The organism is Winogradskyella sp. ECml5-4 (assembly GCF_036903175.1).
GTDB classification, from domain to species: domain Bacteria; phylum Bacteroidota; class Bacteroidia; order Flavobacteriales; family Flavobacteriaceae; genus Winogradskyella; species Winogradskyella damuponensis.
Genome location: NZ_JAYJLF010000014.1, coordinates 57,489 through 115,159 on the forward strand (window position 1 = coordinate 57,489; position 57,671 = coordinate 115,159).

General features: G+C 32.5%; 51 protein-coding genes (2 of these 51 cut by a window edge). 29 read left to right on the forward strand and 22 right to left on the reverse strand.

The window, feature by feature from the left end:
- The 4 genes in view from VDP25_RS14250 to VDP25_RS14265 are tightly spaced (at most 42 nt apart) and all read right to left on the reverse strand, a layout consistent with a single transcriptional unit that may run on beyond the window.
- Positions 1-295: the 5' portion of a Crp/Fnr family transcriptional regulator gene (locus tag VDP25_RS14250; RefSeq protein ID WP_334470898.1), read on the reverse strand. 269 nt of this gene lie to the left of the window's left edge; only the first 295 of its 564 coding nucleotides appear in the window; the start codon lies at positions 293-295; its stop codon lies off the left edge, out of view.
- 42 nt (positions 296-337) lie between these two features.
- Positions 338-766, reverse strand: a complete 429-nt coding sequence (locus tag VDP25_RS14255; protein ID WP_334470900.1) for a DUF4268 domain-containing protein — start codon at positions 764-766, stop codon at positions 338-340.
- Positions 766-1,440, reverse strand: a complete 675-nt coding sequence (locus tag VDP25_RS14260; protein WP_334470902.1) for a ZIP family metal transporter — start codon at positions 1,438-1,440, stop codon at positions 766-768. Before VDP25_RS14260 ends, VDP25_RS14255 begins: the two co-directional genes overlap by 1 nt.
- Positions 1,441-1,445: 5 nt before the next feature.
- On the reverse strand, positions 1,446-2,177 hold the full coding sequence (locus VDP25_RS14265) for a class I SAM-dependent methyltransferase (protein ID WP_215924660.1): 732 nt from the start codon (positions 2,175-2,177) through the stop codon (positions 1,446-1,448).
- A gap of 220 nt (positions 2,178-2,397) precedes the next feature.
- On the opposite strand from VDP25_RS14265, the gene VDP25_RS14270 reads away from it, so the two are divergent.
- On the forward strand, positions 2,398-3,561 hold the full coding sequence (locus VDP25_RS14270) for a THUMP domain-containing class I SAM-dependent RNA methyltransferase (protein ID WP_334470904.1): 1,164 nt from the start codon (positions 2,398-2,400) through the stop codon (positions 3,559-3,561).
- Here the strand turns inward: VDP25_RS14270 and VDP25_RS14275 are convergent.
- The 10 genes from VDP25_RS14275 to uvrA form a co-directional block, all read right to left on the reverse strand.
- Entirely contained in the window at positions 3,558-4,034 is a 477-nt protein-coding gene (locus tag VDP25_RS14275; protein ID WP_334470906.1) for a hypothetical protein, read from the reverse strand. The two genes, VDP25_RS14270 and VDP25_RS14275, sit on opposite strands and share 4 nt — an antisense overlap.
- Entirely contained in the window at positions 4,024-4,722 is a 699-nt protein-coding gene (locus VDP25_RS14280) for a LytR/AlgR family response regulator transcription factor (protein WP_334470908.1), read from the reverse strand. The genes VDP25_RS14275 and VDP25_RS14280 overlap by 11 nt, the downstream gene beginning before the upstream one ends.
- A complete protein-coding gene (locus VDP25_RS14285) occupies positions 4,712-5,773 on the reverse strand; it encodes a sensor histidine kinase (RefSeq protein WP_334470910.1) in 1,062 nt (353 codons plus the stop codon). The genes VDP25_RS14280 and VDP25_RS14285 overlap by 11 nt, the downstream gene beginning before the upstream one ends.
- The gene (locus VDP25_RS14290) at positions 5,760-6,419 is read right to left on the reverse strand and encodes a hypothetical protein (RefSeq protein WP_334470912.1); all 660 of its coding nucleotides are present in this window, start codon (positions 6,417-6,419) and stop codon (positions 5,760-5,762) included. The genes VDP25_RS14285 and VDP25_RS14290 overlap by 14 nt, the downstream gene beginning before the upstream one ends.
- A 210-nt stretch (positions 6,420-6,629) precedes the next feature.
- Positions 6,630-9,041, reverse strand: a complete 2,412-nt coding sequence (locus tag VDP25_RS14295) for an alpha-ketoacid dehydrogenase subunit alpha/beta (RefSeq protein ID WP_334470914.1) — start codon at positions 9,039-9,041, stop codon at positions 6,630-6,632.
- A gap of 153 nt (positions 9,042-9,194) precedes the next feature.
- Positions 9,195-12,029, reverse strand: coding sequence for a metalloprotease (locus VDP25_RS14300; protein WP_334470916.1), 2,835 nt, complete (start codon positions 12,027-12,029; stop codon positions 9,195-9,197).
- Positions 12,026-13,297: a hypothetical protein gene (locus VDP25_RS14305; RefSeq protein ID WP_334470918.1), complete on the reverse strand. Its 1,272-nt coding sequence runs from the start codon at positions 13,295-13,297 to the stop codon at positions 12,026-12,028. Before VDP25_RS14305 ends, VDP25_RS14300 begins: the two co-directional genes overlap by 4 nt.
- 38 nt (positions 13,298-13,335) lie before the next feature.
- Positions 13,336-14,022: a TIGR00730 family Rossman fold protein gene (locus VDP25_RS14310; RefSeq protein ID WP_334470919.1), complete on the reverse strand. Its 687-nt coding sequence runs from the start codon at positions 14,020-14,022 to the stop codon at positions 13,336-13,338.
- A 172-nt stretch (positions 14,023-14,194) separates the two neighbouring features.
- Positions 14,195-14,362: a lmo0937 family membrane protein gene (locus tag VDP25_RS14315; RefSeq protein WP_115839263.1), complete on the reverse strand. Its 168-nt coding sequence runs from the start codon at positions 14,360-14,362 to the stop codon at positions 14,195-14,197.
- A gap of 123 nt (positions 14,363-14,485) precedes the next feature.
- Positions 14,486-17,314, reverse strand: a complete 2,829-nt coding sequence (uvrA, locus tag VDP25_RS14320) for an excinuclease ABC subunit UvrA (protein ID WP_334470922.1) — start codon at positions 17,312-17,314, stop codon at positions 14,486-14,488.
- A 288-nt stretch (positions 17,315-17,602) separates the two neighbouring features.
- Between uvrA and VDP25_RS14325 the strand changes: the two genes are divergently transcribed.
- On the forward strand, positions 17,603-18,217 hold the full coding sequence (locus tag VDP25_RS14325) for a fumarylacetoacetate hydrolase family protein (RefSeq protein ID WP_334470924.1): 615 nt from the start codon (positions 17,603-17,605) through the stop codon (positions 18,215-18,217).
- Between the two features lie 7 nt (positions 18,218-18,224).
- On the opposite strand, the gene VDP25_RS14330 is transcribed toward VDP25_RS14325, so the two are convergent.
- Together VDP25_RS14330 and VDP25_RS14335 are read right to left on the reverse strand one after the other, a co-directional pair.
- Complete coding sequence (locus VDP25_RS14330) at positions 18,225-21,098, reverse strand: AsmA-like C-terminal region-containing protein (protein WP_334470926.1); 2,874 nt, start codon at positions 21,096-21,098, stop codon at positions 18,225-18,227.
- A gap of 420 nt (positions 21,099-21,518) precedes the next feature.
- Positions 21,519-21,707, reverse strand: coding sequence for a hypothetical protein (locus VDP25_RS14335; protein ID WP_215924647.1), 189 nt, complete (start codon positions 21,705-21,707; stop codon positions 21,519-21,521).
- Between the two features lie 374 nt (positions 21,708-22,081).
- Between VDP25_RS14335 and VDP25_RS14340 the strand changes: the two genes are divergently transcribed.
- Positions 22,082-22,228 (forward strand): hypothetical protein, encoded by a 147-nt coding sequence (locus tag VDP25_RS14340; protein WP_215924646.1) that lies wholly within the window; start codon positions 22,082-22,084, stop codon positions 22,226-22,228.
- A gap of 321 nt (positions 22,229-22,549) precedes the next feature.
- Positions 22,550-23,311 (forward strand): NYN domain-containing protein, encoded by a 762-nt coding sequence (locus tag VDP25_RS14345; protein ID WP_334470929.1) that lies wholly within the window; start codon positions 22,550-22,552, stop codon positions 23,309-23,311.
- Positions 23,312-23,428: 117 nt separating this feature from the next.
- Here the strand turns inward: VDP25_RS14345 and VDP25_RS14350 are convergent, their stop codons facing one another.
- Entirely contained in the window at positions 23,429-23,779 is a 351-nt protein-coding gene (locus VDP25_RS14350) for a hypothetical protein (protein WP_334470931.1), read from the reverse strand.
- Positions 23,780-23,942: 163 nt separating this feature from the next.
- Here VDP25_RS14350 and VDP25_RS14355 point away from each other — a divergent pair, with 163 nt between their 5' ends.
- Entirely contained in the window at positions 23,943-24,467 is a 525-nt protein-coding gene (locus tag VDP25_RS14355) for a hypothetical protein (protein ID WP_334470933.1), read from the forward strand.
- A 162-nt stretch (positions 24,468-24,629) separates the two neighbouring features.
- Here the strand turns inward: VDP25_RS14355 and VDP25_RS14360 are convergent, their stop codons facing one another.
- The 3 genes from VDP25_RS14360 to VDP25_RS14370 all read right to left on the reverse strand — a co-directional run bounded on the left by VDP25_RS14360 (position 24,630) and on the right by VDP25_RS14370 (position 27,868).
- Positions 24,630-26,264: a lipocalin family protein gene (locus VDP25_RS14360; RefSeq protein ID WP_334470935.1), complete on the reverse strand. Its 1,635-nt coding sequence runs from the start codon at positions 26,262-26,264 to the stop codon at positions 24,630-24,632.
- 212 nt (positions 26,265-26,476) lie between these two features.
- Entirely contained in the window at positions 26,477-27,208 is a 732-nt protein-coding gene (locus VDP25_RS14365; protein ID WP_334470937.1) for a hypothetical protein, read from the reverse strand.
- 48 nt (positions 27,209-27,256) lie between these two features.
- A complete protein-coding gene (locus VDP25_RS14370) occupies positions 27,257-27,868 on the reverse strand; it encodes an acyl carrier protein phosphodiesterase (protein ID WP_334470939.1) in 612 nt (203 codons plus the stop codon).
- Positions 27,869-27,948: 80 nt separating this feature from the next.
- Between VDP25_RS14370 and glmM the strand changes: the two genes are divergently transcribed.
- Together glmM and VDP25_RS14380 are read left to right on the forward strand one after the other, a co-directional pair.
- The gene (gene glmM / locus VDP25_RS14375) at positions 27,949-29,337 is read left to right on the forward strand and encodes a phosphoglucosamine mutase (protein WP_334470941.1); all 1,389 of its coding nucleotides are present in this window, start codon (positions 27,949-27,951) and stop codon (positions 29,335-29,337) included.
- Positions 29,338-29,441: 104 nt separating this feature from the next.
- Positions 29,442-30,944, forward strand: a complete 1,503-nt coding sequence (locus VDP25_RS14380; RefSeq protein WP_334470943.1) for an aminotransferase class V-fold PLP-dependent enzyme — start codon at positions 29,442-29,444, stop codon at positions 30,942-30,944.
- 89 nt (positions 30,945-31,033) lie between these two features.
- Here the strand turns inward: VDP25_RS14380 and VDP25_RS14385 are convergent, their stop codons facing one another.
- Entirely contained in the window at positions 31,034-31,924 is an 891-nt protein-coding gene (locus VDP25_RS14385) for a lysophospholipid acyltransferase family protein (protein WP_334470945.1), read from the reverse strand.
- Between the two features lie 61 nt (positions 31,925-31,985).
- On the opposite strand from VDP25_RS14385, the gene VDP25_RS14390 reads away from it, so the two are divergent.
- A complete protein-coding gene (locus tag VDP25_RS14390; RefSeq protein ID WP_215924636.1) occupies positions 31,986-32,645 on the forward strand; it encodes a rhomboid family intramembrane serine protease in 660 nt (219 codons plus the stop codon).
- A gap of 14 nt (positions 32,646-32,659) precedes the next feature.
- Here VDP25_RS14390 and VDP25_RS14395 read toward each other — a convergent pair whose 3' ends face one another.
- On the reverse strand, positions 32,660-33,772 hold the full coding sequence (locus VDP25_RS14395) for a TlpA disulfide reductase family protein (protein ID WP_334470947.1): 1,113 nt from the start codon (positions 33,770-33,772) through the stop codon (positions 32,660-32,662).
- Positions 33,773-33,983: 211 nt separating this feature from the next.
- On the opposite strand from VDP25_RS14395, the gene mnmE reads away from it, so the two are divergent.
- The 21 genes from mnmE to VDP25_RS14500 all read left to right on the forward strand — a co-directional run.
- Positions 33,984-35,390 (forward strand): tRNA uridine-5-carboxymethylaminomethyl(34) synthesis GTPase MnmE, encoded by a 1,407-nt coding sequence (gene mnmE / locus VDP25_RS14400; protein WP_334470949.1) that lies wholly within the window; start codon positions 33,984-33,986, stop codon positions 35,388-35,390.
- A 153-nt stretch (positions 35,391-35,543) separates the two neighbouring features.
- Positions 35,544-35,963, forward strand: coding sequence for a helix-turn-helix domain-containing protein (locus tag VDP25_RS14405; protein ID WP_245710254.1), 420 nt, complete (start codon positions 35,544-35,546; stop codon positions 35,961-35,963).
- Positions 35,964-35,969: 6 nt separating this feature from the next.
- Positions 35,970-37,064, forward strand: coding sequence for a site-specific integrase (locus VDP25_RS14410; RefSeq protein WP_092468840.1), 1,095 nt, complete (start codon positions 35,970-35,972; stop codon positions 37,062-37,064).
- Entirely contained in the window at positions 37,064-38,011 is a 948-nt protein-coding gene (locus VDP25_RS14415) for a DUF6617 family protein (protein ID WP_334470956.1), read from the forward strand. The genes VDP25_RS14410 and VDP25_RS14415 overlap by 1 nt, the downstream gene beginning before the upstream one ends.
- Before the next feature lie 156 nt (positions 38,012-38,167).
- Positions 38,168-38,470 (forward strand): helix-turn-helix domain-containing protein, encoded by a 303-nt coding sequence (locus VDP25_RS14420; RefSeq protein WP_092468844.1) that lies wholly within the window; start codon positions 38,168-38,170, stop codon positions 38,468-38,470.
- Complete coding sequence (locus VDP25_RS14425; RefSeq protein ID WP_092468846.1) at positions 38,467-38,763, forward strand: helix-turn-helix domain-containing protein; 297 nt, start codon at positions 38,467-38,469, stop codon at positions 38,761-38,763. The genes VDP25_RS14420 and VDP25_RS14425 overlap by 4 nt, the downstream gene beginning before the upstream one ends.
- A 10-nt stretch (positions 38,764-38,773) precedes the next feature.
- Positions 38,774-39,658, forward strand: coding sequence for a BT4734/BF3469 family protein (locus VDP25_RS14430; protein ID WP_334470959.1), 885 nt, complete (start codon positions 38,774-38,776; stop codon positions 39,656-39,658).
- Complete coding sequence (locus tag VDP25_RS14435; protein ID WP_334470961.1) at positions 39,655-41,391, forward strand: DUF3987 domain-containing protein; 1,737 nt, start codon at positions 39,655-39,657, stop codon at positions 41,389-41,391. Before VDP25_RS14430 ends, VDP25_RS14435 begins: the two co-directional genes overlap by 4 nt.
- A gap of 132 nt (positions 41,392-41,523) precedes the next feature.
- Positions 41,524-41,856: a helix-turn-helix domain-containing protein gene (locus VDP25_RS14440; RefSeq protein WP_139181074.1), complete on the forward strand. Its 333-nt coding sequence runs from the start codon at positions 41,524-41,526 to the stop codon at positions 41,854-41,856.
- Between the two features lie 3 nt (positions 41,857-41,859).
- Positions 41,860-43,110 carry a hypothetical protein gene (locus VDP25_RS14445; protein WP_054724083.1) on the forward strand — a complete coding sequence of 417 codons (1,251 nt, stop codon included), beginning with the start codon at positions 41,860-41,862 and terminating at the stop codon, positions 43,108-43,110.
- 22 nt (positions 43,111-43,132) lie between these two features.
- Complete coding sequence (locus VDP25_RS14450) at positions 43,133-45,244, forward strand: Piwi domain-containing protein (RefSeq protein WP_054724085.1); 2,112 nt, start codon at positions 43,133-43,135, stop codon at positions 45,242-45,244.
- 9 nt (positions 45,245-45,253) lie between these two features.
- A complete protein-coding gene (locus tag VDP25_RS14455; RefSeq protein ID WP_054724086.1) occupies positions 45,254-45,988 on the forward strand; it encodes a hypothetical protein in 735 nt (244 codons plus the stop codon).
- 3 nt (positions 45,989-45,991) lie between these two features.
- Positions 45,992-47,095, forward strand: coding sequence for a DUF4238 domain-containing protein (locus VDP25_RS14460; protein ID WP_054724087.1), 1,104 nt, complete (start codon positions 45,992-45,994; stop codon positions 47,093-47,095).
- A 131-nt stretch (positions 47,096-47,226) separates the two neighbouring features.
- Complete coding sequence (locus VDP25_RS14465; RefSeq protein WP_334470970.1) at positions 47,227-47,559, forward strand: hypothetical protein; 333 nt, start codon at positions 47,227-47,229, stop codon at positions 47,557-47,559.
- A gap of 123 nt (positions 47,560-47,682) precedes the next feature.
- Positions 47,683-52,017, forward strand: a complete 4,335-nt coding sequence (locus tag VDP25_RS14470; RefSeq protein ID WP_054724089.1) for a CusA/CzcA family heavy metal efflux RND transporter — start codon at positions 47,683-47,685, stop codon at positions 52,015-52,017.
- A 4-nt stretch (positions 52,018-52,021) separates the two neighbouring features.
- Entirely contained in the window at positions 52,022-53,227 is a 1,206-nt protein-coding gene (locus VDP25_RS14475) for an efflux RND transporter periplasmic adaptor subunit (protein WP_054724090.1), read from the forward strand.
- A gap of 3 nt (positions 53,228-53,230) precedes the next feature.
- Positions 53,231-53,644, forward strand: coding sequence for a Fur family transcriptional regulator (locus tag VDP25_RS14480; RefSeq protein ID WP_054724091.1), 414 nt, complete (start codon positions 53,231-53,233; stop codon positions 53,642-53,644).
- 56 nt (positions 53,645-53,700) lie between these two features.
- Complete coding sequence (locus tag VDP25_RS14485) at positions 53,701-54,063, forward strand: DUF3703 domain-containing protein (RefSeq protein WP_054731062.1); 363 nt, start codon at positions 53,701-53,703, stop codon at positions 54,061-54,063.
- Positions 54,060-56,009, forward strand: a complete 1,950-nt coding sequence (locus VDP25_RS14490) for a heavy metal translocating P-type ATPase (RefSeq protein WP_054724092.1) — start codon at positions 54,060-54,062, stop codon at positions 56,007-56,009. Before VDP25_RS14485 ends, VDP25_RS14490 begins: the two co-directional genes overlap by 4 nt.
- A 61-nt stretch (positions 56,010-56,070) precedes the next feature.
- Positions 56,071-56,484, forward strand: a complete 414-nt coding sequence (locus tag VDP25_RS14495; RefSeq protein WP_054724093.1) for an HYC_CC_PP family protein — start codon at positions 56,071-56,073, stop codon at positions 56,482-56,484.
- Positions 56,485-56,595: 111 nt separating this feature from the next.
- Positions 56,596-57,671, forward strand: the 5' portion of a protein-coding gene (locus VDP25_RS14500; protein ID WP_092468854.1) for an efflux RND transporter permease subunit. 2,665 nt of this gene lie beyond the right edge of the window; the window shows 1,076 of its 3,741 coding nt (coding positions 1-1,076); it begins with the start codon at positions 56,596-56,598; its stop codon lies off the right edge, out of view.

Below are 57,671 nucleotides of genomic sequence, written 5' to 3' on the forward strand. Positions count from 1 at the left end.
CGCAATCTTCTAATAGTTCTACATCTTCATACCCTTTTTGGTGATTCACATAACTTTGCATAGAAACAATAGGATCTCCTTCTGTACCAAACCAAAATGTAATTTGATGATCTTCTGAATAGGCATACGCTCTTGCTATTCCTTTTTTGATAAAATAAATACTGGTTTCAATTTTATTGGCTTTAAATAAAATATGCCCTTTTGGAAACGTCGTTTCAGTTATTGACGCTTTAATTAAATTTTTGGATGGAGAGGTTAGTGGATATATAGTATCAATAATTTGGTTTATTTCCATTTATTTGTGGCTATTTCATTTTAGTTAAGAGGGTAAGAGGTTTTAGCTTTTAATAATGTCTCTATATTCCTCAAAGAAGGCTTCAAACAAATCCATATTTTTATTAAAAAACTCCATAACAGCTCTCCATGTATTTTTGTTATGGATGGATACCTTTTGTTCTAAAGGTAAATAAATTCTAGAAATTTCTTTTCCATTTTCGAGTATGTACTCTTCTTCAAAAATAACATCAGGTAGGAAATCGCTTTTTAAAATATTTTTTAAAGATTCTAGCGCTTGCCAGCAGTTAATTCGGTTTTCTAAATCGTCCTCTAAATCTAATGCGATCAAGGCCGATTTAGTATCGAAATGAAATTTAAATGAAACGCCTTTAATTTTGGTGTCGTATAAAAGCCATTTTCTTGGAAATGATTTTCCGAAACTGGTCCAAAATTCTTGTCGTAGTAGTCTTGATTCTTCTTTTGAAAACATTAAATAAAATAAGCTATTAAAATACCTAAACAAATAGCCACTAATTTAGATAAATTAAATTTATGACCTTCACTAGATTCAAATAAAATAGTTGTAGAAATATGTAAAAAGATACCAATTACAATGGCGTTAATGACATCTACATAGGTTGCCATAAAGGTTGAGTGGTTAGAAATAAAAGTCCCCAAAGGTGTCATTGTTGCAAAAAGAATCAAGAAACTCACTATCTGTAATTTGCTATAGTTAGATTGTAATAAAAAGGTTGTGACTAAAATAGCAATCGGAATTTTGTGAATTAGTACACCATACACCATATCGTTGTGTTGGTGAATAGGGAACCCTTCTAAAAAGCTATGAATACATAAACTAATAAAGAGCAACCAAGGAAAATCGGTGTCGTCTTTATGAACATGTAAATGGCCATGCTCTGCACCTTTAGAAAAGAATTCTAAAATAATTTGTAGCAAAATACCACACATTATATACAAACCTGTAAGCTTAGCATCAATATGATGATAGACTTCTGGTAACAAATCAAAAAGGGTTAATGCTAATAAAAAAGCTCCACTAAATGATAACAGTAATTTGGTGTAAATTGACTTTTGTTTTTTAGTTAATAAAGCAATAACAACACCTATAACGACGGCAAGTAATGGTAAAAAATAACTATTCATGTAGTTTACTTAAAAATCATGATTAAGCGTTCTGAGGTTTTAGAATGGTATTTTCGTAATTTATAATCCCCAAAAACATCTAATAAATGAACTCCTGCTTTTTCAAAAAGAGTTTCAAAATCTTCTAATGTAAATGCTTTTACGCGTTCTTGAAATTGAAACGCTTCTCCATCAGCATTGAAACTAATATCTTTAATGATATAACCATCTTTAACCGATCGTTTTTGCAGAAAATCAATTCCTTCAACTGTTTTTACATTTTCTTTTACTAGGTTTTCAATGATGTAGTTGGAGTTCATAAAATCTATGACACCAAATCCAAACGCATTCAATTCTGCTTTAATAGACTTTATGGTTTCTAGGTTGCAATTTTCATCTTCAAAATAACCAAAACTAGTAAAGAGGTTAAAAACGGCATCAAACGTATCTGGATATGGTTTACTCATATCGTGTACATTAAACTTTAGCGTTTCATTTTCAAATTGATTAGCGTAATTAATGCTTTGCTCAGATAAATCTACTCCTGTAACCTTATAGCCTAAAGAGTTAAGATACACTGAATGTCTACCTTTTCCGCAGGCTAAATCTAAAATTTTACCGTGTTCAGGGATATTAAGATAGTTAGTGAGATTATCCATAAACCCTTGAGCTTCTGCATAATCTCTGTCTTTATATAAAATATGGTAGTAAGGTGTATCAAACCAAGATGCGTACCATTGTTTAGTTGATTTACTCATAACGTTAAATGTCCTACAAAAATACTGTATTTTTGCAATGAACTCATATTGACTTTTAGTTTTAAACCAAAAAGTTTGGCTTTTAGACTGTATTGAAGTTGTTTTTTTCTTAACACAGCGTCACTACGTTTATAAAAAACGCAAAATTAGAATGTAAAATGGTAATTTTTGCAAGTAAAAAGAAAAAGTTAATAAGAGTTTAAGCTATATGACGTAACACATGGAAGAAAATTACAAGATGCTAGCCAAAACCCTATTTGGCTTCGAAGATATTTTAGCAAAAGAACTCACACAACTTGGAGCCATGAAAGTGGAAAAAGGGGTGAGAAATGTGAGTTTTGAAGGTGATAAAGGCTTTATGTATAAAGCTAATCTTGGGTTGAGAACAGCTATAAAAATACTAAAACCTATTCATTCTTTTAGAGTCACAAGAGAGGAAGATCTTTACAAAAATGTAAAGAATATGAAATGGGAAACGTATTTAAAATCTACAGGTTCTTTGGCTGTTGATGCAACCGTTCATAACAGTGTGTTTACGCACTCGCAGTACACCGCGTTAAAAACTAAAGATGCTATTGTAGATCGTTTTAGAGATATTGATGGCACACGTCCAAATGTTGATTTACGTTTTCCAGATTTAAAAATTAATGTACATATAGACCGTCAGCGTTGTACAATTTCTTTAGATACTTCTGGAGAATCATTACACCGACGAGGTTATAAAACGGCAACAAATATTGCTCCAATAAATGAAGTTTTAGCAGCTGGCTTAATTATGATGAGTGGTTGGGATGGACAAACCGATTTTATGGATCCCATGTGTGGTAGTGGAACTATGTTGGCAGAAGCTGCGATGATTGCATGTAATATTCCTCCAAACTTAATGCGAAAGGAATTTGCTTTTGAGCGTTGGGAAGATTGGGATGTAGAATTGTTTGAAAAAATTGAAGAATCTCTTTTAAAGAAAACACGCGATTTTCATCATAAAATAATGGGATACGACAAATCTCCTTCGGCAGTTGCAAAAGCGAAAGAGAATATAAAGAATGCACATTTAGATGAATTTGTGCATATTCAGCATGAAGATTTCTTTAAAACCCAAAAATCTGGACATGAGAAATTACATATGGTGTTTAATCCTCCGTATGGTGAACGTTTAGAGAATTTGAATGTTGAAGAATTCTACGGCAATATTGGTTCAACATTAAAACATGGTTATCCAAATACCAATGCGTGGCTAATTACTTCTAATTTAGAAGCTTTAAAGTCGGTTGGATTACGACCATCTCGAAAAATAAAAGTTTTTAATGCTAAACTTGAAGCAAGGTTAGTGAAGTATGAAATGTATGAAGGTAGTAAGAAGGCTAAGAAACAAGATAACTAGTGTTCTAAGGCTTCTAATTGCAAATTATAATCATACTGCAAATCTTCGTGTAATACTTTAATCTTTTTCTTAATAGAAAGCACTTGGCGCTCATAAATATTACTTAATGTGGTATTTCTATGGATAGATGGTTGTAGTTCGTTCATTTGTTCGCAGAAATAGAGTAGAAGTTCTACCTCAGTAGTTTTCTTTAGAGAATAGCGACTATACACGCGAATTTCTCTTAGGATTTTTCTAATCGTTTTCTTCATATAGAAGTAACTATCGGTATTAATGCCTTTAAAAAGTTCGTCTAAACTTGCTTTTACACTAGCGATATAACCATCTTCATCGTGAGATTCAAACAATAAATAGGTGAGTAGGGCTTTATTCTCTTTTTTAAATTTACCTAAGCGTAAACAAAGCTCTAAAAGCTCTTCTTGAGTAAGGTGTTTTAATTCCTTTTTTATGGTAACTATAGATTCAATTTTCATGATGTAAATTTAGAACTTTTAAAACAGAATCCTTGTAGGTCTGGCCAATAGGAATTGTATGTGTGTCTATTGTAATTTGATTGCCAGAAAGACGATTCATTTTATTCAAGTTAATGCAAAAGGATTTATGAATACGCAGAAAATTATCAGGTAAGGAGCTCATAAATTTTGAGAATGTACTATGTGTAACAATTGTTTTTTCTGTAGTATGTACTTTAACGTAATCTCCAAAAGCTTCAATATATTGGATATCGGTATAAAAAACCTTGTGTAATACTTTGTTTTCTTTTAAGATCAGGAAATCATTGTCGGTAGTCATTTTATTTTTAATAACCTTATTTATGGCCATTAAAAACCTTTCGTAAGCTATTGGTTTTAATAAGTAATCAATAGCATTAACTTCAAAACCATCTACAGCATATTGAGAGTAGGCTGTGGTAAAGATAACTTCAGGCGGATTCTTTAGGGATTTATAAAAGTCTAAACCCGTTTGCTTGGGCATATTAATATCCAAAAAGAGCAGATCTATAGTGTTATTTAATTGCAAAAACTTAAAAGCTTCAGCGGTATTACTGCAGGTGGCTTTTAGGTCTAATACGGTAGTGTCATCTATAAAATATTTTAGAACACGTTGCGAAGAAGGTTCGTCATCTACTATTATACAGCTTATACGTGTTTTATTTTTCATTACTAATAGTTAATAGAACTTTAAAAACTTCGTTTTGTAATTTAGTTTGAAACTGATGCTTGTTTGGGTAGACTAAATTTAAGTTATTTTTTAAATTTTCTAAACCAACACCAGAATGTTTGTCTTCTAATTGATTGCTTGTGTCTAAATTAGTGTTTTCTATCGTAAATCTAAATTGGTGACCTTTTTGAGATAGTGCTATTTTTATAGGTGAGTTAATTTCTCCTGCTATAATTCCGTGTTTATAGCTGTTTTCTAGTAAAGGCAAAAGTAACATTGGGTATATTTTGAAATTTTCATCTTCAATATCAATATTTAATTGTGTAGAAACTGGTAATTCTATACGATGATTTTGAAATGAAATGTAGTTTTTCAATAAAGTGATTTCGTCTTTTAAACTAACACGCTTGGTATCTGAATCGTAGATAACATAACGTAAAATATCTGAAAGCTGAACAATGGCCTCTGTTATACCATCTTTTTTTTCTAAAGCTAAAGCATAAATAACATTTAATGAATTAAATAGAAAATGTGGATTTAATTGGGCTCTTAAAGTTGAAAGTTGTGTTTCAATATGTTGATTTTTAATTTTAAGCAGTTGATTTTGGTTTTTGTTAAAGTAAAACCAATCTTCAGTAAGTTTAAGTAAGCTTGTGGCTACTAAAAAGATTATGAATACTAAATATATATTCTTGTGAGATAGATAGGATATGAAAAAATAACTCGGAAATAGGATATCTAAAATAGGCTGTAAAAGCCATGAACTGAGAGTGGCAAAGACAACTAGATTTATAATAAATGTAACACTGTAAATAAGGTATTTTTCTTGCTTGAGGTAATTGGGTATTAAAACGTAAAAATTAATTAAAACAGGTATTGCTAATGCTGTTAAGAAAGTTAAAGTATAGGCAAAATCTACACGTATTGGTAGTTGGCCTTTTGAAAAAATAAACAGTAAGATTACAAATGCAAACAACCACAGTACACTATTAAAACGTAGTGGCCTGTGGTAATTAGATTTTAATATGGTATTAAAGTTAAGGTTTTGCATTTGCTCTTGTTAGTGCTATTTGATCCGATTCTGTCCACTTATTTTCAATATCAGCGTTTAGATATTTTTTTAAAAAGCGATACAGTTCTTCAGAGGTCGCTGTAAGCAATAGTGTTTGTTCTGGACCAATACTTTCGTGCTTTAAACGTATTTTGTTTTCCTCGAAGATATCTTTTATACGTTCCTCACTAAGCCATGAAAACATAACGTTTTTGTCCGTAGTAAAATCTAGTTTTGCTACAGAGTGTGTTTTTAGTAAGTGCTCTGCAGCTAAACTGTTTATTTCTTCATCTTCAATGTTTATAGGTATAAAGTCTAAGAAATATTGGTTTTCAATTTTAAAAGGCATGGCTATAAAAACGGCTTCTTTTTCATTTTTGATGTAAGTAACGAGATAGCCATCTTTATAGGTGTCGTATGCTAATTTGTCGTCTTCAGAGAGTTTTATGCCTTCTTTTTGGTCTTCTTCAAATTTTGCTTGGAACGATTCTACGGTCCATTGTCCTTTTTTGTGATCTGTCCATTTACCTAATAAGTGTTGGTTATAGTGTAAACTGCTTGTAATGTAAAACGGTTGAAGCGATTTTACAATGCAAGAACTAAAAAGTAAAACACTTAAAATTAACAGTACTCCTTTTGTTTTCATAAGTTATAAATTTAAAAAGTTTTCTCTAAAGTCTTTAAATAATCAATTGTTTACAACAAAATTCGACAAACAATGTGCAACTCATGTCAAACAAATAGAACAAAAAAAAGAGGGCAATTGCCCTCTCTTATATGGTTTGTAAAACCTAAGCTTTGATGTAAGTTTAGGTTTTTGAATTTTAAATAACTAAAAATTTAATGTGTGTATAAATTATCTCAATTTAGGATAATCTGCAGGACTTAACTCGTGCATTACATCATAAATAGCCTCAAAGATATCTTCTACAGATGGTTTTGAAAAATAATCACCATCAGTACCATAAGCTGGTCGGTGTGGTTTTGCGGCTAGTGTCTTAGGTTTGCTATCTAAATATTCGAAAGCATTTTGTTCATTTAATATTTGATCTAAAATATATGCCGAAGCACCACCTTTTACATCTTCGTCAATTACCATTACTCTATTCGTTTTGGCAATACTCTTTACAATATCATGGTTTAAATCGAATGGTAATAAAGATTGAACGTCAATAATTTCGGCATCAATACCAACTTCTTGTAGTTCTTTTGCGGCTTGTTCTACTAAACGTAACGTAGAACCGTAAGATACTAAGGTAATATCTTCACCTTCTCTAATTGTTTCAACAACTCCTATTGGTGTTTTAAACTTGCCAATATTGTTAGGTAATTTTTCTTTTAATCTGTAGCCATTTAAACATTCAACGACTAAAGCAGGCTCATCACTATCTAGTAATGTATTATAAAAACCAGCGGCTTTAGTCATGTTTCTTGGTACCAAAACATGGATACCTCTAATAAGGTTTATAACACCTCCCATTTGTGAGCCAGAATGCCAAATACCTTCTAGTCTATGACCACGAGTTCTTACAATTAAAGGAGCTTTTTGGCGGCCTTTGGTTCTGTAATGTAAAGTAGCTAAATCATCGCTCATAATTTGAAGCGCATACATAATGTAATCTAAGTACTGAATTTCTGCAATAGGGCGTAAGCCACGCATTGCCATACCTATTCCTTGTCCTAATATTGTCGCTTCTCTAATGCCTGTATCAGAGACTCTTAGTTCTCCGTGTTTTTCTTGAAGTCCTTCTAGGCCTTGATTAACATCTCCAATATATCCTGCATCTTCTCCAAATATTAAAGCTTCTGGGTAGTTGCTGAAAATCGCATCAAAATTTTCTCTTAAAACCACACGACCATCTACTTCTTCTGCATTAGCATCGTAGGTTGGAAGTATTTCAGATTGGTTTAAAGCATTAAGTTTGGATTCGCTGTGTAAATGCGAACTGTATTTTTGTTGTACAGAATTGATATAATTGTTGATCCAGTTTTGAAGATTTGTTTTTGCAGGAGATGATTCTGCTACAACATAACGTAATGCTTTACGGGCTGCGGATAATAAATCTCTTCTTAACGGTTCGTCTATAGCTTCTAAATCGTTCTTTAGTTTCTTTATAAATACACCATTTGAACTTGTAGAAGCCAATTGGTCTAATAAACCAAGTACTTCTTTGCTTTCTGCATAAATAGGATTTATAAATGCAGACCAAGCGGCCTTTTTACCTTCTCTAACGGCTTTTTTAATCTCTCGTTCTAAGGCGGTTAACTCTTCGTCTGTAGCAATGTTATTAGCAATAATCCATTGACGCATTTGCACATTACAGTCGTATTCTGCTTCCCAAGCTAAACGTTCTTGGTTTTTGTAACGTTCATGAGAACCAGATGTAGAGTGCCCTTGTGGTTGTGTTAACTCTTGAACATGTATCATTACTGGAATATGTTCTTTTCTTGAAACTTTTGCAGCACGTTGGTACGTGTCCATTAACTCAGGATAATTCCAACCATTTACTCTAAAAATCTCGTATCCTTTTTCGTTTTCATTACGTTGAAAACCTTTTAGTATTTCAGAAATATTTTCTTTTGTAGTTTGGTGTCTTGCATGTACTGAAATGCCATAATTATCATCCCAAATGCTAATCACCATTGGTACTTGTAAAACACCTGCGGCATTTATAGTTTCAAAGAACAAGCCTTCACTTGTACTAGCGTTTCCAATGGTTCCCCAAGCAATTTCATTTCCTGATTTAGAAAAATTAGTCGCATCAATACCTTCAACTTGTCTGTATATTTTTGAGGCTTGTGCTAAGCCTAAAAGTCTAGGCATTTGTCCTGCTGTAGGAGAAATATCTGAACTTGAGTTTTTTTGTTCCGTTAGATTTTTCCAATTGCCATTTTCATCTAAACTATGAGTGGCAAAATGCCCTCCCATTTGTCTACCTGCAGACATTGGTTCTTCTTTTAAATCTGTATTGGCATACAATCCAGCAAAGAATTGCTCAATAGTTAATTCGCCAATAGCCATCATAAAGGTTTGGTCTCTGTAATAACCAGATCTAAAATCTCCATTTTCGAAGGCTTTAGCCCAGGCAATTTGTGGAATTTCTTTTCCATCACCAAAGATGCCAAATTTAGCCTTACCAGTTAAAACTTCTCTACGACCAAGTAAACTACATTCTCTACTTGTTACAGCAAGTTTGTAATCGTTTAATACTTCTGCTTTAAAATCGTCAAAAGTTATTTCTGTTTTGGTGTTAGGATTGGTCTTCATGAAGGTAAAAATTTATATAGCGAAAGTACAAAAATTAAAAATTTTATGCAACAGCATTTGACGTTATAATATTGCGATATTGTTAGTAAAATATAAATATTGATAAGAATATTCTAAAATATTCAACAATTTTAACTTTTCAATAAGAATTTGTTAATACCATTTTCGTCTAAACAGACCTAAAAGTACTTGAGGATCTATAGTGAACATAAAGCGGATACGTTCGTCGTAATTTTGTTCTGCGATTTCCCAACCCAAGTTAGAGTAAACTGGAAAATAGATTTCAAAATAGTCTTCTACAAGATTTAATCTAATACCAGAATCGTAAACAAATTTTGGAGAGTTGTATTTGTTTTTTACGAGGCCTGCATCACCATAGGCTTGAATATATCTCCAAATAGAGGTACTAAAATTAGCCGTTGTCATCCATTGGTTGGCAAATGGTGTCTCTAATTGCGATTTAAAACCACCTTCTGCAATTATAATTTGTTGGCTAAACAGACCAGAAGCTTCAGAGCGTCCTAAATAATTTAAATCAAATAGGTAGTCTGTTGGTCTATCTAATGCGAAACTAAAGTAGTTAGAGCTAGGATCAGAATTGTTTTCTAAAAAGAAACCTGCAAAAAATCTAAAGTTGATATTTCTATTGCTTTTTGTGAGTTGTCTAAATTCGTAATTAATTGAGAGTTTACTGAATTTGTCTGCTATTTGAAGATCGGTATTAAACTTAGAGTAATTAATAATGCCTGGATTAGATTGTGTATACCTCAAATTAAAGACTCCATAATCGGGTTCATCTAAAACAGTAATAGCATTCTCACCAAATTCTCGGTCAATACTTACATATCTGGCCATAATTTGGTCTATCTTATTGGACCTAAAATTAGAATCATCCCTAAATTGAAAAGTGATAATTGGACGAATTCTTGTAAAAAAAGCATCTTGACCTAAAGATTGGTAGCCTGCAGTAATACCATAAGTGATGTCAAAAAGATTTTTGTTCTCTATATTATGAGTGTAAAATATAGAGGTAGACCCTGTAAGTGCTCTAGATTTTGTAGCGTATTGAGGTGAGAAGCGATAATTTAATCGTTTTCTTAAAATAGTTTTATTATAAATCTTTGTGCCAAGTGTTAAACCATCATAAATGTTATTGAACTCAACTAAGGGCATAAAAAACACCTGATTGTAATTAGGGTCTTCAATATCTTTAAATAAGCGAAACTGTAATGGTTTATTATTTAAAAAATTACCTTTTAGAGTTTTATAATTATCGCGCTGATTGTATTCTGGAATAACATTGTCGTGATCTAATACAAATTTCTCAGTGCTGTCTTTAGGCAATGTGATGGTTTTAGTGTCTTTAATGTTTTCTACCCATAACTTACCTATAACAGAATCGTTTTTTAACTTAAACAGCGATATAGGCATTGAGTTATCTCTCTTATTCTTTAAGGTTAATTTTATAGAGTCTTCAGTAGTTTTTATAGACTTAATTTTAAAATCGATTTTTTTTCTGGTATTAACGTAGTCTGTAAAAAACCAATCAATATCTTTTGATGTTTCAGCTGTAATGAAAGTTTCAAAATCGCTAATTGTAACTGGTTGTAGTTGGTTGTTTTTTAAAAACGATGTAATACTTTGAGATAAATCAATATCGTCAGTAAACTGATCTAAATAATTAAGGCCAATTCCGGCTTTGTATTTTCCTGCAATATTGGCATTAAATTTTGTTAAAGAGTCTTTTGAGGTTGTTAAGGGCTGATCTAGGTTTTTTCGTGCAATTTCCATAGAATACAGAAAGTACTGAAAGTTAAAATCTAAGTCCGAAGCATGAAAAGACTTAATACCCCAAAAATCGGCTAAAGTTCCTAATAGTTTTACATCAGGATAGTTGTCTTCAACATATTTAATTAAATAGTAGATTTGAAGCCCTTCACTTAACCAATGTTCTTTTCTTGGATTAAGTAATAGTGTATTGTCAATGTATTTTTTTAAAGCTGTTTTAACTAGTTTTAATTCGTACTGAAAATCTTTAGGAAAAGGTCTAAAAAAAGCGGGTAATTGATTAAGACCATAGAGCGGGTTTTTTTGATAATCGATAGAAGATACTAATAATTGCTTATGAGGATATTCTCCAAGATGTTTAGTGAGGTACCGTGTAATCTTGTCGGTTAGTAATGCTTTGGCGTGATCTTGTAGTCCTTTTTCCTTAATGTTAGAAATTAAAATAAAGTCATCTGTTTGTACAAAGGTATATGGAGGAAACTTATGTAATGATAAATAGGTGTCAATACGATCTTTACCACTAAGTATAGTGGTTTGGGTTTTGTTATTTGTTTGGGTGGCATTAAAATCTAATTCTGAAGTGACCTTGTAATTCCTAGGGTGTGTAATACTTAGTGTTATATCGGATTTAGGGATGAATAAATCGTCTAAGTTTTTATTGCTGTAATACTGCCATTCGCCATTATAAACGGCAGGTGTGATATACCAATATTTTAAATCGAAATCTTTAGTTTTAGAAACACCATAGCCTGTAAAAGTAGCATCTGGTATTAAAAGCTGATAGTTAAGGTGTATAGTATAAGAATCATTAGGTTGTAAAGGGGTTTTAAGCACCACCTTAATGACATCTACATGATTTTTTAAGCGGTTATGTTCTAAGGAATTGTTCTTGTTGTCTCTAATAGCTGTTATTAAGGTAAAACCACGTTGCTCATTTTTTGCTAAATGAAATTTTGTGCTAAACTCTTCTTCAAAACGTTGGGCTAATGGTGTAGATTTACTAGAGTAACTATGGTTCCAATCATTAAGATATATTTCTTTTAAAACAGTGTTAGATTCGTTTTTATAAACAATAGTCTGAGATATCGTTATTGTTTTTGTTTCTACATCTACACTAGCATTAATATCCATAGCATTTTGAGCTGCAATACTGTAGCCAAATACTATTAATAAAGTCGTTATGATTAAGTTTTTGTTCAATTAGAAATAATAAATTTTATAGGGTTTGAATTACTGTTATCTATGTTTGCATAAAACAATCCGGTTTGTAAATCAGAAATATCGAAGTGTTGTTTAGCTTCCGAACTCATTTGGAATAGTTTTACTTTCTGACCTAGATTATTATATATTACTAAACGTTGGTTATATAACTCAATATTATTGATATTAATTGTGAGGCTGTGATTTATAATTGTTGAGTCTAGGTTAAAACCAGACGAAAATCTAAAATCCTCTACACTTAAAAAAGTAGCATCTGTTTCTAATGATAAGGTAACAGGTAGGTGATCGCTAAAACTGTGTAACGCATTCCTTAATTCATATGAAAATTCAGAACCAGTGGTTTCACAATCTGATGAGTTTATAGATTTATTCCAGCAAGAAATTAATCCGTTATTACCATACGCCTGATAAGAACCTGGAACATACGTTATATTTGCTGTACTTATCATATTGTCTGAAGTTAGAATAAAATCAAAACGATCATCAAAACCACCTGTAGCTCCACCTAAGCCGGTTTGTGTACGTGTAGATTGTGTAAATACATCAATATAATCGGTGTTATTGTGCCAACTACCTACGCGATTTACAGGATCTACAAATGTAATGGTATTACTTTCATTTAATAAGGTTTGAAACGCGGCTTCGCTAGACGTATATAAATTTAAATCTCCGCCTAATAAAACATTAGTGTTAGCTGGTAAAGTCTCTAAATAACCTTCAAGATCTTCAATCATTTCGAAACGCTTTTGTGCATTATAGGTTCCGCTAGACGCTTTTAAATGACCAATAATAATATATATTTCTACAGGATCTGTAGTTTGATTTATTGTTTTTAATTGAATCCGATAGACATTAAAATCTCTTAAATAAGTGGGAACAATAATTTCGTCTTCAATAGTAAATTTTGAACTGTCGTAATATAAAAGATTCTGTAAATCATTTTGATTACCTTCAGTATCATCAGAAGTGTTAGAAGTGAAGGTTGCCATTTCATAATTAGAGTTAATAGCAATCTTTGTTGTATTTAAAAGAACCATGGCTCCGGTGATATTGTTGAGCTCACAGACTAAAAATAAATCGGGTTGATAGTCAGATAAAATATAAGACAAATCATATATACGATTAGGAATCGTATTTTCTAAGGGATAATTTAATAAATTATAAAACATCACTTTAACTGTTTCTTGAGCAGAAACAGTTAAGGTGAATAAAGTAATTATAAAAAAACCTACGATTTTTTTTTTCATAGTAAAGAAGGGATTCTTCAAAAAAAAATAAGATTTTCTTAGAAATTAGGGCTAAGGTCGTACTCTTTATAAAAGTTGTTTAATATTTCTATAACTTCATCTCCAGAGTCAACAAGGTGAATAAGGTCTAAATCTTTAGCACTAATATTTCCAGCATCTAATAAGGTTGTTTTTACCCAATCCATTAAGCCGCCCCAAAAATCTTTTCCAACTAAAATAATAGGGAATGATTCAATTTTATGAGTTTGTATTAAGGTTATCGCTTCAAAGAGTTCGTCTAAAGTTCCAAATCCGCCAGGCATAACTACAAAGCCTTGAGAATATTTTACAAACATTACCTTGCGTACAAAGAAGTAATCAAAGTCTAAGCTTTTATCATTGTCTATATAAGGATTGTCGTGTTGCTCAAAAGGTAATTCTATGTTTAAACCTACAGAAGTTCCGCCAGCAATATGAGCACCTTTGTTACCAGCTTCCATAATACCTGGACCACCACCTGTAATAACACCATAGCCTTGTTCTACAATCTTTTTCGCAACTTCTTCTGTGAGTTTATAATACTTATGATCTGGTTTTGTTCTTGCAGACCCAAAAATTGAAACACATGGTCCTATTTTGCTTAGTTTTTCATAACCATTAACAAACTCTCCCATGATTTTAAAAATTGCCCATGAGTCGTTTGTTTTTATTTCATTCCAACCTTTATTTTTGTTTTCTGTTCGCATATTGTTTAAATAATTTATTATAGCATTATAAAAGCCATATAATTATATGGCTTTGTCTGATTTTTTGGAAGACCAAATTTAAGTTAAAATGAACGAATTATTTGGCTATTAACAAAAAAATAAGCGTATAAATGAAAAACTCATACGCTTAAAAGTTAAGATTTTTAAGTAATTACAGTGGTTTTCGTCCTGAAATAATATTATACAATATAACTACTATAGCAATAACCAATAGTATATGGATAAGGCTGCTGCTGCTCATTCCTGGAATAATATCGAGAAGTCCTAATAACCACACAACGATACAAATTACTGCTACAAGCCAAAGAATACTTTTCATAATTATAGATTTTAATTGTTAGTTAAATAAATTTATACAATTAAAATGCTAACGCTTACAGTTTTAATCTAATGCGTTAAAAAAAATATGAAATACGTCAGAATTGTGAATAATTGTAAGAATTTACATTAGTTCTTTCTTCAAAAACTTTGCAGTGTAGCTCTTTTTATCTTTTATAATTTGCTCAGGTGTACCTTTGGCTACCACTTGTCCGCCAGCTTTTCCTCCTTCGTAGCCAATATCTATGATGTAATCTACTGTTTTTATCACATCTAAGTTGTGCTCAATAATTAAAACGGTATTGCCTTTATCTGCCAGTTTATTAAGGACTTTCATTAAGACTCTAATGTCTTCAAAATGTAGGCCAGTGGTTGGTTCGTCTAAAATATAAAAGGTGTTTCCTGTGTCTCGTTTACTTAGTTCTGTAGCTAACTTAATACGTTGAGCTTCACCTCCAGAAAGTGTAGTGCTTTGTTGACCTAAAGTAATGTACCCCAAACCAACATCTTTAATGGTTTTAAGTTTTCTATGGATTTTAGGAATGTTTTCAAAAAAATCAACGGCTTCTTCAATCGTCATATTTAACACATCACTAATTGATTTTCCTTTGTAACGAATTTCTAATGTTTCTCTATTAAATCGTTTACCTTGGCATGTTTCACACTCGACATAGACGTCTGGTAGGAAATTCATTTCAATAACACGTAAACCACCACCTTGGCATGTTTCACAACGTCCGCCTTTAACATTAAAGCTAAAACGGCCTGGTTTGTATCCGCGAATCATCGCTTCGGGTATTTTAGCAAATAAACTTCTAATCTCATCAAAAGTCTTAGTGTAGGTTGCAGGATTACTTCTTGGAGTACGTCCAATTGGTGATTGGTTAATGTCAATGACTTTATCTAAATGTTCCAACCCTTTTATACTCTTATAAGGCATTGGTTTTTTTACTCCATTAAAGTAATGTGCATTTAGAATAGGGTAGAGGGTTTCGTTAATTAAGGTAGATTTTCCACTTCCTGACACTCCAGTAATACCAATCATTTTACCTAATGGTAGTTCTATATCTACATTTTTTAAATTATTTCCTGTGCAGCCTTTTAATACCAATTTTTTACCATTGCCTTTTCGTCTGGTTTTTGGAATTTCAATTTCCTTTTCACCATTGAGATAAGCAGCGGTTAATGTGTTTTGTTTTAGTAATTCTGTTGGCGTGCCTTCACTTATAATTTCTCCACCATGTTTACCTGCAAAAGGACCAATATCTATAACATGGTCTGCACGTTCTATCATATCCTTATCGTGTTCAACAACGATTACCGAATTTCCAACATCTCTAAGAGACACTAAAGAGTTAATTAGTTTTTCGTTATCGCGTTGGTGTAAGCCAATACTTGGTTCATCTAAAATGTATAATACACCAACCAATTGCGAGCCAATTTGAGTGGCTAGTCTAATACGTTGTGCTTCTCCACCAGAAAGCGATTTTGAACTTCGGTTGAGTGATAAATAGGTAAGTCCGACATCTAATAAAAACTGAACTCTGCTTCTAATTTCTTTTATGATTTCAGTTGAGATTTGTTGTTGTTTGCTTGATAAGCGTTCTGTTAAACCATCTAACCATTCGCCAAGTTCAACGACATCCATTTTTACTAATTCGGCAATGCTTTTGCCATCAACTTTAAAATAAAGCGATTCTTTGCGTAAACGCGAACCTTCACAAACCGAACATTCTACTTTGTCCATGTATTCTTTTGCCCATCGTGTTAAGGATGTGGAATCTGAGTGGTATTGACTTTCAATAAAATTGGCAACACCTTCAAAATCTATTTTATAATCGCGTGTGACTCCTAAGAGTTTACTTTCTACTGTAAATTTATCTTTACCACCATGAAGTATAATTTTTTTAGCGTCTTCAGGGATGTCTTTCCAAGGGTCGCTTAATGAAAATTCAAAGCGTTGTGCTATAGTTTCAAATTGTTTAAAAATCCAGCTTTTCTTTTGAGGTCCATGTGGTGCTAAAGCTCCATTTTTAATGGATAAGGATTCGTTAGGAACTAGTTTATGATCGTTTACCACATATAATTCGCCAATACCATTACAGTTTTGGCAAGCTCCTTTTGGTGAGTTAAATGAAAAATTATTTGGTTCAGGGTTTGGATATGAAATACCAGAAGAAGGACACATTAAATTCCTACTAAAAAAGCGCGGTTCGTTGGTGTCTTGGTCAATAACCATTAATACATCTTCTCCATGATACATGGCTGTATTTATGGATTCCATTAAGCGTTTCTCGTTGTTTTCGTTATCGTCAATCTTTAGTCTATCAATAACAATTTCGATATCGTGGGTTTTGTAACGGTCTAGTTTCATACCCTTTTCAATATCTACAATGGCTCCATCTGTTCTTACTTTAACAAAACCTTGTTTGGCAATTTGCTCAAACAATTCGCGATAATGACCTTTGCGAGAACGCACAACAGGCGATAATATATTAATACGTTTGCCTTTATACGATTCTAAAATAAGGTCTCTAATTTGCTCATCGTTATAGCTTACCATTTGTTCACCCGTTTCATAGCTGTAAGCATCAGCAGCTCTAGCATAGAGTAAACGCAAAAAATCATAGATCTCTGTTATGGTGCCAACGGTAGAACGAGGTGATTTACTCGTGGTTTTTTGTTCAATAGCAATCACAGGAGATAGGCCATCAATTTTGTCTACATCAGGACGTTCTAAACTGCCTAGAAATTGACGTGCATAAGCAGAAAACGTTTCAATATAACGACGTTGTCCTTCTGCATATATGGTATCGAAAGCCAAAGATGATTTTCCACTACCAGACAAACCGGTTATGACCACTAGTTTATCTCTAGGGATAGTGACATCAATGTTCTTAAGGTTGTGAACGCGTGCACCTTTGACTTCAATTGAATCGTTGAATTGGCTCATAAATTATTTAAATCCTCCTGTTGTTTTTGCGAAGTTGCAAAGGTACAAATTATAGTTGTTAATTAATTGTAAAGGTTTAAGCTGTAAATTAAGTCGTGTGGTTTTAGTTATGGTAAAGTAATTGAGCATTTAGAATCTGCTTGGAGAGTAAAAATAGTAGGTGGAGAAAATGTGGCTATTCTGAAGTTAGTTTGGTTAGTGTTGTTATTGGGAGTTTAATCGTGTTGCTGTTTAATTAATCCGCATTTTGTACATTTACCATTACAAAACTAAAACCCAAAAACAATCATGAAAATCATAGGCATTGGTAAGAATTACGTCAACCAAACTTCAGAAATAAGTGCTAATAAAACTGGTGCGCAAACGATATTTACAAAGCCAGATTCTACTTTGGTTACAGGAAATAAAGATATTCCGTTTCCTAAAATTACAAATGAACTGGCTTATGAAGTAGAATTAGTTGCTAAAATAGGAAAACAAGGTAAAGATATTACGCTAGAAGATGCCACTTCTTACATTTCAGAAATAGCAGTTGGTATAGATTATACAGCAACAGATGTATTAGCGGCTAGCAGAGAAAATAAAGGACCTTGGGCTTTGGCTAAAGGGTTTGATGGAGCCTCTCCAATTTCAAGTTTTAAGTCTGTTTCCGAATTTTCCGATTTGAATGCTATTAATTTCGATTTGAAGATTAATGGAGAACAAAAACAAGTAGGGCATACCAGTCTAATGATTTATAGTTTTGCTGAAATTATTGCTTATGTATCCTCATTTATGACTTTAGAGGAAGGTGATCTTATTTTTACAGGAACACCAGCAATGGGGAAAGGTTTAAATCATAAAGGCGATCATGTGCAAGCGTCTATAGAAGGTGAGTTGCTATTAGATTTTAAATTGGTTTAATTGGATATTATTTTTGGAGCGAATCTGACTTTACACGTTTAATTTCCTGTTGCATTTTATTAATGGCATCTGCTGAATTTCCACTGCGAATAGAGTCTTTTTGCGTGGACAAGCTGTTTAATTCTTCTTGAGAATAATTCGTTTCAGTAGTTGCTTCAGTATTAAGATCTTTTGATTTTTTACCAAGTTTTACATTAAAATCTTCGCTATTCCCTTCAATAACCACAGGAATGCCAATAATTCCTAATGGAGGTAAACCTATTCGCATTTTAAGGCTTAGGTCGCCATCAAAAGAGGTTTGGCCTTCTGCTCTTAATCTAAAAGGACTTACTTTAAACTTAAACGGTTCTATGTCTAGTACATTATTGTCTACAGTAGATATAATAGTGATTTCAGACACTTTTGGGTCATTTAAAGCACCAAAACCAGATTTTTCGGATACTTTACCCATTAGCTTATAACCATCAAATTTAACACTATGTACTTTTAATGTGCCTTTGCCTTTAAGTGCGGGTAAAACGGGTAGCATTTCATCGTCTATGGTGCCTGTTAAACTGTAGTCTATCGATACTATTCCTGAGGCTTGTGCAGCAGCAGGTGCTAATTCTTTAAATAAGGACATGCTATTATATCCTTTTTCTATATTGAGTTGATTAGCTTTTAAATCCATAGAAAAGAGAGCTTCTTTTGTGGTTAAAGCTTGATAGAATCCTTTGAGTTGTGCAGTACCATCAACCATTTCTAAAGTACTATTTTTTAAGAAAAGCCCTTGATTTTTTAATCCTAAATGGCCGGAGAATTCAGTGATATTTAAGCTGTTGTATTTTAGGCTGTCTATTTTAATTTGAATAGCTAAATCTAAGTTTTTAGGGATTTGCATTACACCTGTTACAACGGATTCTGTTGTATTTATATTAGCAGTACTGTCAGACTGCTGGATTAGTTGTTCTTCCTTTGGGAAAAATTCGGTAATATCAATTTTTGGTGATTTTAAATTTAGATCTCCTGTTAATACTCCTTTAGATAATAGTGCATAATCTATATAATTCTGAAAATAGCCATCCATATCTACTTCAGAAGATTGGTGTTGAATAGCTAATTTAGAAAATGCCATTTTATCGTTTAGAAATAGAAATTGCCCTTCTTTAATCAAAACAGGATATTGAAGTATTGAAGTTTTTATCTCAACATCTTTTAAATCTAATGTACCGCTGTTACTATTCTCATTTTGTGAGTTATTAAGTTGTCCTTTTAAATTTAAATCGGCATTTAATTGACCATTTACGATTAAAAACGGTAATTCTACAACTTGATTTAGTGTTGTAAAGTCTATACGTCCTTTCGCTTTTATATCGTATTCTGGTTGGTCAAAATTCTTAAAATAACCTTGACTTGTAAATGGGTTATCTAAAAAGCTAAAGTTTAGGGCATTTACTGTTAGTGAAGACTCTGCATATGATTGCCCTTCATTTAGGATTTTGGCATTAAGTTCAATATTTTTTATAGGCTCTGGATGTCCAGATGTTAGCAAGTAACCATCAGTTAATTTAAAAACACCTTTGGTTTTGGGTAATTTAGATGTTTGTGGTTCATAAATTCCATCTACAGTAACATCTGTAGCTAATATGCCATTAAATTCTAAATCTGGTAAACTTAAAGTTTGATTAAGAATGTTGAGGTTAATATTAGATTGTATATTAGATTTTACATACATGGAATCTGTTCTGCCTTTTACAAACATTTGCCCCGTAGTAATTTCCTTATTGAGTGAAAAGTTAAGACTATCTAGACTAAGGTTCATCCAATTGTCTTTAAAATCTCCTTTAAAATTTGCATATAGGTTTTCTAGGGCTTGGTCTGCGTCCTTATGTTTTATATAACCGTCATAAATGTTAACTGTTAGGTCTGTACGGTTTATTTTAGAAGCTTTAGGTACAGATCCTGTATAACCAGCAAGGTGTAGCTTTGCTGTTATATCTCCTTTAAGGCTTAAGTCTTTAGACCATTCTACATATTTTGGAGGTAATGCGCTAATCACGTTTTTAAGGGTGCCGTTTTGTGTTTTAAAAAGTAAATTATAGGCAAAACCATTGTCAAAAACCTTTAAGTTACCGTTAAAATTTACTTCAAGATCATTTAACGAAATAGTGTTTTTATCTAAAGCAATAGATAGGTTTTTAGTATCGTAAATGGTAAACGATTTTGCTTTTAATTTTTTCCCTTTTAAGTATTCTGAGTTTTCAAAAACCACATCAACACTCGTGATGTCTAGTTTTGAACCTAATTTTAGTTCACCATCAATAATGCCTCCTTTTCCGTTGTAGTTAAGTCCATGAGAAAAAACACGAATACCCAAGTCGTTATCTGCATATTCAACTGTTGCATTTTCAATTTTAAGACGTTTAAGGTTTAGGTTTAAACCAGCAGAACTACTATCATTTGCCACTGCTGTAGTGTCTGTTGCTCTTAAGATATCGTAGTTGTTGCGTCCAAATTTATCCTTAACTAGTTTTATATTACAATCGGTAAGATAGGTTTCATTAATTACGATTCTGTCTGAAAATAAGAGTTTAAATACATTGATACCAAATCCTAATTCTTTTGCGTTAATTAAAGTGTCTTTTTCAAAGGGTTTAGAACTTGATAAATTTACATTTTGAAACGAAAAGGTTAATGAAGGAAAATGCGTAAAGAATGAAATGTTAGAATCCTTAAATTGAAGTTCGGTTTCTAAATTTTGATTGATACCTTTTTTGATTTCTTCAGAAATGAGATCATTAAAAATGGAAGGTATAGCAAACAAACTAATGATAAGTAGTAAAAATAGGGCAGAAACCCACTTTAATAGTTTTCCAAACTTGTTTTTATTTACCTTTTCCATTAGTGCTTAGATTGCTAAAAATTATAAGCTGTCAAAAGTAGTATTTTTTTAAGTTTTAACTCGTTGCAATGAGGAATTATAAGAGGTTTTCTCATTAAGAAATTGTAACATTTTTTTGTTTTAGCAGTTCAAATGTTTAAAAAGTTTTAGTTTTATTTATGGCTTTTATTGCCTCAGCATAACATTATAAGTATTGATAACAACGAGGCTTATAATACACTTACAAAATACCACTCATAGGGCTTACCAAGTTGAGGGCATCAGAAAGGCTTTGTTTTAGGTTTGATATTGTAAGGACGTTCCTTAAATTTATCATTAGCGTATTAGTCGTTTCTATCTATTTTGTTGTAAGCGCGAATTACTAAAACAGCCCAAACGATTACACAAATGGATACAAATATCGAAAACGAAAAAATTATTTCATTGGCCTCCATTCAAAATCTGTTTTATAAAGATTACTAATCCAAGTATTGTTGGTGCCCAAAGCCCTACAAATATAGCATGAAGCTCATCTCCTCTTAAGAATAAATATTCGGCAACCACTATAATTAAAGCACATAAAGCTAGCATAAAGAGGTTCAAAGGCCCTATTTTTTTTATAAAACTCATCTTAGGTTCGTTATTTCGTTGCTTTAAATTTAATGAAAAAAATAGCCAATACCTCTTCAAGTGGACTAAATATAAATGCATAAAACAAGCAGTCGTAATAGAACATCTAAATCTTAAACTTAATGATGTTGGTATTATTGAATGTTATGTGTCTTTTTAATCAGTATTAAGAGTGAGTTATGAATTAGATTAGTGGTGCGTTTTAGGGTGTTATTGCCTTTAGGATTTAACAAAAAAATCATTAAGTTTAACTCAATTATATCACATTGTTAAATTACTGCTAAATCTTTGATGTTTAGATGTTTTATGTCTCTAATTGTGATCCAAAAATGCTTTTAGTTTCGTATCTTTGATTATACCAAATGACCTGTTTTATGAAAGCACTACAAGACCTAAGAAATAGACTATTAAAGTCTAAGCCTAAACGGCTCAAAAACGATATAAATCGTAACGATATTGATGCGAGACGTGTGTTAACACGTTATTTTTCAAAGGACGATGACGACTTCTTATTTATATAATTAGTTCGGGTTTTGGTAGGCCTCAAAATGCATCTAATTTAATGTGGCTCTAAGGCCATTTTGTTAGCTTATGTAAATCACCACTTTTTGATATGTAAGAGAGGTGAGAGTTATTGTTGAAGCTTCTAATTTTAACTCTAATTGAACGTGATATTTTATTAATAGTAAAATCAGAAGATTAAAAGAAAGTAGCAAAATTGGATAAAAGGCTAAGCACACCTAAAGTTATTAATAGACAATCATAAAAAACCACTTCAATACGAGTGGTTTTTTGCTGTAAAGCGGTTATCTTTATACCAATAGAAAATACATGAAATACCAATGGATATAAAACTAGCAGTATTAATAGATGGAGATAACATTCCGTCTGCTTATATAAAAGAAATGATGGAAGAGGTGGCTAAATATGGCAATCCCACTATAAAACGTATTTATGGTGATTGGACCAAACCTAACTTAAACAAATGGAAAAACTTGTTGTTAGAAAATGCCATTACACCAATACAACAATATGGTTACACTACAGGTAAAAACGCTACAGATTCAGCTATGATTATTGACGCCATGGATATATTGTACTCTGAAAAGGTAGATGGCTTTTGTTTGGTTTCTAGCGATAGTGATTTTACACGCTTAGCAACGCGTTTGCGCGAAGCTGGTATGGCTGTTTATGGTATAGGTGAAAAGAAAACACCAAACCCATTTATTGTGGCTTGTGATAAGTTTATCTATATCGAGATTCTTAAAAATCAACGTGAAGAACGACCTTCAGAATCTAGTACAGCACCAACAGCCCCAAAAAATGACTACGATACTATCACTCAAAAAGAGATTAATTTTATTGCGTCTACCATAGATGATGTTGCCGATGATGATGGCTGGGCGTTCTTAGGAGATGTAGGAAGTTTGCTGCAAAAGAAACAGCCTAACTTTGATTCTCGTAATTATGGGTTTCAGAAACTAACGCCTTTAATAAATTCAATTCCTGCATTTGAAATTGAACGTCGTGAAGATTCTAGAGGGCGTTCAAAGTTAATTTATGTAAAACTTAGTGAGGACAAATCTAAGCGAAAGAAGAAGTAGGTTGTGTTGTAAAATAGCCCTTATTAACCTGTGGTCAATTGTAAAATAAAAACATAAAAAAACTTAGTCTAAATTACAGACTAAGTTTTTTTATATCCATTAATTAAGGGTGTCTTGTTATTTAGTTAAAACAAGTTCGCCAGAATTTATAGCTTTTGTGTAATTGGCTTTAACGGTATTTAAAAATCCAAAGAATTTTGAACCGTCTCTTTTCTTAAGTGTTACGGTTGTAGAACCGTTAGCTTCAGTTTCTATTTTATCAATAACAACGGTTTCATTATTTACTGACTTATAATTTGTTACAACACCTCGTTTTATCAAAATATTCGCTTTAGGAAAATCAACGTGATTAAAGCCTTGCGCTGTTGGCGTTTTTACGGTTAATATATCTCCTTCTTTTGGTGTGTTATTAGCAGAAGCTGTTAAAACGAAAGCGAAGCATAAAAGTGTAAAAATTACTTTTTTCATAGTGAATTGGTTTTAAATTGTGTTTGTAGTAAAAATAATAAGATTTTTTCATCGAATTTATAACTTTTAATAATTCTTAACATTTGCAAATACATTCTAAATTCAGATAATTTTTTTATTATTTTAGTTTTTTAAATAACCCTAAAGCATATAAAAAAACACGATGAAATTATTAGGAATAGGATCGAGAATAAACCACGCAGAATTTGGAAAAGGAGTTGTTACCAATGTCACTTCAAAACACTATTGGGTAACTTTTATTGATAACGGATTAGAAACTATAGATTTAGACTCTGAATTTGACGTCATAGAAGCTGCAGAAGACGATGTAGATACGGTTAGTTTTTATGAGGTTGAACGCAGTTTAATATCCATATTAAAAAAATGGTCTGATGTGTCTGAAGTAGTTGCCATTGCAGATAAGTGGAAAGGAGGGAAGCTAATTATGCAACCTGGAGATACAAACTTAAAGTCGAGTGAAATACCTATAGATACATTCTTTCATAAGATTACTATGGTTCGTGATCGCTTGCGTGTTATGGAACAGAAAATTAACTCAAGTAATCTTGAAGAACAAGAAAAGATAGATTTACAACAATACATCACAAGAAGTTATGGAAGTTTAACAAGTTTTAATGTGTTGTTTAAGTTGAAGAGTCAGCAGTTTGTAGGGCAGAGGAGTAAGTAGTTTTTTGGATTGCAGTATTGGGTGAGTGCTTTTTGAAGTTTAGTTCTTATTAGCGCTCTTCCGATTTCTATTTTATAAAAACAGTTTGGTACTGCTCAAGATTAATTAAAAACCCCTTTCAAACTGAAAGGGGTTTTTTTGAAGTTTTATGGTTTATTTTATTTAACGTGTCAATGTAACAGTGCCGCTACAATTATTTCCTAATTCAACACAACCAGGTCCCGTTACTTCTTCTTGGCTACTTTCACTTGTTCCTGTAAATGTATCTGTTTCCAAATTATAAGTCAATTGAGAAGAATAATTAGCTATTTTAAAATCAACACCACCACAAGGTAGAGAGAAAAAATCTTGATATACAGCAGTTATAGTTAAAACGTTATTCTCAAAAGTGAAATTATTAGTAATATAATTACCATTAGCATCATCTTCTTGAGTTACTGTATAATCGTCATTTAATGTAAGAGGTCCAGTTCCATTATCTGTAGATGTGTTACCATTAGTAGAAACACAGTCAGAGTTTTCAGTGATTGTCCAAGAACTAAAAATATTAATATATGTCTCAACATATACGTAGTCGCCATCGACTTCTTCTAAGACTATCTTGTTAGGTGTTAATTCTAATACTGTAATTATTGAAGATTCACCTTCGGCAGTTTCAATAATTGTATTGTCGTTTATTTCGTAATTACTAGTAGATTCATCAGCATTTTCACAGAATTCTCCATAATATTCTGTAGAAATTAATTGTGATGCATTAAATTGTACAATAATATTACAATCGTCAATACTAAAAGTATTTTCTCCATTTTCTGTTTCACCGACTAAATGCCAAGTACCAATTAATAGCTCTGCATTTACTGGTTCAACTTCGCCTATTGTTGCAGATGCAAAAGCAACACAGCCATTGTTATCTACAACCATTAGGTAGTAATTGCCTTCTTCTGGGGCAATAATAGAATCACTTATTATACCTGTATCGGTTTCTCCTGTAGACCAATAAAAATCATAATCTTCAGTCTCTCCATTAACAATAGCAACCAAAAGATTACCTGGATCTATACCAATAATAACTTCTAGGTTAGCATCATTACATTGATTTTCAATTAGTGTTGTATCAGGAGTATTTGGCGCATCAGGATTGGTAACATCAACAGGTGGTTCTGATGCGGAAGCGGCTCCAGCAAATATAACAGCAGCCAGAACTCCTGCAAAAGCTGTAGGAGCCGTAACTACTAATATTGCAGCGCCAGCAACTCCGGCACTAACACCTAGCCAACCACTAAGAGCAGTCCATTCTATAGTATTTGTACCTCTTAAAAGATTATAACCTGTAAAATCTTCTCCATCAACTTCGACAGTTGAAAAATTAACTACTGTATCTTCCATCGACGTCCAATCGCGATCATAAACAATATAGTTTACTAAGCCGTCTTCAGGATATTCAAAACGGTGTATGATGTTATCTTTAATCCCATTAGTTTCAGAGTAAAGCAGTGAAACTCTTTGATTGGTATCTAAAATAATAAACTCTGTTTTGTTTGAATTTGCAATTCTGTAGGCGAAGCTTTTAACCTGCGAAGGGTTGCCAGATGCATCTGTATTTCCATAAACATAGGTCGTGGCATTATCACTATCGATATAGATTTCTGATAATAATTGACCTTCAGAATTAGGTGCATTTACATATTCTATAATGGAATTATTTGGGTTAACAGTATCTGTTGTCTCATCATCAGAACAAGAAAACACTACTGTAATTAAACTGAGTAATAAAAAAAAGCGGATAAAATTTTTCATGGTAAAATAGTTGATTAATAATGATTGAAAAATTAATGAATGATACTCAATTCAAAAATACCTAGTACTAGGTATTTTTGAATTGAGTAGATTATTAAAATAATCAACTAGAAGATGAGATGTGATGTAATGAGAAGCTGAGGTATTGCTTTGTTTTTAGGATCACAAAACAGTCTCTTTACTGCGTTGTAATCTGTAACTTAGCAACTAACTTACAAGCTAAACCCTTTCACATCACTTATTTCTATCCCAAGAAATAACAATTTATGGAATGTGGGTAATTCCGCTCCTGTTTCTGTAGTGACCCAATTTTCCCATGTGGCCTCTAAGCCATCAATAGGCAATATATCCACCCACATTTGAAAGCTTGTTGGTTTACCATTAGCATCTAAATGCCATAAATATGAATCGCCTGGCGTAGAGCCTCCAGAAGTATAGGTTACTAAAAGGGCGTCTTTTTGGTCTTCTGTTTTTACCAATCTGCGTTCCGTGCCTTTATCAAATACTTTGTAGGGAGCAACCAACCAAAACGAATCGTTATTAAAATAGTTTTCAGCTTTAGTAATATAGTCTTGTTTCTCTATGCCATTGTATTCTTGTTCTAAAACAAAAACTTTAGAATTATTAGGATTTTCAAAGTCTAAAAGTACTGTAAAACTGTCCCAGTATACTTCGCAGGTATGATCAGACTTATACCATTTGTAGTGTTGTTTACCTCTAAAGGTCCACTCTAAATAGTCGGTATTTAAATAGGCTGCTTCATCTAAGGCATCAAGCATTTTAGTGGCTAGTTGGTCTGCTTTAGCACCTGGTTGCCCTTTTGGTAAGTCTTCATTGTATTTGAAATATATAAACCCAAAAAGTAATAGTGAAGGTAAAGTGAAGAATACGATAACTCCACCTATGATTTTTAGTGCTTTTTTTAATTTGGATTGTTTTGCCATAATAAGTCGTGTTAAACTTCAAGAATTAATAAGATTAGATAGTAATGCTTAAATCTGTTTTATGTTAAATTGCTTTTCAATCTCTATACGCTTGGTGTTACTATATGTTTTAAGGTCTTCAAAAAACAAGGTAAAATCGGTTTCAAAAGCATCGTAATGTGCTTTAAGTTCTTTGGTAGCTTTGTTCATTTTAGAAAGCCCTTTTGTTCTGTGATTCATGCCATTTAAAACAATTTGTATGCCTTCAATTGTGGCATAACTGAGTAACCAATTATCTTCAATCATAATTGGAGTGAGCTTTTTAAATCGCGGAGGTAAGAGTTCAATATGCGCTTCAAGACTTTTATAAAAATTATCAATATAATCCGCAAGCGGAATGTTTGAATAAGTCTTCCAGTTTTTGGCTAAAAAATGATCAAAAAAGATGTCTACAATGACACCGCTGTAATGACCATAACCTTTATGTAAGCGTTTGGTGCATTGTCTAAAAAGAGGATGCGCGTCAGTAAAAGTATCAATATGGCGATGTAATTTAATGCCTGCTTGAATTTCTGTAGGGTATAATTTGTATTTATTACCTCTTACACCATCGCTAACAAAGTTTCCGATAGTAATGAGTTCGTTGTCTCCTGAAAGATAAATATGGGCGAGAAAATTCATGCATCGAATTTACAAATTCATAATAACAAAATAGTTAAAAACGGTATATCTATTTATATTTGCTAAAAATAGATGTATACATGACTTTAATAAAATCAATATCAGGAATTAGAGGGACTATAGGAGGACCAGTAGACGAAAACTTAACACCTATAGATGCGGTTAAATTTGCAGCTGCTTACGGGACTTGGTTGAAGCAACAGCGTAATAAAGACAACTATGTAGTTGTTGTGGGTAGAGATGCTCGTATTTCTGGTGAAATGATTCAGAATTTGGTAATGAATACTTTAGTTGGTCTTGGAATTCATGTTATTGATTTAGGGTTGTCTACAACACCAACAGTAGAAATCGCTGTGCCATTAGAACATGCAGATGGTGGTATTATATTAACCGCAAGTCATAATCCTAAGCAATGGAACGCCTTAAAGCTTTTAAATGCTAAAGGTGAGTTTTTAAATGGAGCAGAAGGACAGAAAATCTTAGAGATTGCAGATTCTAACGCTATGAATTTTGCTGAGGTTGATGATTTAGGGAAAATAACAATTAACGATGCGTATATTGATATTCATATTGATGAGGTCTTAGATCTTGACTTAGTGAATGTAAAAGCTATAAAAGAGGCCAATTTTAAAGTGGTTGTAGATGGTGTGAATTCTACAGGAGGTATTGCTATTCCTTTATTATTAGAACGTTTAGGTGTAGAGCCTGTAAAATTATATTGTGATCCAACAGGTCATTTTCCACATAATCCAGAACCTTTAAAAGAGCACTTAGGTGATTTAGCAAAAGCGGTTGTAAAAGAGCATGCAGATTTCGGAATCGTGGTAGATCCAGACGTTGATCGTTTAGCCTTTATGGATGAAACAGGAGAGATGTTTGGTGAAGAATACACTTTAGTAGCTTGTGCCGATTACGTATTGAGTAAAACGCCAGGAAACACAGTGAGTAATATGAGTTCTACACGTGCTTTACGTGATGTTACCGAAAAACATGGAGGAACTTATGAAGCGAGTGCAGTAGGAGAAGTAAACGTTGTTACTTTGATGAAGAAAAACAATGTAGTTATTGGTGGTGAAGGAAATGGCGGCATTATTTATCCAGATTCTCATTACGGACGTGACGCTTTGGTTGGTGTGGCATTATTTTTAAGCTTATTAGCTGAAAAGCAAATGAAAGTTAGTGAGCTTAGAGCTTCTTACCCAAACTATTTTATGAGTAAGAAGAAGATTCAATTAACTCCAGGATTGGATGTTGATGGCATTTTAAACGCTATGGAATCTAATTATAGCCATGAAAAATTAACGACTATTGATGGTGTAAAAATTGATTTCGCGGATAGTTGGGTACATTTACGTAAGAGTAACACAGAGCCAATTATTAGAATTTATACCGAAGCACCATCACAAGCAGCAGCAGATACTTTAGCAGATCGTTTTATTGAAGAAATAAAAGCGATTGCTAATATTTAATTTTAATATTAAGAAGCTGTAAATAACTAAGAGTCTCAAGTAAATAAAAGTATATTAAGACATGCGTTAATAGTCATTGTCTTAATTTGTAAAATGACAGAAGGATGATTTTAGAAACGAATTCTACAGAGGTAACTGAATTGGAAGCCTATTTTAATCAATTTAGACAACATATCATTGGTCAGGATCAACGCTTTGAATCCCCTTATGGAGAACAAAGAATCATTTATACCGATTGGACAGCTTCGGGACGTTTATACAGACCCATAGAAGAGAAAATTAGTAATGAGTTTGGGCCTTTTGTAGCCAATACACATACGGAGACTACAGTTTCTGGTACAGCAATGACCAAAGCGTATCATAAAGCTAAGCATATTATTAAGGATCACGTCAATGCTAATGATGATGATATTTTAATCTGCTCAGGAAACGGTATGACAGGTGTTATTAATAAGTTTCAGCGTATTTTAGGTTTAAAAGTTCCTGAGAATTTAAAGGAATTTACTTCTATTCCAGAGGAAATGCGCCCTGTTGTTTTTGTTTCGCATATGGAACATCATTCTAACCAAACGACCTGGTTAGAAACGATGGCTAAGGTTGAAGTTGTTCCGCCAGATGACGAAGGTTTATTTTGCTTAAAGAATTTAGAAACCTTATTACATAAATATAAAGATTGTACCATAAAAATTGCTTCTGTAGTAGGCGGTTCTAATGTTACAGGTATTCAGATTCCGCATCATGATGTTGCTAGGTTAATGCATAAACATGGTGGCGTTTGTTTTGTAGATTTTGCTTGTTCTGCGCCTTATGTAGATATGGATATGCACCCTAAAGATAAGGAGGCACAATTGGATGCTATTTTCTTTTCGCCTCACAAATTTTTAGGAGGTCCAGGTACTTCTGGTGTTTTGGTTTTTAATAAGAAACTGTATAAAAATATGGTGCCAGACTGTCCAGGAGGTGGTACTGTAAGTTGGACCAATCCTTGGGGCGAACACAAATACATAGATAATATAGAAGATAGAGAAGATGGTGGAACACCCGGTTTTCTTCAGGTAATAAAAACAGCACTTTCTATAAAGTTAAAGGAACAAATGGGAGTGGATAAAATGTTGAAACGCGAGCACGAGTTGGTTGATATTATTTTTAAGCAGCTTGAAGGTGTCTCCAATATCAACATTCTTGCAGGTCAGCATAAAGATAGACTAGGTGTTATTTCATTTTATATTGATGATTTGCATTTTAATTTAGCGGTGAAATTACTAAACGATAAATTTGGAATACAAACACGTGGTGGTTGTAGTTGTGCGGGTACTTATGGTCATTTTTTATTGCATGTAGATCAGCAAATGTCACATGAGTTAACAAATGAAATTTCTATAGGAGAGCTAGTACGTAAGCCAGGTTGGATAAGGATGTCTATTCACCCAACAACAACGAATGCCGAAATTAATTATGTATGTGAGAGTATCATAGATTTAGCAAAACATCATAAAGAATGGGCTAAAGATTATGAATATTCTAAATGTAACAATGAGTTTGTACATAAAACTTTAGTTGGTAAGCCTTGTACAGCAACTAATGTAGATGCTTGGTTTGAGATGTAATAATTTGTGGTTTTGATATATGAACTAAGTGTGTTCATAATCTAAAAATTGGCCGTAAGCTAGATCTTTGTTTTTAGAAGGAAAATAGCCTAAAGAAATTTAGGTGGCACTTTGTCTCTATGTTTCCAACGTCTATGCGTCCAAAGGTAAAACTCTGGAGCTTCTAAAATTTGTTCTTCAACCAACTTAAAGAATAGGTCTGTAATTTCGTAATCCTTGTATGCTTTAGGAGTTTCTGTTATGGTTTTAAAAGTTGTTTCGTAATAGCCACGTTTAATACGTTTTACACTAAAGAACACTACAGCCATATCTAATTTTTTGGCTAACATTTCTGCACCAGTGTACATCGGAACTTTAATCCCCATAAATTCATTCCAATGAAAAGCTTTATTCACTTTAGGAGTTTGGTCAGATACAAAACCATTGATGGTTAATTCGCCTTTTTTCTTGCTTTCAAGGAGGACATTGTAAGTTTCTTTGGTCGTAATTAAATGCGAATTATACTTTGCTCTAATTCGTTTAACTAATTTGTCAAAATACTTATTGGCTAAACGTTTATAGACGGCATAACCTTTGTGTTTTACATGCTTTTGTAAAATAAAAATCCATTCCCAACTCCCATAATGTGCACACATTAAAATAATGCTTCGTTGTTTTTTCTCTAAATCATTGATTAATTCTACATTGGTAAATTTGAAGCGTTTATTCATTTGAGCTTCAGTAATAGTCAATGATTTTATAGCTTCCACCATCATATCACAAAAATGGTGATAGAATTTACTAGCTATAGATGAAATTTCTTTTTCTGATTTTTCTGGGAAAACTAATCTTAAATTGTCTTTTACAACCGTTTTTCTATAGCCAAAAACGTTATACATAAAAAAGTAAATAACGTCAGAGAATCCATAAAGTAATCTAAATGGTAAAATTGAAATTAGCCAAAGAATAGGGTAAACTAAGATATAAGCAATAAGTTGCATTAATGTATGTTAGTATTAAAGCACAAATATATATTATATTTGATTTATAGTATTAGAGTTTATGGACAATTTAGGTATAAGTTTAGTTACCATTATAATTATTGCAGCCAACGTTATTATATCCTTTAAAGGGTTTGATGATCGTGGCTTTTTTGAAAAATACAAGTTTAATGTTGGCAGTATAAAGCGCGGAGAACATGTTAGGATGTTGAGCTCTGGATTTTTACATGCAGATACCACGCATTTATTATTTAATATGTTTACGCTTTATTTTTTTGCAGATGCTGTGGTTGCAGGATTAGGCAATTTTCATTTTATTATTATCTACTTCGGCAGTTTAATTTTTGGAAATCTCCTATCGTTGTATTTTCATCAAAATGAATATTGGTACAGTGCTATTGGTGCAAGTGGTGCTGTAACAGGGATTTTATATTCTGCTATTTTATTACAACCAGATATGAGTTTGTATATGTTTTTTATTCCAATCCCTATTCCTGGTTATGTGTTTGGTATAGGTTATTTATTATATTCCATTTATGGCATGAAAAATAAAATTGGTAACATTGGTCACGATGCCCATTTTGGTGGTGCTGTAGGTGGTTATGTGGTGACTTTACTCTTAATGCCAAGCTTATTTAAAACAAACTTAGGGTATGTTGGTTTATTAGCCATACCAATTATAATTCTGTTTGTACTCTATAAAACAGGTAAATTAAAATAACAGAAGACCGTATTTTATTTTTGTAATAGTTCTTCTACCTTAAGTCTTAGGGCATAACCTCTAAGGTTTTTAGCTGCTATTTTTCCGTCTTTATCTAAAACGTATGTTGCAGGAATAGAATTGATATTATACAGTTGTGCAACAGGATCATTAAAGTATTGTAAGTAAGATACCTGAGGCCAAGTTAATTTATCTTTTTTAACAGCATCTAACCATGCTTTTTTAGGATCTTTTTGTCCACGAGACCCGTCTAAAGAGACTCCAATAATTTCTAATCCTTTACTATGGTATTCATTGTAAATTTTAACAACATTAGGATTTTCTCTTCGGCAAGGACCACACCAAGCTGCCCAAAAATCTATAATAGTTACTTTGCCTTTAAGATCGTTTAAAGCTACCATTTCGCCATCTGCATTAGGTGCTTCAAAATTAGGAGCAACTTTTCCAATTTCTAAAGAGGTAGTTTTTGTATAAGCTCTGTAAAGTTTTTCTAATCTTAACTTGGCAGCGACTCCGTCTCTAGATGTTTGTACTGTTGACGATAAATTATTAAAGGCCTCCATATATTTTTCGATATCTAGGTTAGGCTTTTTGAGTTCTTCGCCAATAATAAATAAACTAAAAAAATTGTCTTTATTACTATCAATAAAATCTAAGGTGTATTGTGTTTTTTTATTGTTTAAGACTTCTAATCGTTTTAAAATGGAATCTTGTTTTGCTGTGTTTTTTTGCAATCTTGCGTTTCGCATTGCAGTTCTTACAGGTAATATTTCCTTTTCAATATTGTTTAATCCCGTTTTATAGGTTTCAAATTTCTTTTGAGATTTAGAACCTGTTATTTCTGAGCTTAGTATTCTACCTTTATTAATATTAATGTCTATTTCACTGTTTTCTAACATAAAAGGAAGCTTTCCAGGAATACTATTTACGGTAATGTTATATAATGAAGGTGTTTGCATTTCGCCTTCAAAAGTGAATTGTTCATTTACAATCATTTGGGTTTTAACGAGTCTGTCTTTTCCTTTTTCATCTATACTATTTAGATGTACTCTAACACCATTATAAACCCCTTTTGCAGTTCCATTAATAATATAATTAGTTCTTTTAGGTTCTTCTTTACAACCCATTACTAGTAGGCTCGCAAATATGCATAGGAATAGATTTTTCATAATAATAAATTAGATGATAGTATTTTGAATAATTAACGTGTTACAAATATAAAAACAAAGTTGTAAAACTCGTAAAATAAGTAAAGTCTCTAATAAGTGAACGCTTTTAAGGAGCGTTGGTCTAAAGAATCCCATAATTTACAATACTTTTGCAACAAAGACTTAGAATATGCATAACGATACCATTGTAGCTTTAGCAACACCCTCAGGTAGTGGTGCCATTGCAGTTATACGATTATCTGGACAGGAGGCCATAAACATTGCTTCAAAATGTTTTAAATCTGTTTCTAATAAGGATTTAAACCAACAGGCGACACATACCATTCATTTAGGCCATATTATAGACGCACAGCGTACTATTGATGAGGTTTTGGTGTCTGTTTTTAAGAACCCTAATTCTTATACGGGTGAGAATGTGGTAGAGATATCGTGTCATGGGTCATCTTATATTCAACAAGAAATTATTCAGTTGTTTTTACGCGAAGGTTGTAGGATGGCTACGGCTGGTGAATTTACCTTGCGTGCTTTTTTAAATGGTAAACTCGATTTGAGTCAGGCGGAAGCTGTTGCCGATTTGATTTCTAGTGATAATGAGGCGTCGCATCAGATTGCGATGCAGCAAATGCGTGGTGGTTTTTCTTCTGAAATAGCTAAGCTTCGTGAAGAGCTTTTGAATTTTGCTTCGTTAATAGAATTGGAATTGGACTTTGCTGAAGAAGATGTAGAGTTTGCAGACAGAACTCAGTTTAAGGCCTTAATAGAACGTATTAATTTTGTATTGAAACGTTTAATAGATTCGTTTGCTGTAGGTAATGTGATTAAGAATGGTATTCCTGTTGCCATTGTTGGTGAGCCTAATGTAGGAAAGTCGACCTTATTGAATGCTTTATTAAATGAAGACCGTGCGATTGTTTCTGAAATCGCAGGTACCACAAGAGATACAATTGAAGATGAAATTTCTATTGGAGGTATTGGTTTTCGGTTTATAGATACGGCAGGTATTCGTGAGACTGAAGATGTTGTTGAAAGTATTGGAATAAAGAAAACCTTTGAAAAGATAGAGCAGGCTCAAGTGGTGATGTTTTTGGTGAGTAGTCCGCAGTTGGCTGTGGATAAAGAAGCTATTAAAACCATTACGATTGAGATTGAAAAGGTAAAAAATAAGTTTCCACAAAAGCAGTTATTGGTTATTTTGAATAAGATTGACCAGATTACGGATTCTGAATTGGCCACTATTAGAACGGCTTTAGATTCTAATGCTACTCAGGTTATTCCTATTTCGGCAAAGACTGGTTTTGGAGTGGAGCAACTTACCAATAAACTACTCGATTTAATTAATACCGGAGCGTTGCGTAATAATGAAACCATTGTAACGAATTCACGGCATTACGATGCTTTATTGAAGGCTTTTGAAGAGGTTCAGAAGGTGAAAGACGGTTTAGAGACCGGCTTGTCTGGTGACTTGTTAGCTATTGATATTCGTCAGGCCTTGTATCACTTTGGTGAGATTACAGGTGAGATTACTAATGATGATTTGTTGGGTAATATCTTCGCAAACTTCTGTATTGGGAAGTAATTAAGCTTCTTTTTATTGGTTTTTACTTGTTTTTCAATGGTTTACATATTCTTTTTTGTTGCCTAATTGCCCTTTTTTAACTATATTTGTTTCATATATGTTGCCCAACATACGGATTTGTTGCCCAAATCTGTTGGCAAAAATAAAGGCGAAATGATGCACCATAACGCACCACGTTGCACCATTACGCTACATAAAGCACCATTTATGAGCAGTAATTTATACATCCCGAAAACTTGTAAGCATTGCGGAAATGCTTTTACAGCACGTACAACAGTAACTAAATACTGTGGTAATTCTTGCGCTAAAAAAGCCTATAAGGCCAGAAAGCGTAAAGAAAAAATTCAATCAACTCTTAATGCAGATATGAAGCAAAAGAATGAAGTGATTGAGGTTCAAAATACAAATGCTGTAAACAATAAAGATTTTTTAAGCGTTACAGAGGCTTCTCAATTAATTGGTGTTAGTAGATGGACCATTCAAAGAATGATTCAACAAGGACGTTTAAAAGCTGTTCCTTTCGGAAGAAAACGTATTGTAGCCAGATGGCAAATAGAAAACCTTTTTAATTAGCATCCTATGAAAGTAACATTAAGACAACGCAAGAAGAATGACAAAATAAGTTTGTATTTAGATTACTATCATAAAGGCAAACGTAAAACCGAATATTTGCGTTTATACCTTACACCTAACCCTAAAACTAAAACCGAAAGAGAGGTTAACAAGAAAACCAAACAATTAGCGGAAACTATTTGCGCTCAACGACAGATTGAAATTCAAAACGGTATTTATGGATTCCAAGATATTGAGAAATTAAAAGGGAGTTTTATTACTTATGTAACAGCATTAGCAGAGAAAAAGAATACAAGCTCTGGTAACTATGGTAATTGGAACAGTATGTTAAAACATCTAAAAACTTTTTGTCCAACAGACGTAAGTTTTCAAGATATTGATAAGGATTTTGTAGAACGGTTTAAAGAGTATTTAGATAAGGATGCTATGGCAAGAGCAGGTAAAAAATTATCTCAAAACTCTAAATATTCCTATTATGGAAAATTTAATGCAGCATTAAAACAAGCTGTTAAAGATGGTATTTTAAGAATAAACCCAGCAAATGGTGTTGAGTATTTTAAACAAGGTGAACCTCAACGAGAGTTTTTAACTTTGGATGAATTACAAATAGCAGTTAACACAGAATGTGAGTTACCACTTTTAAAAAGTGCTTTTATATTTTCTGCGCTTACCGGTTTACGTTGGTCAGATATTGAAAAACTGATTTGGTCAGAAATTCAACATTCTAAAGAAATGGGCTATTATATTCGTTTCAGACAAAAGAAAACAAAAGGAGTTGAAACTTTACCTATTTCAGACCAAGCGGCAGAACTGTTAGGAGATAAAGGTAAACCTGAAGAAAAAGTTTTTCAAGGTTTACATTATAGTGCTTGGTCAAATTTAAAGTTGCAACAATGGATGCTTAAAGCAGGAATAACAAAAAATATCACGTTCCATTGTGCGCGTCATACCTATGCAACTTTACAATTAACTTTAGGAACAGATATTTATACAGTTTCAAAGTTGTTGGGTCATAAGGAATTGAGAACTACACAGATTTATGCCAAAGTAATTGATGATAAAAAGAAAGAAGCTGCTAACCGTATTCAACTGGATTTATAATGAAAGGAAGTATGTTTTCAAGTTTAGTTTATATAACCAATGGCCTACATAGAGATAATAGAAAGGAAAAGGATTTTAAGCACTTATTGTCTGATTTCAAATTGAATCCAAAAGCTAATAATGCGGTTTTTAAAGTAAACTTTAAAAAGCCTTTAAATGCTAAAAAAGAATACTACCAAAAGCTGATATTTAATGAAACAGAAAAGACAGTAGTATCATTTGTAAAGGAATTTCCTGAAAATGCTACAGTTCCAGAAAATAAATACAGTTTTACTATTCTGCTTAACAAGTTTGATAAGTACTTAAATGACATCGCAAATTATATAAATAATAGAGCGATAACAGCAGATTTTAATATTGACGACAATTATATCATCAACTACTTAAAAGTATCTGTAATCCGATTATATGCTGAACTGCAAGAACAATATGGTCAGTTTTCAGAAGATTCAAAATTCACAATTTTAGAAATAGCTGAAAAATATTTTAATGACACAACGTTTGATATTAATCAGATAGAAAAAGCGAACACAAAAAAAACAGTTACTAAAAAAGAACCGAGAGTTACAGCAAAACCAAAAACCTCTTTCGGTTATAAAAGCAAAGACACCTCAACCTTATTAACTGTACTAAAGCAATTAAACCTAAAAATTGATTTGTTAGATAATCGTTCAACTGTTGAGCAATTTCAAGAACTATTATTATCTAAAGATTTTACAGTAGTAGATTTTCAAATTTATCTTCAATGCGAAACCACACAGTTTAGTTACGTGGTAAAAAAGCTAAAACCATTTTTTAATAGTTTCAATCCTACTTCAATTGAACGCTCTGGTAAATTTAGAACTAAAACAGATACATCTTTAAGAGCAAATAATCTTCACAAAAACAAAGTTCACAACCCAAAAGAAAAGGAAGAAATAGATAAAATCATCCAACAACTGCAATAAAAAACAGTAAGAATAGTAAGAAACCTTACTGTTGTCTTACCCTTGCTTTACACTCTTACTAAAATAGGAAAGCCAATTTTAAACCTTTGTCCTGTTCTTGAAAACCAAGAATGACATTTGGCCAGATGTCCTCATTTATTTAAAACAAAATAAACGATGGACACAAATATCATCGAAAAGTTAGACCGCATTGAAAAACTCTTATTAGAGCAACAAACAATGCAAAAGCAAGTATTGAACTTCAATGAAACTTGCAAGTATTTAGAACTATCACAATCGCACTTGTATAAACTTACAAGTACGGGAGCCATTCCACATTATAAACCGAATGGAAAAAAAATCTATTTCCAACGTCAGGAGTTAGACCAATGGTTACTACGTAACCGTATGGATTCCCAAGATGAAATCGAACAGCAAGCTGCCGATTACCTAATCAAAAAAGGAAAGGTAAAGTTATGACTGAAATAATCGATTTACTCTTGGCACTCTCACAAGAGATTAAGGACATAAAAGCACGTATCGAATTAATAAGAGCAACGAGAGCAGAGTGCTTAAAAGATACGTGGATTGACAATCAGGACGTATTGCAAACGCTACATATTAGCCAACGCACACTACAAACATTCCGTTCAAATGGTACGCTTCCATATAGCAAGATACAAGGTAAATTTTATTACAAGGTATCTGATATAGAGGAACTATTACAGAGCAATTATTATAACCCAAATTTCAAATGCGATGGTAATAAGTAGAGAAAATATCTTGAAGAAAACGCATTACGGTTTAAATATCTATGCGTATGTATTAAGACAGTATTATTCTGAAACAACAGTCCTTTCCTTAAAAGGAAGGGACTGCGGGGTAACCCGTAACCCTTTTAACGGTGGTAAATCAACATTACAAATTAATGTTGTTGAAAATAAAGCAATACATTATGATACAGAACTAACCGATTTTAAAGGTGATGTTTTTGATTTTGCATCCTATCATTTTAAACTCGTAGATGATGAAGAATTATTACTTAAAATCAACACTGAATTACATCTAAATCTTGAAGTTAAAAAAGAAAATGAATTGTCTTGGTTAGATGATCCCGATGATACTTGGTATGCTTACAGCAGTTTTTATAAAGCACCAATTAGAAATGTATTTCCAAATCAAAAAGTAAGATTACATCAAATATTTGAGCGTATTACAAGCGATAAGTATAAAAGTATCACAGAACAATTCAGAGCGATTAAAGACCCAAAAGAAGCACGAAAATTTAAAGCAAATCATTTTGATTATGTAACATTTTCAGGTGTGTTTTCTAAACGAAATGATGATAGTTTAATTGAGCATTCATCATTACTGACAATCGATTTTGACCATTTAGAAAATCTTGAAGAACTAAAACAACAATTATTAAACGATGAATATTTCGAAACCGAATTGCTGTTTACATCACCTTCAGGAGAAGGCTTAAAATGGATAATTAGAATCGATTTATCCAAAGTGTCACACAATGAATATTTTATTGCGGTGGCCAATTATATAAAACATACATATAACATAGAGGTTGACCAATCAGGTAAAGACATTTCCAGAGCGTGTTTTTTATCCCACGATCCATTGGCATTCCTACATAAAAGACATCAAAAGTTATGACAAAAATATTTAACCCAAAAGATTGGTTAACTGTTCCAGAGCCAAAAGAAGTAACTAAAAAACCAATCAACAACAACTCTACGATGGTTGTTGTAAATGATATTGAAACATATATCAACGCATTAGGACAATCAGGTATCGATATTACAGATACTTATGATAAATGGAGTGATATTGGTTTTGCTATTTCAGAAGAATACGGAGAAGCTGGACGTGATTACTACCATAGAATAAGTAAAAATTATTCTGGCTACGACCATAAAGAATGCGACGAACAGTATAATAAATGCTTACAGGCAAAAGGACACGGTATAAGCATAGCAACATTATACCACCATTTACATCAAGTTGGTATTAAACCACAACAGCAACAACAAGTTGTTGAAGTGTTGCAACAGTCAGAAGAAGTAAAACAGCCACTGCCAACAATACCAACAACAGTTTACAGCAATATTCCGACATTTTTACAACAAGTAACACAGCCATCAAGCAGTAATGAAGAACGTGATATTTTATTGTTGGGTGCATTAACAGCGTTTAGTGCTTGTTTTCCAAAATTGTTTGGTGTGTACGACCAACGCAAGGTATTTAGTAACTTGTATTTATTTGTTACAGCACCAGCTTCAGCAGGAAAAGGAAGATTAAACCAAATTAAAAATTTGGTAAATCCTGTTCACAAACAACAACGTGAACAATCCAAAATCCTAAAACAACAACATCAAGTTGAAATGGCAACTTATAATATGAATAAGGGTAAAAGTGAAACAATGGAAAAACCAAATAAACCACCTGAAAGGATGTTGTTTATTCCTGCCAACAATAGCGTTACGGGTGTTTATCAATTAATATCTGACAATGAAGGTAGAGGGTTAATTTTTGAAACTGAAGGTGATACTTTAGCACAAGCCTTTAAAAGTGATTACGGTAATTATTCCGATGGTTTTCGTAAAGCATTCCACCACGAAACCATTAGTTATTATCGAAGAACAGATAGAGAATATGTAGATATTGAAAGACCTTGTTTGTCAACAGTATTGTCAGGTACACCAAAGCAAATTCAAGCATTGGTTCCAAATGCTGAAAATGGGTTGTTTAGTCGTTTTATGTTTTATTATATGAATATCAAACCAACTTGGAAAAACGTTTTTCAAACAGGCACAGCAAATGGTTTAGATGAATACTATGACCAATTAGGAAAAGATTTTTTTGAGCTATACAAAACCTTAAAAAACAATCCAGCTATTGAAGTAAGGCTAACAACAGAGCAACAACAAAAATTCAATGTGTTTTTTGAAAAGTTACAAACCAAATATCTCAACTTACAACCAGATGATTATATCGCAACAGTAAGGCGTTTAGGCTTAATTGCATTTAGAATTATAATGTTATTTTCTGTATTTCGAATTATGGAAGATGGTGATGTCAACCAAGTGAGGTATTGTGAAGATGTAGATTTTGAAAACACATTGGAAATGATTAGCGTGTTAGTAAAGCATAGTAGTAAGGTTTTTAACGATTTACCTATGGAACAAAAGCAAGTAAAACGAGCCAATCGAAAAGAACGTTTTTTAGATGCGTTACCTCATCAATTTTCAAGACAAGATTATCTAAATATAGCCGACAAAAACAAAATACCCCACAAAACAGCAGAAGGCTATATTACCAAATTTGTTGATGCAGGTTTAATACATCGAGAAGCACACAACAATTATACAAATCCTGCAAAAACATAATTCAGGATTTTGAGGATTTAAGGATAAAATTGATAGGACTTCCTTAAATCCTTAACTTCCTCATTCCCTTGTTAATAACTGTTAATATCTTTTTCTTACTTCTTTCTTTCCTTTTCTTAAATTAGACAAAATTTGACAAGTCTAAATAATTCTATTATGGAGTTTGGAGAGTATATACGTTCATTGCGTGAAAAGCACAATTTACTATTAAGAGAAATGGCTGCAAACCTAAATATGGATGTTGCCTATTTAAGCAAAATAGAACGTGGAAATCGTATAGCAAGACGCGAACAAGTAGTCGCTTTTGCTAAAACATTAAAAGAAGACGAGAATGAATTAATTAAGCTATGGATGTCGGAACAAATTGTACTAATGCTAAAAAATGAAAAAGAGCGTACGGAAATCCTCAAAATAGCTGAAGAAAAAATTAGTAAGATTGTTAAAAAGGGTAAGAATTTAAAGTGATTTATGTTTAAAGAGAATAAATATTATGGAGAGGTATGGTTCAAATCTGCAGAGGATGATAAATGCTTTTGTGTATTAGAGTTAATTAATGATGAAGTACACATAACGACCAATTTATCAGAAAGATTACCTGCCTATCAAATAGAGTTAATTTATGGAGTTTTTACAGGTTTAGGCTATTTAACTTTTGTAAACTGCAAGATTAAAAACAGTAGCAATGGAATAGTAGAGACTAAAACTTATAAACCTAAATATACTTTTGCTTGTGCATATCATTTAATTGAACCTGTAGGTTTGAGAATTAATGAATTTCAAATTGACAATTTAGCAATTGTGAGTTGGGTTAGAAAAATGCATTGGTATAATTCTTTAGAAGACAAACTTGAAAAAGAGGATGACGTAATTCATAATACGAATATTGCTAAAGACTTATCTATAAAAATTACAAAATCAACATCATATACTTCTAACCACGATTTTTTTAGAATGGACAATGTTGGATATGTTGATTTTAAATCAGAAAAAAGTTTGAGTATTCTTGAGAGTATAGATTTATATAATTCATTTCAAAAATTATTTCATTTTTTATACGGTAAGTCTGTACAATTTAAGGCTTTTAATTTCAAATGTTTAAGTTGTGGTAACTGGGCTTCGTTATATTATAAGGATGATTTCAACAAGGAAAACATATCTGGTTTTATCGCGCTTGACTATGATACTATTAAAGATGATTTATCTAATATAATTAAGCATTGGTATAACAATGAAGGTATAGGTTATTGTGCTGATATTATCATCGAAAATTTACTCTCGGTTAAAACAAGTCATAGTAGACGATTTACAAATTCTTATTCAGCTTTTGAGGCTTATAGTTTGAAATTTGGAAACAAGATGAAGAACTCATCTTTTGCCAAAGATTTATTAGAACAAAAGCAATTATTAGCCGATATAACTAATATACCTAAAGATGAGATTAAAATTTATGTATCAAAAATTGTACGTCATCGAGATTATTTAATACATCGTACTAAAACAAAAAACAATATTTTCACACAATTTGAATTATTGTATATATCGTTTCTCTTGGATTATATAGTTGGTATTGGTCTAATGAAACAAATGGATGCTTCCGAAAAAATTATTGAAAAGATTATAGGTAGAGCCAAATCTACATATCAAGATATGCAGTCTGTAAATAAATTATTAAATAAAGATTTATTAGAAAGTACTAATCAAAAAGCACCAAATATGTAAAACCCAAAACACCTCATTACTTATGCAAGAACACTTAAAAACCAACATACTTAACTTTAAATGGCCTAATAGTGCGCCTACCATTTATTTAACTTTAGAAGATATTGAAGGTAGTCATCCTATACATAAATCTAAATTTTCAAGGCAGATTAAAGAGGTGTTTCCAGATGCAGACTTATCTAACAAAGACCAAATATTTACAACATTTACAACGGAAATACCAGATGCACCAAGCATTAAGTTAAATTTAGTAGATGGTAGAGAATTAAGAATATATAAGCAATTCCTTAAACACCAATTAAGAAGCTATTTTAAAGCAAAAGACTATGTAGTTGTAAAAAACTTTGTAGGTGATGTACAGGTTTGGATGCCTTCTCTTAAAGGCAATACAGAGCATTATAATTTATATTATAAGTTTTCATTTAAAATACAATTTGCAAAATTAACCGACTTACCAGAACTTATTGTATCGTACGATGGCACATCAAAAGTCCTTACAACGTCTGTTAAGGATATTGAGGATTCAGAGTTAATAAAACGTTGCGTATATGGACAAACTATCTTCAATTATCAAATGAACCTCGATACAGAGGAAAAAGAAGATTATTTCAATGCTATTGAGTTTGATAAAGCATTCCCAATTTTTAGTTTACCATTAGCCAGAGCATTAGAGATACCTATTGAAGAACCAATTAGACCAGCTAATAAATACCAAAAGTATGTAGCACTTATTAATAATTTTGCAACCAATTATTTGTTTGCAGAAGATTTTAAAGCCATTTTCCCGTTTAAAAACGATGCATTTATTGATGTGCCTCTCAACCGTATTAATCACATTGACCCACAAGTAGGATTATTAGAGTTTGGTAAAGACCAATATGGTAACAAGAAAACCCATTTAGTGCCTAAATTGGCAATGAATAACCTTAACCCATACAAACGACCAAACAACCAAAATATTAAGTTTTTCTTTGTGTACCATACCTCGCATAAAGAAGCAATTAAAACATTTTACAACAACCTTAAAACTGGTGTTACGGCAGATAAAAAATATTTTAAAGGGATTGAGGCTTATGTAAACATTAAGGCTTCAACTTCTAAAGAGCATTTTATAGAGTTTACCAACGAAAGCGACCCAATTCCAGAAATTACAGAAAAGTTAGAAAACCTTTCATTCGACCACGATACTGTACGTTATGCAGCGTTTTATTTAAGTCCTTTCGATAAGTTTACACCAAATCCTGAAGACCGAGAAATATATATTCAAATCAAAGAACTCTTTCTAAATGAAGGCATTGTTACACAGGTTGTAGATTATGAAAAAATGGTGGTCAATATCGAGAATCAATACAACTTCCAATTCTCATTACAAAATATGGCATTGGCAATTCACGCCAAATTAGGTGGCGCACCTTGGAAACTTGCAGTAACCGATAAAAAAGAATTAGTAATAGGTGTTGGTGCATTTACCAATCAAGGCGAAAACAGACGTTATATAGCAAGTGCCTTTAGTTTTCAAAACAATGGCTTGTTTAGAAAGTTCGAGTATTTTGACCAAAGCGAAACAGACCTGTTAGCAGGTAGTATATGTAAAGCCATAAGAGATTTTACATCTGTTGCAGAAGCTGATAAAGTAGTCATTCACTTCTATAAAGAAATGAGCTACGAGGAACTAAAACCTATTATAAGAGGGATGCATACATTAGGGTTAAAAATTCCTCTCTACATTCTAAATATCAATAAAACAGAAGCAGAAGATATTATTGCTTACGACCTCAATTGGAATAAAAAGTTAATGCCAGTAAGTGGTACATACATACGTATAAGCGAAAACCAATTTTTGCTGTTTAACAATGCACGTTACCCTAATTCTCAAAGGTATGCAGATACAGATGGCTATCCATTTCCAATAAAAATTAAAATAAGCAGTCCAGATGAAGATGCTTTTGAAGATGCAGACGTCGTGTTAGAATTATTAACACAAGTATATCAGTTTAGCAGATTGTATTGGAAATCACTACGACAACAGAATGTCCCAATCACTATAAAATATCCAGAAATGGTAGCACAAATAGCGCCACGATTTAATAATGGTGTTCCAGATGATGCCAAAGATGCTTTATGGTTTTTATAAAAGAATGATATGTCAAGATTAAGAAGAAAAGAAACACTTGCATCTATAATGGGTTTTGGTTTTATCCATTTTGAGTTCCATTTAATTGAAGATTATATGAATCATATGGAAACTCATTTTGAAAGAGAATTAAAAAATATAGAGGTTGAGTATGATAATTTTCAAAAATCCAAAGAGGTTGATAAATCAGAATATTCAGAGGAATATTTAGACCACATACAGGATTCCTTTATTGACAATGTTTTTATGTTTAATGATGTTTACATCAAAAATTATAGAAACGCTCAAATCATACAACTGTATTCTTTTTTTGAAGATGTTTTAAAACGTGGTTGTGATAGGTTCGCATCGTATAAACAAACAGACTACAGAGTAGATGACTTAAAGGGTAATAATGATATTGATAAGGTAAAGAAGTTCTTAAAGCAGTCAGCTAAAGTTGATTTTTCGATACTCAATCCTGAATGGAGTTTTATCGATAATTTTAGACAAGTACGTAATTTAGTTGTTCATCATAAGGGTATAATTAAAAACAACGATACCGTCAATAATAGTGATAAAAAGTTCAATAACATTAAGAGTTTTAGCAAAGGTAAGTTTACTTTAAAACAGTATGTCTCTTCACAAAATAGATTTGAAATAGTACTTGATAATCCAAAATTCTTTAAAGAGATAGTAAATAACATTGAAAGTCTATTAGATAAAATAGGCAGTAAAGAAATGCCTTTAAACGAAGTAAAATAGAGTATGTCAAACCCAATAAAACAACATTATATTCCACGTTCATATTTAAAGAACTTTGGAATTGAAGGTAGAAAAAGAAATTATTTTGTTGATGTTTATAAAACTGATGATGATATTCTTTTAGAACAGATTAGTACTAAAGATATTTGTTTTGAGAAAAACATATATACTATTCCAGCAGAATCTGATGAGATTAAATATGCATTAGAAAAACATTACGCTGAAAATGTAGATAGTGAATTTCAAAAGGTCTATTCTCTGCTTATTGATGAAAAAACTTTAACGGTAACCCAAGAACAAAAAATACAGATACTCTACGTTTGTCTCTCGCTATATTTTAGAACACCAAGAATTTTAAATCTTCAACGGAGTATGAATAATCAAATTTTTGATAGAGCAGCTCATACAGCAGATGAAGAAGGATTGATAAAAATGAACTTATATGGTGAAAAAATAAAGTTTCACATTGATGATATTGAAGCTGTAAAAAAAGAACATAACGAACGTTCAAGAACGGTTTTTTTAGTAAACCATTTAGAACAATGGGGGAATTTTGTAAAATATAAATATGACTGTACTATTAATGTTATTAAAATTAATGATGCGAATGCACCTCTCATAACTTGCGATAATCCTGTATCCATCAGGCATTTTGAAACAAATCGTTTTCAAGGGTTATATGACCCAAGAGCAGTAATAACTTTACCATTAGACCGCTCACATTATTTAGAAATTCATCCCAATGACTATGCAGATGGCCAAACAAGAATTAATCGTCTTACACAAGATAGAGACTATGTATTCACTACAAATGGAGTAACCCAACAGAATGCAGAAAAACTATTAATTGGTTATAAAGGAGATATTGATAAACATTTCGATATTCAAAGTCATTATGAAAAACCAGAAAATGGTGAGGAATTTGTCAAAAAAGCTAAATACAGAGCGGAACAAGCTCTAATTCTATTTGAGATTTTAAAGAAAAAAGGATTTGTTTCCAATGAATTTATTGGTAAGCTAAAAGAGTTATTAGAACACCCTTATTGTAAGGATGACATACAAATGCTGAAGTATAAAAAAGTACTTTCTAAAATGGGTAAGTGGTAGTATAATACTTTTGCAACATCATTTGCAACACCATTGCATTAAATAATTTATATATTTGTCTAAATTATATGAAAATATTTTTTTCCATATCAATGTCTATTTTATTCTTTTTTCAAGGGATAAGCATAGATATGGACTTTTGTGGTCCAATTAAAGAAATTTCAAGTGTTATTACCCATTATCAAGAACATAAAGTCTATGGCGACTCTTTCCTTGAATATGTAGTTGAAGATTACATTGACAATGATACAAAAAATGAAGGGCATCATCATAACCCAGATAAGGAGAATACACCTTTCCATTCCCATAATCAATGTTGTCACCCTTTGGTATTAATTATTGCGAACAACAATTTGGCTTTAACCAATCGACTAAAATTTGAAGAGAAAAAACAGTATAATTTACATAAAGTAAACTTCACTTCCAGATATTTGGAATCACTTTTCCAGCCACCAAGGGCATAATTCAGTTTTTTTAAAGGATAACTATATCCAATTTTGAGCCTAAATGGTTCTTTTTATTTCGTACAATTCTATTTCTTATATCAGAATTGTATCGAATAGTTTAACTGAATTAATACATTTTCTATGATTAATAAAATCATTGATTTTTCAATCAATAACAAATTCATTATTGGTTTGCTAACGCTTACCATTGTTGGAGCAGGTATTTGGAGTATGACCCAAGTACCAATCGATGCTGTTCCAGATATTACCAATAATCAAGTACAAGTCATTACACAAGCACCCAATTTAGGTACAGAGGACATTGAGCAATTTGTAACCTATCCTGTGGAAGTCGCAATGAGTAACTTACCTGAAGTAAAGGAAATCCGTTCCATTTCTCGTTTTGGCTTGTCTGTGGTTACTATAGTTTTTGACGATGATATGGGAACGTATCTACCGCGTCAATTAGTAGCTGAAAAACTAAACGAAGTCAAAGAACAAATTCCGAGTGGTTTTGGCGAACCAACTATGGGTCCTATTTCTTCTGGTTTAGGAGAAATCTATCAATACACACTTAAAGTAAAACCAGAATATAAAGACAAATATTCGGTTACTGATTTGCGTACAATGCAAGATTGGATTGTACAGCGTCAAATGGCTATGGTAGAAGGTGTTATTGAAGTAAACGCAATAGGTGGAAAAATTAAACAGTACGAAGTTGCTGTAGACCCAAACGAACTAAAAGCTATTGGTTTAACAATTACCGATGTTTTTGAAGCTCTTGAAGCCAACAATCAAAATACAGGTGGTGCATACATTGAAAAGAACCATCAAGCCAATTTTATTCGTGGCGAAGGCTTGGTGCGTAGTTTAGAGGATATTAAAAAGATTACGGTTAAAAACACAAACAATATTCCAATTACCGTAGGCGACATTGCAACGGTACAATTTGGTGCTGCTATTCGTTATGGCGCTTTAACCCAAGATGGCGAAGGCGAAGTAGTTGGTGGTTTGGTTATGATGCTTAAAGGCGCTAATTCAAACGATGTTATTGAGAATGTAAAAGTGCGAATGGCTCAAATTGAAGAATCATTGCCTGAAGGCGTGATTATTGAACCTTTATTAGACCGTAGTAAATTAATAGCAGAAACGACATCAACGGTAGCTGGAAACCTTATGGAAGGCGCATTAATAGTCATTTTTGTACTTATCTTTTTATTAGGAAACTGGAGAGGTGGTTTAATAGTAGCTTCAACAATTCCATTATCACTATTATTCGCATTTATACTAATGAATGTTTTTGATGTTTGGGCTAATTTAATGAGTCTGGGAGCAATAGATTTCGGAATTATTGTCGATGGTGCTGTAATTATTGTAGAAAGTACAGTTTTTCTTATTGCATCACAAGTATTAAAGAAAAGGAAATTGACATCCAAAGAACGCGATGGCGTTGCAGCAGATGCTTCAAAAAAAATGATGAATGCTGCCTTTTTCGGCCAGCTGATTATCCTAATTGTATTTCTACCAATATTAGCATTAGAAGGCATTGAAGGAAAAATGTTCAAACCAATGGCATTGACTTTCATTTTTGCAATGATTGGTGCAATGGTACTTTGTTTGACGTATGTACCAATGATGTCTGCCTTGATTTTAAGAGCACCAAAAAATGACAAACAATCGTATGGCGATAAATTTGTGCATTGGGTAGAACGTAAATACCAACCGCTATTAGAAAAAGCCTTAAAGAAAGGAAAATTAATAATTGGTGTTTCTGTTGTATTATTTGGTATTGCAGTTTTTATGTTTACAAGAATGGGTGGCGAATTTATTCCACAATTAGATGAAGGTGATATTGCATTTCACGCCATCTTAAAACCCGGTAGCTCACTTACAGAAACGATTGAAACAACTACAAAAATTGAACAAATTGTAAAAGCAAAGTTTCCAGAAGTTGAAAAAATAGTCAGTCGAATTGGTGTTGCAGAAATTCCAACAGATCCAATGCCAATGGATATTGCTGATGTTTTTGTAATACTGAAACCAAAAAGCGAATGGACTACTGTAGAGACAAAAGATGAACTCATTGAAAAAATGAAAGAAGCTGTTGAAATAATTCCTGGTGTTAACTATGAATTTACACAACCCATTGAAATGCGTTTTAATGAATTACTTGAAGGTGTTAGAGAAGATATTGCTATTAAACTTTATGGAGAAGATATAAATCTACTGTCTCAAAAAGCAGAAGAAATATCTAAAATCATTGCTGGTACAGAAGGTATTGGCGATATGAAAGCGGAAGCTACAACGGGTTTACCACAAATGACAATTACGTATAACAGAAGTAAATTGGCACAATACGGACTTCAAATAAATACATTAAATCAAATTGTGCAATCAGCTTTTGCAGGAGGAATAGCAGGAACTATTTTTGAAGGCGAAAAGCGATTTGATTTGGTGGTTAGGTTAAGTTCTCATAATCGTAAAGACATAACAGATGTGCAAAATTTGTATATCAACTTGCCTTCTGGTGCGCAAATTCCATTACGTGAAATTGCGGATGTTAGCTACAAAGCTGGTCCAATGCAAATCAGTAGAGACAATACCAACAGAAGAACTTATGTAGGTGTCAATGTTAGAGGTCGTGATGTAAAATCATTGGTAGAAGAAATTAAAACTAAATTAGATGCACAATTAGAACTGCCTTCTGGTTATTTCATTCGTTATGGTGGTGCTTTTGAAAATTTAGAACGTGCCAGTAACCGTTTACAAACTGTTGTTCCTATTGCCTTGTTACTCATTTTTGTACTGATTTATTTTGCATTAAAATCCTTACCACAAACCTTGATGATTTATATAGCAATCCCAATGGCAACCATTGGAGGTGTTGTAGCGTTATGGTTGCGTGATATGCCTTTTAGTATTTCGGCAGGTGTTGGTTTTATTGTGTTGTTTGGTGTTGCAGTATTAAACGGATTAGTAATGATTAGTGGTTTGAATGAGTTAAAAGAAGAAGGAGTTACCAATCTAAAAGATAGAATTATAGAAGGTACAAAGCGAAGAATCAGACCTATAATGTTAACTGCTTTTACAGATGTTTTAGGCTTTCTACCTATGGCAATTTCAGCATCGGCTGGTGCAGAAGTTCAGCGACCTTTAGCAACCGTTGTAATTGGTGGTTTGTTAACCTCTACACTATTAACATTATTCGTTTTACCTATATTATATCATTGGGTAGAAAACAAATCATTCAATTTTAGGGCTAACAAAAAGGTAATTACAGTTACTGCTATGGTGGCTTTTATGTTTTTGTTGCCAATAACAGGAAATGCGCAAAAAATAAATGATTCGTTACCAATTATTTCGATGCAAGAAGCTGTAAAATTGGCTAAAGAAAACTATCCAAGTTTAAAACAACAACAACTCGAAATTGATAAGCAACAACAATTAAAAGGAACTGCTTTCGATTTTGGTACTACCCAAATTTTTACGGGAGGTGAAGAAATCAATAACGGAAATGGTATTTACACCACTATTGGAGTTGGTCAATCAAATATTGATGTATTTGGTATAGCACCAAAGAGAAAATTACTGGAGCAACGCATTCAGTTAGCTCAAAAAGCGTTTCAGCTTTCAGAATTAGATTTAGAACTGGAAGTAAAGAAAGCGTGGGCAAATGCTTTACAGAGTAAAAGGAATTATAATTTATACAAAGAGTTAGATTCCATTTATACCAACTTTGAAAAAGCAGTTGCTTTAAATTATGAAGTAGAAGCCATTTCTAAACTGGAATATGCAGCAGCCAAAAATCAAGCCTTACAGATTCAGAATAAATTTTTGCAATCAAAAAGCGAATATGTTATTGCTTTACAACAATTAAACTTGTGGTTGATTTCAGATGATTTTTATACGGTTTCAGATGAAATTGATATAGCGAGCGAAATAAATGTAGAATCCTTTAGTATAGAAGCACACCCTTTATATACTGTTTCTCAACTTCAACTCGCAGAGGCAGAAGCAAACTTTAAAGCTGCCAAAGCTGAAAATTTACCAAAGTTAAACCTTCAAGGTGGTTTGCAAAAAGTAAACGGAAATTCAGGGTTTTATACCTATCAAGCTGGTATTTCCATACCGTTTTTATCTGGTACAACAAAAGCACAAGTTAGAACTGCAAAAATTGATAGGCAAATTGCCGAATCAAATATGCAGTTCAAGCAAAAGGAAGTGCAATCTAAATTTAATCAAGCCAAAGAAAATCACCAAAAATGGAAAACATCTTGGCTGTTCTATAAGGATGAAGTATTACCACTTATTAAAGAACAAAAAACTGGTGCTTTGTTTGCTTATAAAGAAGGAGAGATTGATTACACAGCGTTTACACAACTTATAAAAGAAGCTATTCAATCAGAACTGGAAGCTCAAACAGCGTTAGCAAACTATTTAGAAAGTACATTTCAATTACAATATTTTAATCAATAAGACAATGAAAAACACACAATATATAATTTTAGCACTACTAACAGTTTCATTTTTAGTTGTTGCTTGCGGAAATAAAGAAAGCCATAAGGAAGGTGATGGTCATTCCCATAACGAGGAACAAAAGATTGAAGAAAACGATGACCATAGCGAAGGCGAAGAAGTGATGCTTTCACAACAACAGTTTGAAGCTTTAAAAATGAAGATAGACACCATTGCATTGCGTAATATGAGTGGTTATGTAGAAGCAAATGGCACATTGGAAGTACCACCACAAAGTGAAGCAGCAATAACTTCTGTAGTTGGTGCAAATGTGTTATCCATAAAAGTGATTGAAGGAGACAAAGTGAATAAAGGTCAAATTGTGGCATATCTTTCACATCCAAATATTATTCAAATGCAAACCGATTATTTGAATGCTTTTAGCAATAGTAATTTTTTAAAGAAGAACTTTGAGCGTCAACAAAAATTATATGATGCGGGAGTTGGCTCTGGTGCAAATTTTCAAAAGGCCGAAGCCGAATATGATGCCTCTAAAGCTATGGTAAATGGATTGGAAGCGCAGTTGAAACTATTAAACATAAATACGTCATCAGTACGAAATGGAACAATTGCTCAAAGTATATCATTACGCAGTCCTATTGAAGGCTATGTGCAAAAGGTAGAAGTAAAAACAGGACAGTATGTTGAACCACAAACTGAACTCTTTGAAATTGTAAATACACATCACGTTCACGCTGATTTAATGGTCTTTGAAAAAGATGTGTATAAAGTTAAGAAAGGTCAAAAAGTAAGCTTTAATATACAAACAATGCAAGATGAAGAATTAACAGCAGAAATCTATTCCGTAAGCAAAACATTTGAAGATGACCCTAAAGCAGTACACGTACACGCTGAAATTGAAAACAAGAAAGGTAACTTAATTCCTGGAATGTATATCCAAGGTAAAATTCAAGTAGAGAACACCAAAACAAAAGCACTTCCTGAAAGTGCTATAGTAAAAGAAGGTGATAGATTTTTCGTGTTTTCGGCAGAAAAAGAAAATGACGATTGGAGTTTTAAACCTATTGAAGTGCTTTTAGGAGCAAAAGATGGCAATTGGGTAGCTGTTCAATTTACTGAAGAACAAGATAAAATCACAAAATTCGCTTATAACAATGCGTATTATTTAATAGCCGAAATGAAAAAAGGAGAAGCAGAACACGAACATTAGATTATGCAAACCATAGAACAATTATTAGAGTTAAAAAATATTCGCGTTACGGCAATGCGTTTATTGATTTATAAGTTTCTTGTAAATAAACAAGTAGCAGTAACATTAAGTGATATAGAAAATGCTTTTGAAAAAGCAGATAGAACTACATTGTACAGAACTATTAAAACATTCGAGGAAAAAGATATTGTGCATCAAATAGATGATGGTACAGGTATTACTAAATATGCTTTATGTGAACAAGGTTGTAGTTGTGATATAAATAAAGATTTACACTTACATTTCCATTGTAACAATTGTAATGAAACCATTTGCTTAACAGACCATAAAATACCAAAAATTAAAGTGCCTGATGGCTTTGTTTCAGAAAATGTAAACTTGGTTGTAAAAGGTATATGTGATAAGTGTAGTGGATAACAAATGCACTTCCATTGCACTAACGATTGTACTACTTTTATTCAAAATTAATGGATATGAAGTTTAATGCTAAAATACCTAAACCTCTTAAACAGGCTTATAACGAAGAATTAAAACGATATAGTTTCTGTTTAGAAAATAAGCAGTATAGTAATGCTTGGTATCATTTAGAACGCAGTCATATCATAGGGCAATCTTACCCAATAGAACATACCTATTCACATTGGTTAATGCTAAAGTTTGGATTTATGCAAAAAGATGCTAAAGAAGTACTCGGTCAAATTATTAGGTTACTTGTTGGTGGTTGGAAATCATTTATTGACCACGTGCCACTTGGTAACACAGGCAGTGCAAACGTACCACCATTAAAATCTATGCCTATACCTAATGATATTAAAAATTTATTCAATTCAAAATGAAGAAAAAGAAAGTCAATTTAAGGGATTTAAAACCAAATTCAGAAGAACAACATTCTCACGATGATGGTCATAATCACGCTAATGGAAGTGCATTTAAAACTTATGTGCCAGCAATTATAAGTTTTACGATGCTTATGATGGGTATAGGTTTAGATTATTTTGATGTTTCTTTTTTTAAGAATTGGACTCGCATTATATGGTATGGTATTGCTTATTTACCAGTTGGACTTCCTGTTGTAAAAGAAGGCTGGGAAAGTATTAAAAAAGGCGATGTATTTACAGAGTTCTTTTTAATGTCTATAGCCACTATTGGAGCCTTTATTATTGGCGAATATCCTGAAGGTGTTGCAGTAATGTTGTTTTATGCAGTTGGGGAATTATTCCAAAATGCAGCAGTTAACAGAGCAAAAGGAAATATAAAAGCCTTACTTGATGTAAGACCAAATGAAGCTCTGGTATATCGCAACAATAATTATGTGTCTGTAAGTCCAGAAACGGTTGAAATTGGTGAAAAAGTGCAAGTACGTGTAGGAGAAAAAATCCCTTTAGATGGTATTCTACTTTCCGACAAAGGTTCATTCAACACAGCAGCATTAACAGGTGAAAGTAAACCAGATACGATTGCAAAAGGCGAAAAAGTATTTGCTGGAAGTATTAATATGGATGGCGTTATTGAAATTGAAACCACCAAAGAATTTAAAGATAGTTCCATTGCTCGAATTTTGGATATGGTACAGAACGCAACAGCTCGAAAATCTAAAACAGAATTATTCATCAGACAATTCGCTCGTATTTACACACCAATAGTTGTGTTTTTAGCAATAGGTGTTACGTTTCTACCATACTTTTTTGTAGATGATTATGTTTTTAGAGATTGGTTATACAGAGCCTTAATTTTCTTGGTGATTTCTTGTCCTTGTGCTTTGGTAATATCAATTCCATTAGGTTATTTCGGAGGATTGGGAGCAGCTTCAAAAAACGGAATTTTATTTAAAGGCGCTTCCTTTTTAGATGCAATGACCAAGATAAACACGTTGGTGATGGATAAAACTGGAACGGTTACTAAAGGTGTTTTCAAAATAAAAGAAATCAAAGCAATTGGTTGGGATGAAAAAGAGTTTATGAAGTACCTGATGGCGATGGAAGAACAATCCACACATCCTATTGCAAAAGCTATTTTAGAATATAAAGATGAAGGCGCAGATTATGAGGCTTCCGAAGTTACAGAAATAGCAGGAAAAGGTTTAAAAGGTATAGTAAATGGTAAGACTGTTTTAGTTGGTAATAAAGCCCTAATGTCAGCCAATAATATTAAAGTTTTAGAGGAAACAGAAACTATTGTAGAATCTATAGTATTAGAATCTATAGACAATGAATTTGCAGGTTATGTTGTCATTGCAGATGAATTAAAAGAAGATGCAAAAGAAACAATTACCAATTTACATAAAGTAGGTATTAATAATATAATGATGCTTTCTGGAGATAAGGATTCCATTACCCAACAAGTAGCAAGAGAATTAAATATTGAAAAGGCTAAAGGTGGTTTGTTACCAGAAGATAAATTAAATGAAGTTGAGCTTTTAAAACAAAATCCTGAAAATAAAATTGCTTTTATAGGTGATGGTATTAATGACGCACCAGTTTTAGCAGCAAGTGATGTAGGAATAGCAATGGGTGGTTTAGGTAGTGATGTCGCTATTGAAACAGCAGATGTTATCATTCAAACAGACCAACCTTCAAAAGTGGTAAAAGCGATTAAAATTAGTCGTTCCACTCGTAAAATTGTATGGCAAAACATCATTTTAGCATTTGGAGTAAAAGTAATTGTTCTGATTTTAGGAGCAGGTGGTTTAGCAACAATGTGGGAAGCAGTTTTTGCCGATGTTGGTGTGGCTTTATTAGCAATATTAAATGCAGTTAGACTACAACGAATGCGATGGAGTTAACCATTAAACTTCTGTTAAACAAAATGAACATTTGTTAAAATTTCGTAACTTCGCAAACAGTATGAAACAAGTATTCCATAAAATAATGTCTTTAGCAATGGCTTTTGTAGTGTTATGCTCTACAATGTCATTTACGCTTAATATGCATTTTTGTGGAGATGCTTTAGTAGAAACAGCTGTTTTTAATAAGGCTAAGGGTTGTGGTATGGAAATGCAAAAGCCATCTACAGAAGGATGTGCTATTACCAAGAAAAACTGTTGTAATGATGAACAATTGGTAGTTGATGGTCAAGACGAACTACAATTACAAGTTGACAAAATTTCTTTTGAACAACAAGTTTTCATTGCCTCATTGGTTTATACCTATATTAACCTTTTTGAAGGTTTAGATAACAATGTATCTTCTTTTGAAGAATATGAACCACCACTCGTCGTCAGGCAAATCTTCAAGATTGACGAGACTTATTTAATTTGATTTTTAAACAATAGACTGTTTTATCCTATGACTTTATAATGTCATAAGGATAATTTGCTGTATTCGGTGTTTTCTTAACGCCAATGTCTAACTGTTTAATAATCAAATCATATGCTTAATAAAGCAATCAAATTTCTTATAGAGAATAAACTCGTTGCAGTTCTGCTACTTGCTCTTTTTGTTGGATGGGGAACTGTAAACGCACCTTTCAATTGGGATACTGGATTTTTACCAAGTAATCCTGTGGCTGTTGATGCCATCCCAGATATCGGAGAAAATCAACAAATTGTATTTACAAAGTGGGATGGTCGTTCGCCACAAGATATAGAAGACCAAATCACTTATCCATTAACCACATCCTTATTAGGTATTCCAGGAGTAAAAACCATTCGTAGTTCGTCTATGTTTGGGTTTTCAAGTATCTATATCATTTTTGAAGAAGATGTAGAATTCTATTGGAGTCGTAGTCGTATTCTAGAAAAACTCAATTCATTACCAAGTGGTTTATTACCTGAAGGTGTTAATCCTGCTTTGGGTCCAGATGCAACAGGATTAGGACAAATATTTTGGTACACACTTGAAGGACGTGATGAAAACGGAAAAGTTACTGGTGGTTGGGATTTACAAGAGTTACGCAGTATTCAAGATTACTATGTAAAATATGCACTATCCTCTGCAAGCGGTGTTTCGGAAGTCGCTTCAATTGGTGGTTATGTTCAAGAATATCAAGTGGATGTCAACCCAGAATTAATGCGTCAATATAATATAGGATTGCATCACGTTGTAAAAGCAGTTAAGGAAAGTAATAAAGACATTGGTGCACAAACTATTGAAATTAATAATGCAGAATATTTAGTACGTGGTTTAGGTTATGTGAAATCTATTGAAGACATAGAAAATGCAGTCGTTACTTCCGAAAATTATACAGCAATACGAATCAAAGATATTGGAAAAGTCTCTTTAGGTCCAGCAACACGACGTGGGTTATTAGATAAAGAAGGTGCAGAAGTTGTAGGTGCTGTTGTTGTAGCTCGTTACGGAGCAAACCCAATGGAAGTTATTAATAATGTAAAAGAAAAAATTAATGAATTAAGTGCAGGATTACCTTCAAAAGTATTAGCAGATGGTAGAACATCACAAGTAACCATAGTGCCATTTTATGATAGAACAGAATTGATTAAAGAAAC

Excerpts from the sequence above, each read along its gene's own strand:
- VDP25_RS14255 (WP_334470900.1), bottom strand. The coding sequence starts at position 766 with ATGTTTTCAAAAGAAGAATCAAGACTACTACGACAAGAATTTTGGACC.
- VDP25_RS14260 (WP_334470902.1), bottom strand. The coding sequence starts at position 1,440 with ATGAATAGTTATTTTTTACCATTACTTGCCGTCGTTATAGGTGTTGTT.
- VDP25_RS14265 (WP_215924660.1), bottom strand. The coding sequence starts at position 2,177 with ATGAGTAAATCAACTAAACAATGGTACGCATCTTGGTTTGATACACCT.
- VDP25_RS14270 (WP_334470904.1), top strand. The coding sequence starts at position 2,398 with ATGGAAGAAAATTACAAGATGCTAGCCAAAACCCTATTTGGCTTCGAA.
- VDP25_RS14275 (WP_334470906.1), bottom strand. The coding sequence starts at position 4,034 with ATGAAAATTGAATCTATAGTTACCATAAAAAAGGAATTAAAACACCTT.
- VDP25_RS14280 (WP_334470908.1), bottom strand. The coding sequence starts at position 4,722 with ATGAAAAATAAAACACGTATAAGCTGTATAATAGTAGATGACGAACCT.
- VDP25_RS14285 (WP_334470910.1), bottom strand. The coding sequence starts at position 5,773 with ATGCAAAACCTTAACTTTAATACCATATTAAAATCTAATTACCACAGG.
- VDP25_RS14290 (WP_334470912.1), bottom strand. The coding sequence starts at position 6,419 with ATGAAAACAAAAGGAGTACTGTTAATTTTAAGTGTTTTACTTTTTAGT.
- VDP25_RS14295 (WP_334470914.1), bottom strand. The coding sequence starts at position 9,041 with ATGAAGACCAATCCTAACACCAAAACAGAAATAACTTTTGACGATTTT.
- VDP25_RS14305 (WP_334470918.1), bottom strand. The coding sequence starts at position 13,297 with ATGAAAAAAAAAATCGTAGGTTTTTTTATAATTACTTTATTCACCTTA.
- VDP25_RS14310 (WP_334470919.1), bottom strand. The coding sequence starts at position 14,022 with ATGCGAACAGAAAACAAAAATAAAGGTTGGAATGAAATAAAAACAAAC.
- VDP25_RS14315 (WP_115839263.1), bottom strand. The coding sequence starts at position 14,362 with ATGAAAAGTATTCTTTGGCTTGTAGCAGTAATTTGTATCGTTGTGTGG.
- uvrA (WP_334470922.1), bottom strand. The coding sequence starts at position 17,314 with ATGAGCCAATTCAACGATTCAATTGAAGTCAAAGGTGCACGCGTTCAC.
- VDP25_RS14325 (WP_334470924.1), top strand. The coding sequence starts at position 17,603 with ATGAAAATCATAGGCATTGGTAAGAATTACGTCAACCAAACTTCAGAA.
- VDP25_RS14330 (WP_334470926.1), bottom strand. The coding sequence starts at position 21,098 with ATGGAAAAGGTAAATAAAAACAAGTTTGGAAAACTATTAAAGTGGGTT.
- VDP25_RS14335 (WP_215924647.1), bottom strand. The coding sequence starts at position 21,707 with ATGAGTTTTATAAAAAAAATAGGGCCTTTGAACCTCTTTATGCTAGCT.
- VDP25_RS14340 (WP_215924646.1), top strand. The coding sequence starts at position 22,082 with ATGAAAGCACTACAAGACCTAAGAAATAGACTATTAAAGTCTAAGCCT.
- VDP25_RS14345 (WP_334470929.1), top strand. The coding sequence starts at position 22,550 with ATGGATATAAAACTAGCAGTATTAATAGATGGAGATAACATTCCGTCT.
- VDP25_RS14350 (WP_334470931.1), bottom strand. The coding sequence starts at position 23,779 with ATGAAAAAAGTAATTTTTACACTTTTATGCTTCGCTTTCGTTTTAACA.
- VDP25_RS14355 (WP_334470933.1), top strand. The coding sequence starts at position 23,943 with ATGAAATTATTAGGAATAGGATCGAGAATAAACCACGCAGAATTTGGA.
- VDP25_RS14360 (WP_334470935.1), bottom strand. The coding sequence starts at position 26,264 with ATGAAAAATTTTATCCGCTTTTTTTTATTACTCAGTTTAATTACAGTA.
- VDP25_RS14365 (WP_334470937.1), bottom strand. The coding sequence starts at position 27,208 with ATGGCAAAACAATCCAAATTAAAAAAAGCACTAAAAATCATAGGTGGA.
- VDP25_RS14370 (WP_334470939.1), bottom strand. The coding sequence starts at position 27,868 with ATGAATTTTCTCGCCCATATTTATCTTTCAGGAGACAACGAACTCATT.
- glmM (WP_334470941.1), top strand. The coding sequence starts at position 27,949 with ATGACTTTAATAAAATCAATATCAGGAATTAGAGGGACTATAGGAGGA.
- VDP25_RS14380 (WP_334470943.1), top strand. The coding sequence starts at position 29,442 with ATGATTTTAGAAACGAATTCTACAGAGGTAACTGAATTGGAAGCCTAT.
- VDP25_RS14385 (WP_334470945.1), bottom strand. The coding sequence starts at position 31,924 with ATGCAACTTATTGCTTATATCTTAGTTTACCCTATTCTTTGGCTAATT.
- VDP25_RS14390 (WP_215924636.1), top strand. The coding sequence starts at position 31,986 with ATGGACAATTTAGGTATAAGTTTAGTTACCATTATAATTATTGCAGCC.
- VDP25_RS14395 (WP_334470947.1), bottom strand. The coding sequence starts at position 33,772 with ATGGGTTGTAAAGAAGAACCTAAAAGAACTAATTATATTATTAATGGA.
- mnmE (WP_334470949.1), top strand. The coding sequence starts at position 33,984 with ATGCATAACGATACCATTGTAGCTTTAGCAACACCCTCAGGTAGTGGT.
- VDP25_RS14405 (WP_245710254.1), top strand. The coding sequence starts at position 35,544 with ATGATGCACCATAACGCACCACGTTGCACCATTACGCTACATAAAGCA.
- VDP25_RS14410 (WP_092468840.1), top strand. The coding sequence starts at position 35,970 with ATGAAAGTAACATTAAGACAACGCAAGAAGAATGACAAAATAAGTTTG.
- VDP25_RS14415 (WP_334470956.1), top strand. The coding sequence starts at position 37,064 with ATGAAAGGAAGTATGTTTTCAAGTTTAGTTTATATAACCAATGGCCTA.
- VDP25_RS14420 (WP_092468844.1), top strand. The coding sequence starts at position 38,168 with ATGGACACAAATATCATCGAAAAGTTAGACCGCATTGAAAAACTCTTA.
- VDP25_RS14425 (WP_092468846.1), top strand. The coding sequence starts at position 38,467 with ATGACTGAAATAATCGATTTACTCTTGGCACTCTCACAAGAGATTAAG.
- VDP25_RS14435 (WP_334470961.1), top strand. The coding sequence starts at position 39,655 with ATGACAAAAATATTTAACCCAAAAGATTGGTTAACTGTTCCAGAGCCA.
- VDP25_RS14445 (WP_054724083.1), top strand. The coding sequence starts at position 41,860 with ATGTTTAAAGAGAATAAATATTATGGAGAGGTATGGTTCAAATCTGCA.
- VDP25_RS14450 (WP_054724085.1), top strand. The coding sequence starts at position 43,133 with ATGCAAGAACACTTAAAAACCAACATACTTAACTTTAAATGGCCTAAT.
- VDP25_RS14455 (WP_054724086.1), top strand. The coding sequence starts at position 45,254 with ATGTCAAGATTAAGAAGAAAAGAAACACTTGCATCTATAATGGGTTTT.
- VDP25_RS14460 (WP_054724087.1), top strand. The coding sequence starts at position 45,992 with ATGTCAAACCCAATAAAACAACATTATATTCCACGTTCATATTTAAAG.
- VDP25_RS14465 (WP_334470970.1), top strand. The coding sequence starts at position 47,227 with ATGGACTTTTGTGGTCCAATTAAAGAAATTTCAAGTGTTATTACCCAT.
- VDP25_RS14470 (WP_054724089.1), top strand. The coding sequence starts at position 47,683 with ATGATTAATAAAATCATTGATTTTTCAATCAATAACAAATTCATTATT.
- VDP25_RS14475 (WP_054724090.1), top strand. The coding sequence starts at position 52,022 with ATGAAAAACACACAATATATAATTTTAGCACTACTAACAGTTTCATTT.
- VDP25_RS14480 (WP_054724091.1), top strand. The coding sequence starts at position 53,231 with ATGCAAACCATAGAACAATTATTAGAGTTAAAAAATATTCGCGTTACG.
- VDP25_RS14485 (WP_054731062.1), top strand. The coding sequence starts at position 53,701 with ATGAAGTTTAATGCTAAAATACCTAAACCTCTTAAACAGGCTTATAAC.
- VDP25_RS14490 (WP_054724092.1), top strand. The coding sequence starts at position 54,060 with ATGAAGAAAAAGAAAGTCAATTTAAGGGATTTAAAACCAAATTCAGAA.
- VDP25_RS14495 (WP_054724093.1), top strand. The coding sequence starts at position 56,071 with ATGAAACAAGTATTCCATAAAATAATGTCTTTAGCAATGGCTTTTGTA.